Origin of the sequence: Methylocystis sp. B8 (assembly GCF_005771425.1) — a bacterium.
Lineage (GTDB): Bacteria > Pseudomonadota > Alphaproteobacteria > Rhizobiales > Beijerinckiaceae > Methylocystis.
In genome coordinates, this window is sequence record NZ_VBTZ01000008.1 from 1 (window position 1) to 57,671 (window position 57,671).

The 57,671-nt window shown below is 60.6% G+C and carries 38 protein-coding genes and 2 pseudogenes; 16 read left to right on the forward strand and 24 right to left on the reverse strand.

What is annotated here, in order from left to right; translation table 11 throughout:
* The 10 genes from FEV16_RS12925 to FEV16_RS12970 form a co-directional block, all read left to right on the forward strand.
* Positions 1-310: autotransporter outer membrane beta-barrel domain-containing protein (locus FEV16_RS12925; RefSeq protein WP_210234885.1), on the forward strand; the 310-nt coding region annotated here is incomplete at its 5' end.
* A 438-nt stretch (positions 311-748) separates the two neighbouring features.
* A complete protein-coding gene (locus FEV16_RS12930; RefSeq protein ID WP_246657319.1) occupies positions 749-1,972 on the forward strand; it encodes an alpha-amylase in 1,224 nt (407 codons plus the stop codon).
* 72 nt (positions 1,973-2,044) lie between these two features.
* Positions 2,045-2,641 (forward strand): ANTAR domain-containing protein, encoded by a 597-nt coding sequence (locus FEV16_RS12935; protein WP_138168059.1) that lies wholly within the window; start codon positions 2,045-2,047, stop codon positions 2,639-2,641.
* Positions 2,638-3,786: a CmpA/NrtA family ABC transporter substrate-binding protein gene (locus FEV16_RS12940; RefSeq protein ID WP_138168060.1), complete on the forward strand. Its 1,149-nt coding sequence runs from the start codon at positions 2,638-2,640 to the stop codon at positions 3,784-3,786. Before FEV16_RS12935 ends, FEV16_RS12940 begins: the two co-directional genes overlap by 4 nt.
* Before the next feature lie 326 nt (positions 3,787-4,112).
* Positions 4,113-5,345 (forward strand): FAD-dependent oxidoreductase, encoded by a 1,233-nt coding sequence (locus FEV16_RS12945; protein WP_138168061.1) that lies wholly within the window; start codon positions 4,113-4,115, stop codon positions 5,343-5,345.
* A gap of 1 nt (position 5,346) precedes the next feature.
* Positions 5,347-7,101, forward strand: coding sequence for a NirA family protein (locus tag FEV16_RS12950; protein ID WP_138168062.1), 1,755 nt, complete (start codon positions 5,347-5,349; stop codon positions 7,099-7,101).
* Positions 7,098-8,684: a sulfite reductase subunit alpha gene (locus FEV16_RS12955; protein WP_138168063.1), complete on the forward strand. Its 1,587-nt coding sequence runs from the start codon at positions 7,098-7,100 to the stop codon at positions 8,682-8,684. The genes FEV16_RS12950 and FEV16_RS12955 overlap by 4 nt, the downstream gene beginning before the upstream one ends.
* An 8-nt stretch (positions 8,685-8,692) precedes the next feature.
* Positions 8,693-11,440, forward strand: coding sequence for a nitrate reductase (locus tag FEV16_RS12960; RefSeq protein ID WP_171015226.1), 2,748 nt, complete (start codon positions 8,693-8,695; stop codon positions 11,438-11,440).
* 15 nt (positions 11,441-11,455) lie between these two features.
* On the forward strand, positions 11,456-12,718 hold the full coding sequence (locus FEV16_RS12965) for an MFS transporter (RefSeq protein WP_138168064.1): 1,263 nt from the start codon (positions 11,456-11,458) through the stop codon (positions 12,716-12,718).
* Between the two features lie 11 nt (positions 12,719-12,729).
* Complete coding sequence (locus tag FEV16_RS12970) at positions 12,730-14,436, forward strand: bifunctional protein-serine/threonine kinase/phosphatase (RefSeq protein ID WP_138168065.1); 1,707 nt, start codon at positions 12,730-12,732, stop codon at positions 14,434-14,436.
* A 27-nt stretch (positions 14,437-14,463) separates the two neighbouring features.
* Here FEV16_RS12970 and FEV16_RS12975 read toward each other — a convergent pair whose 3' ends face one another.
* The 8 genes and pseudogenes from FEV16_RS12975 to FEV16_RS17295 form a co-directional block, all read right to left on the reverse strand.
* Positions 14,464-16,020: an amidase gene (locus FEV16_RS12975; RefSeq protein ID WP_348639988.1), complete on the reverse strand. Its 1,557-nt coding sequence runs from the start codon at positions 16,018-16,020 to the stop codon at positions 14,464-14,466.
* A 96-nt stretch (positions 16,021-16,116) separates the two neighbouring features.
* The gene (locus FEV16_RS12980) at positions 16,117-17,544 is read right to left on the reverse strand and encodes a SagB family peptide dehydrogenase (protein ID WP_246657320.1); all 1,428 of its coding nucleotides are present in this window, start codon (positions 17,542-17,544) and stop codon (positions 16,117-16,119) included.
* Positions 17,545-17,546: 2 nt separating this feature from the next.
* Positions 17,547-19,799, reverse strand: a complete 2,253-nt coding sequence (locus FEV16_RS12985; RefSeq protein WP_138168068.1) for a TOMM precursor leader peptide-binding protein — start codon at positions 19,797-19,799, stop codon at positions 17,547-17,549.
* 173 nt (positions 19,800-19,972) lie between these two features.
* The gene (locus tag FEV16_RS12990) at positions 19,973-20,332 is read right to left on the reverse strand and encodes a hypothetical protein (RefSeq protein WP_138168069.1); all 360 of its coding nucleotides are present in this window, start codon (positions 20,330-20,332) and stop codon (positions 19,973-19,975) included.
* A 121-nt stretch (positions 20,333-20,453) separates the two neighbouring features.
* Positions 20,454-22,133 (reverse strand): carbamoyltransferase C-terminal domain-containing protein, encoded by a 1,680-nt coding sequence (locus tag FEV16_RS12995; RefSeq protein WP_138168070.1) that lies wholly within the window; start codon positions 22,131-22,133, stop codon positions 20,454-20,456.
* A 79-nt stretch (positions 22,134-22,212) separates the two neighbouring features.
* Positions 22,213-23,241 (reverse strand): patatin-like phospholipase family protein, encoded by a 1,029-nt coding sequence (locus FEV16_RS13000; protein ID WP_138168071.1) that lies wholly within the window; start codon positions 23,239-23,241, stop codon positions 22,213-22,215.
* 470 nt (positions 23,242-23,711) lie between these two features.
* Positions 23,712-24,077: a DUF2274 domain-containing protein gene (locus tag FEV16_RS17290; RefSeq protein WP_246657332.1), complete on the reverse strand. Its 366-nt coding sequence runs from the start codon at positions 24,075-24,077 to the stop codon at positions 23,712-23,714.
* 29 nt (positions 24,078-24,106) lie between these two features.
* Positions 24,107-24,545: pseudogene (locus FEV16_RS17295) on the reverse strand (TrbI/VirB10 family protein); the annotation flags it as partial.
* Between the two features lie 343 nt (positions 24,546-24,888).
* On the opposite strand from FEV16_RS17295, the gene FEV16_RS13010 reads away from it, so the two are divergent.
* The 3 genes from FEV16_RS13010 (at position 24,889) to FEV16_RS13020 (ending at position 32,182) form a co-directional block, all read left to right on the forward strand.
* On the forward strand, positions 24,889-28,476 hold the full coding sequence (locus FEV16_RS13010) for a plasma-membrane proton-efflux P-type ATPase (RefSeq protein WP_171015227.1): 3,588 nt from the start codon (positions 24,889-24,891) through the stop codon (positions 28,474-28,476).
* A gap of 316 nt (positions 28,477-28,792) precedes the next feature.
* A complete protein-coding gene (locus FEV16_RS13015; protein ID WP_246657321.1) occupies positions 28,793-30,532 on the forward strand; it encodes an ABC transporter ATP-binding protein/permease in 1,740 nt (579 codons plus the stop codon).
* 171 nt (positions 30,533-30,703) lie between these two features.
* A complete protein-coding gene (locus FEV16_RS13020) occupies positions 30,704-32,182 on the forward strand; it encodes a glycoside hydrolase family 15 protein (protein ID WP_138168074.1) in 1,479 nt (492 codons plus the stop codon).
* On the opposite strand, the gene FEV16_RS13025 is transcribed toward FEV16_RS13020, so the two are convergent.
* Positions 32,179-35,460, reverse strand: coding sequence for a cellobiose phosphorylase (locus tag FEV16_RS13025; protein WP_210234887.1), 3,282 nt, complete (start codon positions 35,458-35,460; stop codon positions 32,179-32,181). The genes FEV16_RS13020 and FEV16_RS13025 overlap by 4 nt on opposite strands.
* 251 nt (positions 35,461-35,711) lie before the next feature.
* On the opposite strand from FEV16_RS13025, the gene FEV16_RS13030 reads away from it, so the two are divergent.
* Together FEV16_RS13030 and FEV16_RS13035 are read left to right on the forward strand one after the other, a co-directional pair.
* Complete coding sequence (locus FEV16_RS13030) at positions 35,712-38,585, forward strand: discoidin domain-containing protein (RefSeq protein ID WP_138168076.1); 2,874 nt, start codon at positions 35,712-35,714, stop codon at positions 38,583-38,585.
* A 360-nt stretch (positions 38,586-38,945) separates the two neighbouring features.
* The gene (locus FEV16_RS13035) at positions 38,946-39,455 is read left to right on the forward strand and encodes a hypothetical protein (RefSeq protein WP_171015228.1); all 510 of its coding nucleotides are present in this window, start codon (positions 38,946-38,948) and stop codon (positions 39,453-39,455) included.
* Between the two features lie 317 nt (positions 39,456-39,772).
* Here FEV16_RS13035 and FEV16_RS13040 read toward each other — a convergent pair whose 3' ends face one another.
* The 15 genes and pseudogenes from FEV16_RS13040 to FEV16_RS13130 form a co-directional block, all read right to left on the reverse strand.
* A complete protein-coding gene (locus tag FEV16_RS13040; RefSeq protein ID WP_138168078.1) occupies positions 39,773-40,066 on the reverse strand; it encodes a hypothetical protein in 294 nt (97 codons plus the stop codon).
* Entirely contained in the window at positions 40,063-40,704 is a 642-nt protein-coding gene (locus FEV16_RS13045; RefSeq protein ID WP_138168079.1) for a cytochrome c oxidase subunit 3, read from the reverse strand. The genes FEV16_RS13040 and FEV16_RS13045 overlap by 4 nt, the downstream gene beginning before the upstream one ends.
* Positions 40,697-42,310 carry a cbb3-type cytochrome c oxidase subunit I gene (locus FEV16_RS13050; protein ID WP_138168080.1) on the reverse strand — a complete coding sequence of 538 codons (1,614 nt, stop codon included), beginning with the start codon at positions 42,308-42,310 and terminating at the stop codon, positions 40,697-40,699. The genes FEV16_RS13045 and FEV16_RS13050 overlap by 8 nt, the downstream gene beginning before the upstream one ends.
* Positions 42,307-43,269 carry a cytochrome c oxidase subunit II gene (gene coxB, locus FEV16_RS13055; RefSeq protein WP_138168081.1) on the reverse strand — a complete coding sequence of 321 codons (963 nt, stop codon included), beginning with the start codon at positions 43,267-43,269 and terminating at the stop codon, positions 42,307-42,309. The genes FEV16_RS13050 and coxB overlap by 4 nt, the downstream gene beginning before the upstream one ends.
* On the reverse strand, positions 43,266-44,048 hold the full coding sequence (locus FEV16_RS13060; protein WP_171015229.1) for an SCO family protein: 783 nt from the start codon (positions 44,046-44,048) through the stop codon (positions 43,266-43,268). The genes coxB and FEV16_RS13060 overlap by 4 nt, the downstream gene beginning before the upstream one ends.
* A 408-nt stretch (positions 44,049-44,456) precedes the next feature.
* Positions 44,457-45,494: a hypothetical protein gene (locus FEV16_RS13070; RefSeq protein WP_138168083.1), complete on the reverse strand. Its 1,038-nt coding sequence runs from the start codon at positions 45,492-45,494 to the stop codon at positions 44,457-44,459.
* Positions 45,491-45,976, reverse strand: coding sequence for a cytochrome c (locus FEV16_RS13075; protein ID WP_246657322.1), 486 nt, complete (start codon positions 45,974-45,976; stop codon positions 45,491-45,493). Before FEV16_RS13075 ends, FEV16_RS13070 begins: the two co-directional genes overlap by 4 nt.
* A complete protein-coding gene (locus FEV16_RS13080) occupies positions 45,973-46,506 on the reverse strand; it encodes a DUF3341 domain-containing protein (RefSeq protein WP_138168084.1) in 534 nt (177 codons plus the stop codon). Before FEV16_RS13080 ends, FEV16_RS13075 begins: the two co-directional genes overlap by 4 nt.
* The gene (gene nrfD, locus FEV16_RS13085; RefSeq protein WP_138168085.1) at positions 46,503-47,906 is read right to left on the reverse strand and encodes an NrfD/PsrC family molybdoenzyme membrane anchor subunit; all 1,404 of its coding nucleotides are present in this window, start codon (positions 47,904-47,906) and stop codon (positions 46,503-46,505) included. Before nrfD ends, FEV16_RS13080 begins: the two co-directional genes overlap by 4 nt.
* Positions 47,903-50,779 (reverse strand): TAT-variant-translocated molybdopterin oxidoreductase, encoded by a 2,877-nt coding sequence (locus tag FEV16_RS13090; RefSeq protein ID WP_138168086.1) that lies wholly within the window; start codon positions 50,777-50,779, stop codon positions 47,903-47,905. Before FEV16_RS13090 ends, nrfD begins: the two co-directional genes overlap by 4 nt.
* Positions 50,767-51,420, reverse strand: coding sequence for a cytochrome c3 family protein (locus FEV16_RS13095; protein WP_138168087.1), 654 nt, complete (start codon positions 51,418-51,420; stop codon positions 50,767-50,769). Before FEV16_RS13095 ends, FEV16_RS13090 begins: the two co-directional genes overlap by 13 nt.
* A gap of 1,434 nt (positions 51,421-52,854) precedes the next feature.
* Positions 52,855-53,121 (reverse strand): hypothetical protein, encoded by a 267-nt coding sequence (locus FEV16_RS13110; protein ID WP_138168088.1) that lies wholly within the window; start codon positions 53,119-53,121, stop codon positions 52,855-52,857.
* Between the two features lie 137 nt (positions 53,122-53,258).
* Positions 53,259-53,609 carry a hypothetical protein gene (locus FEV16_RS13115; protein WP_138168089.1) on the reverse strand — a complete coding sequence of 117 codons (351 nt, stop codon included), beginning with the start codon at positions 53,607-53,609 and terminating at the stop codon, positions 53,259-53,261.
* A gap of 559 nt (positions 53,610-54,168) precedes the next feature.
* Positions 54,169-55,047: a transglutaminase family protein gene (locus FEV16_RS13125; protein ID WP_138168090.1), complete on the reverse strand. Its 879-nt coding sequence runs from the start codon at positions 55,045-55,047 to the stop codon at positions 54,169-54,171.
* A 291-nt stretch (positions 55,048-55,338) separates the two neighbouring features.
* Positions 55,339-55,662: pseudogene (locus FEV16_RS13130) on the reverse strand (PA2169 family four-helix-bundle protein); the annotation flags it as partial.
* 691 nt (positions 55,663-56,353) lie between these two features.
* Between FEV16_RS13130 and FEV16_RS13135 the strand changes: the two are divergent.
* On the forward strand, positions 56,354-56,737 hold the full coding sequence (locus FEV16_RS13135; protein ID WP_138168091.1) for a TIGR02300 family protein: 384 nt from the start codon (positions 56,354-56,356) through the stop codon (positions 56,735-56,737).
* The last annotated feature ends 934 nt before the right edge of the window (positions 56,738-57,671 follow it).

Sequence of the window (57,671 nt, forward strand, 5' to 3'; positions counted from 1 at the left end):
CGGCGAATTAGGCGGTCGCTTCGATCACATTATTGGGATTTATCGCGACGCGCTGATTATGCTGCGAGGACGCGTCGCCTATGCTCACGATTGGGTGAGCAACGCGACCCTGGCGACGGCCTTTGCGGCCCTGCCAGGCGCTGGCTTTACGGTCGAGGGCGCCAAGCCGGTGAAAAATACGGCGCTGCTAACGACGGCTGCCGAGCTTCGGTTGCCTGGGGGCGCGGCCTTATTCGCCAAATTCGATGGCGAATTCTCTCACCGCTCGCAGATGTACTACGGCAGTGCCGGAATGCGCTATTCCTGGTGACGTCAACTCTCTCGTTTTAGGTATTTGAACTTAGTTTTTTAACCCGGCCGCCGATCCAGCGCTCGAAGATGGCAGGCCGAAACGAAGCGGCTGCCGGTGACGAAAGCAGAATGCAAATTTTTTCGGCTTATGCTGCATCCTTGCTGGCGGCGACTAACGCAAATGGTTCCGCGTGAATAATTCATATGCGCGCGCCGATGTCAGAGAACGCCCCGAAGACACTATCGTTTAAGCAATTCAACGATCCCTCGCCCACAGCTTCGCTGTAGGTGGCGCCCGGATTGCATCCATAACCGCGAAGGCGTCGCTCGCGACGTCACACGGTCCATAGAGGGGCCCCCAGCATCGCCGCTGTCCTGAACGTCTGCTGCGCAGGCGTTCAGGCAGCGGCTTTTTGTTTTCCTTGCGCGCTCAGACGGGTAGCAGATGAGGTTCGCGATGAAGAAAGCACAATCGCATCGATCGATGGTCCGACAGTCGCAGGGCGCGCTGGCGATGGCGATGGCGGCCGCGATCGTCGCAGCCGACGCCAACGCTGCGCCCCGCAAGGCCGTATCTGCGGAAGCCCCTTCAATACAGACTCAGCCAGCGACGGCGCAGCCCGCGCCGCCGCCCGCGCCCCCGCCGGCGCCTATGGGACTCTTCGGCGTCGATATGCCCGCCGCCGGCAAACTCGTTCTCTCCATTACGCCCATCTTCGCCAATCTGTCGGGCATCAAAATGGGAACGCGCACGGTCTCAAACGAATATATCGTCACGACAGTGCCGTTCTTTCTCAATCCCAGGCAGACCGTGCGCATCATCCCGCAAAACATTGCGGTCGCGACCCAAATTGTCAGCCTCAACTACGGCGTCACGAAAGATTTCGCGCTTTGTCTCACGGCTGGCATGGTCGAGAAAAATCTCAACGCCCTAACCTTTAAGGGCACATCCGGAATTCTGCCGCTCGGCAGGAGTTTGCCGGGAACGACGAGCCTTGCCGACGTCACCTTGTTGGGCATCTATCGCATCTATCAGGACGACGTTAACCGCATCCAGTTCTCACTGGGTTTTTCCTTCCCCGCCGGCAGCTACACGGCCACCTTCAAGGACTTTCTCCTGCCCACCGGGATTCGGAGCAACGTCCGCGGATTTTATGGGATGCAGCCCGGCACGGGCACGTTCGATTTCCTCCCCGGCGTCGTATATGCGGGCTATCTGGGACCGTGGTCCTGGGGCTTGACCTATCGCGGGCGCTTTCCGCTGGCCCCAAATACGCTGGGCTATTCCTGGGACTATCTGCTCAACTATCGCCTGACTTTCCCGCTCGGTCCCAATCCTTCGGGGGGCTACCGCTGGGGCGATCTGCATGAATTCAACGGCTGGGTCGGCTACACATGGACGGCGGGGCTGACGACCACCTTTCGCGCGAGCGGTTCAACGCAGGGCCCCATTCGCGGATTCGATCCCGAAATCCGTGGCCCGGCTGTGCCGGCAAATCCAGCCTTTTATGGCGGGCAGCGGGTCGAACTCTTCGGCGGCGCGACGATCAGCGGCAAGTTCATCGGTTACGAAAACACGATGCTCGCCATCGAGGCCGGTCTGCCCGTTTATCAGAATCTCAACGGTCCGCAGATTATGAAGAACTGGCAAGCAGGCATGTCGTTGCGGTTCAAGATATAAGCGTCGGTCGCTCTGGCGGCGGGTCGTGGAGATTTACCGCTCCCCGATACGCCGCTGCAGGCGCGACCGTATATGCGCGCATCGGACATCCGTGAATTGAAGATCGTCATCGTCGACGAAAGCCCCATCCGCTCGCTGATCCTTCAGGAAGGACTGCGTGAAGCCGGCTTCACGCAAGTCGAACGCATCGGCGAAATGCACAATCTCCTGAAGCAGATTTACGCGATCGACCCCGACGTCATTCTGATCGATCTCGAAAATCCTTCACGCGACACGCTCGAACAGATGTTTCAGGTCAGCCGCGCCGTGCGCCGGCCGATCGCGATGTTTGTCGATCAGAGCGATGCGGACTCCATCCAAGCCTCGGTAGACGCCGGCGTCTCCGCCTATATCGTCGACGGGCTGAAAAAGGAGCGCATCAAATCAATTCTCGACCTGTGCGTCTCGCGCTTCAAGGCGTTTTCGAAACTCCAGGATGATCTCGAGCGGGCGAAATCCGATCTCGAAGAGCGAAAGACGATCGAGCGCGCCAAGGGCATATTGATGAAGGCAAAGAAGCTTTCCGAAGAAGACGCCTACAAGTTGATGCGCGGCGCGGCCATGCGCGAAAACAAGAAAATCATCGAAATTGCGCGCTCGGTCATCACTGCGGCGGAGATGTTTAAATGACCGGCGAAGCGCATGTGAAAATCGGCTTCATTCCGCTTGTCGACGCAGCGGCGCTGTTGATTGCGACGCATAAGGGTTTCGCCAAGGCGGAAGGTCTCGATGTCGAACTGATCCGCGAAGTCTCCTGGGCGAATGTTCGGGACAAGCTTGCGATTGGCCGCTTCGATGCGGCGCATCTTCTGGCGCCGATGGCGGTCGCCTCCACCCTCGGGCTGGGTCATGTCCGCGTCCCGCTCGTCGCCCCGATCAATCTCGCGATGAACGGCAACGCCATTGCAGTGTCGACGGCGCTTTATGCTGAATTGGCCGCGGAAGGCGAGATCGCGCATCCGGCGCAAACCGCGCGTGCTCTCGCGAAGCTCGTCGCGCGCCGCCGCACGGAAGGACGAGACCCGCTGACCTTCGGCATGACCTTCCCGTTTTCCATGCATAATTATCAGTTGCGCTATTGGATGGCGGAAGGCGGAATCGATCCGGATGAAGATTTGCGGCTGATCGTTTTGCCGCCGCCCTACATGGTGGAAAATCTCGCGCGCGGTCAGCTCGACGGCTTTTGCGTCGGCGCGCCATGGAGTTCTGTCGCCGTCGACGCCGACATCGGCGTCATTCTGCATTTCGGCTGCGAGATTTTCGCGCGCGCCCCCGAGAAGGTCCTCGCGCTACGCGAAAGCGTCGTCCACGACAGCCCCAATCTTATCGCTGCGCTGATCCGCGCCCTGCATAAGGGCGCCGCTTTCGTCGACGACCCACAAAACCTGGACGAGGTTTCGCAAATCCTCTCGCGGCCGGAATATGTCGGCGTCGACGCCGAGATTATCCGCCGCGTTTTGACGGGACATTTGCGCATCAAGGCGCGTGATGAGCGAGCCGACGCCGATTACCTCATCATCGGAAAAGATGGCGCAATGCGGCCCGATCCTCGGCAAGCCGAATGGATCTATGCCCAGATGCTTCGCTGGGGGCAGACACGCTATTCATCGGAGATGGCTGATCGCGCGAAGGGCGTCCTACGCCCAGATCTTTTCGACGCCGCTATCGATGGCGCGCATAGCCAACGGGAAATTGGGGCCTTTGCGGGACCGTCCTTCGACGGGCGAAACTATGCGGATTATCTCGCCAGCTTCGCCATCGGACAGCGCGTCTAAGCGCTGAACCGCTGCTCAAAAGCGTTAGGCGTTAGGCGCCTTTCGCCTAAGCATTTGGCGCCGCAAGGCAGATGAGCGACCGTCGATAAGTGCGGAACGCTCGGATTTTCTCAGAAAAATCGCCTTCGGCGCGCCTGGCCCGAAATCTGCATTTCCTTAATCGGTCAACGACGACCGCCGGTCCGCCGGAAAGAGCCCGAAGTAGGGCTCCGTCACAGAAGACGTTTCGCAATTTGCGTGGCGCTTCGGTCGTCTTGCCCCTTCAATCGTTCCTAAGGCGAAGCGACCTGTGACCGGACCGTTCGGCCGTTCAGCAGAGTCGACGCATGACAGGATTGCACGTTTGTAAAAGCCGCGAAAAGCTCGTCGTCGTCGGCGCAGGCATGGCCGCCACGCGTTTCGTCGAGGAACTGACAAACCTTGCGCCGGATCGATACGACATCCTGGTGATCGGGGACGAACCGCGGCTTGCCTATAACCGCGTCCTGCTTTCTTCAGTGCTGGCCGGAGATTTGTCGCTCGACGATATCGAACTCAAGCCCTCACAATGGTGGCGAGCCGCCGGCGTTCAGGCGATGAGCGGCCGCAAGGTTGTTGAGATTAACGCCGCGGCGCGACGCCTTGTTCTCGATAGCGGCGAAACGATCGACTATTCGAAGCTCCTGCTCGCCACGGGTTCGCGCGCGGTCAGGCTGCCGATAGAAGGCGCCGATTTATGCGGCGTTCATGCGTTTCGCGACGTGCAGGACGTCGAGGCGCTTTCCGAACTTGAAGGAAGGGCCAAGCGTGCGGTCGTTATCGGCGGCGGTCTTCTTGGACTTGAAGCGGCCTATGGGCTGGCGCGACGCGGCGTCGACGTGACGCTCGCCCATGTCATGGATCGGCTGATGGAGCGCCAGCTCGATGCGGTCGGCGCCGACATCTTGCGCCGCCTCGTCGAAGAAAAGGGCGTGCGGATTCTGCTCAACGCCAATACGACGCGCATCAAAGGATCGGGCTGCGTCGAAGCGGTGGAGTTCGCCGACGGTCGAACGATTCCAGCCGACGCCGCAATATTCGCCGTCGGCATTCAGCCGAACGCCGGTCTCGCTAAAAACGCCGACATTAGTGTCGGACGCGGCGTGATCGTCGATGATGGCCTCGAGACGAGCATGCCCGGCGTCTTCGCTATTGGCGAATGCGCTGAACATCGCGGCGCTTGTTATGGGCTCGTCGAGCCAGCCTATGAGCAGGCCAGCGTCCTCGCCACACGCCTCGCCGGACAGGAGGCCTCCTATTGCGGCAGCGTCGTCTCGACGAACCTGAAAGTTTCCGGCGTGCGCGTTTTCTCGGCCGGCGATTATCTCGGCGAAGGCGGTGCGCGCCGCATCGTCTGCAAGGACCCGCGCATGGGAATTTACCGCAAGCTCGTCATTCGTGACGACAGGCTCGTGGGCGCGATCCTGATCGGAGATACGAGCGGCGCGGCCGATCTCCTCGATCTCATCCGTTCAGGCGCGGATATTTCGTCCATGTGCGACGAACTGATGTTCGGACCGCCGATGCAAGAGGCCGCCTGAGATGTCCGTCGATTTCACGCTCGACCAGAAGCGCTATCTCGAAGGCTTTGCGGCTGGCTTCTCCGCGCGCGGCGGACAAAAGGCGCAGCCTGCGCAAACGCAGCTGATGGGACCCGACGCCGCGCATATTTCGGCGCAGGATCGCGTCACAGCCGCAGGCGGCAAGCTGACCGATCAGGAAAAATGGAAGCGTGAGGAGCATCCGTTCGACGCCTGGTCGCGCCTTGTGGCTCAAGCCAAGGAGAATGCGCCGCCGAAGCCCGCCGACAATTTCCGTTGGCGCTATTACGGCCTCTTCTATGTCGCGCCGGCCCAGGACGCCTATATGTGCCGCCTACGCATTCCCAATGGCGCGCTCAATCATTGGCAGCTCGCTGGCCTGGCTGATCTCGCGCAAAATTACGGCGGCGGCTATCTGCATGTGACGACGCGCGCCAATATTCAGATCCGCGAGGTCGAGCCGAAAAACGCCACGAATATTATCGAGGCGATTCAGGACCTCGGTCTGTGGAGCAAGGGGTCCGGCGCCGACAACATCCGCAACATCACCGGCACGCCGACCGCCGGCGTCGATCCGCAGGAACTCATCGACACGCGCCCCTATGCGCGCGCCATGCATCATCACATCCTGAATGATCGTTCGCTTTACGGCCTGCCGCGCAAGTTCAATATCGCCTTCGACGGCGCGGGATTGATCGGCGCGCTGGAAGACACGAATGACATCGGCTTTCAGGCGGTCACGGTCAAGGACGGTCACGGCGTCGCGCCTGGCGTTTATTTCCGCCTCGCGCTCGGCGGCATCACCGGTCATAAGGATTTCGCCTCGGATACGGGCGTGATCGTGCCGCCGGGCGAAGCGGTCGAGATCGCCGACAAGGTTCTGCGCGTCTTCATCGAACACGGCGACCGCGCCAACCGCGCAAAAGCGCGGCTCAAATATGTGCTCGACGCCTGGGGTTTCGAGAAATTCATCGCCGCAGTCGAAGAAAAACTGGGACGCAAACTGCTTCGCGTCGCAGCCGACGCGATCGCCGAGCGCCCACGTCAGGATCGCGCCGCGCATATCGGCGTGCATCGCCAAAAGCAGGCGGACCTAAATTGGATCGGCGTTCTCCTGCCGGTCGGTCGTTTCACCCCCGAGCAGGCGCGCGGTCTCGCCGAGATCGCGCGCCAATTCGGCGACGGCGGCCTGCGTCTCACCGTCTGGCAGAATGTGCTGATCACCGGCGTCGCCAATGAACATGTCGGCGAAGCCGTCGCGATGATCGTGGCCCTAGGCCTTTCGACGCAGGCCTCGCCTATCCGCGCCGGCCTCGTCGCCTGCACGGGGAATTTCGGCTGCCGTTTCGCCGCCGCCGACACCAAGCGACACGCCGAAGAAATTGCGGCGCATTGCGAAAAGGCGGCGCCGATCGACACGCCGATCAACATTCACCTCACTGGCTGCCATCATTCATGCGCGCAGCATTATATCGGCGATATCGGGCTGATCGGCGCGCGCGTGCCGATCAATGATGATGGCGATACGGTCGAGGGCTATCACATTCTCGTCGGCGGCGGCTTTGGAGAAGATGCACGCATCGCTTCCGAACTCTATGAGAATGTGAAGGCGGAAGAGGCGCCGGAAATGGTGGCGAAAATTCTTCGCGCCTATCGAACGAACCGCGCGAGCGCGGACGAAACTTTTGTCGACTTCGCGCGCCGTCAGGACAGTGAGACGCTGCGTCGTCTCGCCAATGAGGAGAGCATGGCGTGACTCATTTGTCCTCTCCGCCTTTTCTCATCCCGCCGAACGCGCCTTTCACCCCCGAACAGCGCGCTTGGCTCAGCGGTTTCTTCGCCGGCTTCGACGCCCCTGATGACAGTTCGGTCACGCCCCTCTCGCCTGAAGACAACGCCGCCGTCCTGGCGGGCGGCGACGGCGACGATGGCGAAGCGCCCTGGCATGACCAGACGCTGGCGCTCGAAGCGCGCATGCAGCTCGCGCAAGGACGGCCGCTGCGTCGTCGCATGATGGCGGCCATGGCGCAGCAGGACTGCGGCCAGTGCGGCTATATTTGCGAGACCTATGCGGACGCGTTGGCTGCAAAGAATGAGACGCGCCTCAATCTTTGCGCGCCCGGCGGCAAGAACACGGCGCGCATGCTAAAGGCGCTTGCGACGGAGCTGGATGAGGCTCCGCCAGCGCCAGCCGTCATCACACAAGTTGAGCCTAGCGTTCCGACGTCTGGCGCCTCGCGCGACAATCCGGCCTGCGCGACTTTCGTTTCGCGCCGTCGGCTCAACAAGGAAGGCTCGGAAAAAGACACCTGGCACATAGAATTCGACATCGCCGCAAGCGAGCTGAGCTATCGGGTTGGCGACAGTTTTGGCGTATTTCCTAAAAATGATCTCGGCCTCGTTGACCAGATCATTGCGATGCTCGGCGCGTCGCATGTGACTCCCGTAAGAGATAAGACCCTGCGCGACGTGTTGCTGAGCGACGTCTCGCTTTCTCCGGCGCCCGATGCGCTTTTTGAGCTGATCTCCTTCATCACGGGCGGCGCGCAGCGCGAGAAGGCGCGTTTGCTCGCGCAGGGCGAGGATCCGGATGGCGACGCGGCGACGCTCGACGTCCTTGCCGTACTGCAGAAATTTCCTAGCGCCCGGCCCCACCCGGAAGCCTTTGTCGAAGCGCTGGAGCCGTTACAGCCACGTCTTTATTCCATCTCGTCGTCCCCCAAGGCGACGCCGGGACGCCTGTCGCTGACCGTCGACGCAGTTCGCTATGTCGTCGGCAAACGCAAACGTCTCGGCGTCGCCTCAACCTTTCTCGCCGAGCGCATTGCGCCGGGCGACAGTCTTCCCGGTTATGTGCAGCCGGCGCACGGCTTCGCCCTGCCGGACAATTCCGCAACGCCGATCATTATGATCGGACCTGGCACCGGCGTCGCGCCGTTTCGCGCCTTTCTGCAGGAGCGCGCGGCGACGCACGCAGCCGGCAAGACCTGGCTCTTCTTCGGTCATCAACGCTCCGCCTGCGATTTCTTTTACGCCGACGAATTCGAAACGATGAAGGCGACAAATCTGCTCACCCGTCTTTCGCTCGCCTGGTCGCGCGACGGAGCGGAGAAATTCTATGTGCAGGACCGCATGCGCCAAACCGGCCGCGAACTCTGGTCATGGCTGGCGGAGGGCGCGCATTTCTATGTCTGCGGCGATGCGCAGCGCATGGCCAAGGATGTCGAGCGCGCGCTTGTCGACGTGGTCGCCGAATTCGGCGCGCGCAGCGCCGATGAAGCGGTCGCCTTTGTCGCCCAACTCAAAAAGAGCGGGCGCTATCAACAAGACGTCTATTGAGGCCGCTCATGCTCGACGGAGTCGTGGCGCCCGCGCCGCTTGAAAATCTGCAAGCGCTAGCCGCGTCCAGACAGACGACAGCGACACGCTCCACCTGCCCCTATTGTGGCGTGGGTTGCGGCGTGCTCGCCTCGCCCGACGGCAAGCACGTCAGCGGCGATCCCGTCCATCCTGCGAATTTCGGCCGACTCTGCTCGAAGGGCTCGGCGCTTGAGGAAACGCTCGGACTTGAGGGTCGCCTTCTTCATCCAATGCGTCGTCAGGCAGACGGCGCATTGGCGCGGTTGAGCTGGGATGTGGCGCTCGATGAAGTCGCAGCAGGCTTTCGCCGCATCGTCGACCAGCATGGTCCCGACGCCGTCGCGGTCTACCTCTCGGGGCAGTTGCTGACCGAGGATTATTACGTCGCCAACAAGCTGATGAAAGGCTTTATCGGCTCAGCGAACGTCGACACCAATTCGCGCCTGTGCATGGCCTCGACGGTCGCCGGCCACAAGCGCGCATTCGGCGCCGACGTCGTGCCCGGTTGTTACGAAGACCTGGACGAAGCTGACCTCATCGTGCTCGTCGGCTCAAACGCGGCCTGGTGTCATCCGGTTCTGTTTCAGCGCATCATGCGCAACAAGGAAGAGCGCGGCGCCAAGATCGTCGCCATCGACACGCGGCGCACAGCGACGGCGGAGAGCGCCGATCTCTTCTTGCAGATCGCGCCGGGAGCGGATCAGGCGCTGTTTTGTGGCCTGCTGGCTTATCTCGCCAAATTCGCCGCGCTCGACGCTGCCTACATTGAGCAATACACCTCCGGATTCGAGAACGCTTTGGCGGAGGCGCAGCGCATCGCGCCGACGATAGAAGCCATTGCAATGGCGACCGGACTGCGCGAGATCGATATTGCTTCCTTCTTCGAATTGTTCGTGCGGACGCCGCGGACGGTCACGGCGTTCTCGCAGGGCGTCAATCAGTCGGCGCAGGGGACCGATAAGGTCAACGCCATCATCAATTGTCATCTCGCGACAGGGCGTATCGGCAAACCAGGCGCATCGCCTTTTTCGCTGACCGGCCAGCCCAACGCGATGGGCGGCCGCGAAGTCGGCGGACTTGCAAACAGCCTTGCCGCTCATATGGGCTTTGATCCCAGTAGCGTCGATCGTGTCCGCCGCTTCTGGAATGCGCCGCGCATCGCGACGCGCGATGGATTGAAGGCGGTGCAGATGTTCGACGCCATCGCGCGTGGCGACATCAAGGCGCTGTGGGTCGTCGGAACCAATCCGGCAGCGTCTCTTCCGAATGCCGATGTCGCGCGGTCAGCGCTCAGCAAGCTCGAACTCTTCATCGTCTCCGACAATGTGACCTCGAACGACACCATCAATAGCGGCGCGCAACTGCTTCTGCCGGCGCAGGCATGGGGCGAAAAAAGCGGCACGGTGACAAATTCGGAGCGCCGCATTTCTCGTCAGCGCGCTTTTTTGCCTGCGCCGGGAGAGACTCGCGCCGACTGGGCGATCTTCGCCGATGTGGCTCAACGGATGGGTTTTAGAGGTTTCGACTACCACTCGGCCGCCCAAGTCTTTCGCGAACACGCTGCCCTTTCGGCTTTCGAGAATGATGGAACGCGCGCTTTCGACATTGGCGGACTGGCGCGGCTGAGCGACGCTGAATATGACGCGCTTGAGCCGACGCAGTGGCCGCGCCGCGCGTGCGACGTTAAAGGCCGCGCGCGTCTCTTCGCCCAGGGCGGCTTTTTCTCTCAAAATGGACGAGCGACATTCATCGCGCCAGCGAAGCCTGCCTTGGCGACAAGGTTGACCGAAGACTTCTCGCTTCGGCTCAACACCGGCCGCATACGCGACCAATGGCACACGATGACGCGCACCGGCGCGAGCCCCCGCCTCGCGCGACATCTTCCCGAACCCTTCGTAGAGATCAATCCGTCAGACGCAGCGCGTCTTTGCATAGAAGACGGCGGATTCTCCCGCGTCGCGACCCCATATGGCAATTGCGTCTTGCGCGCGGTCGTAACCGATCGTCAGCCTGCTGGACATATCTTCGCGCCGATTCACTGGACCGATGATACCGCAGCCGACGCGCGCGTTGGCGCACTTGCCGCCCCATGTGTCGACCCGTTCTCCGGACAGCCGGAATTAAAGGCGACGCCAGCCGCCGTCTCGCCCTTTCGCTTTGCGCGTCAGGGCTTCATCCTCTCCCGTAAGCCGACGGCTCTGCCCGAAAACGTGTGGTGGACGCGAGTCTCAATCGCTAAGGGGTACGGCTATCGAGTCGCCGCCAATCTGCAAGATGACGATTGGGCCGAGATCATTGGCGCCGCTACGGTCAGCAAAGACATTGTCCAGTTGATCGACGAAACGAAAAGCGTTTTCTCCGGCGCCGCCTTCGTCGAGGATCAGGCGACGTTCATCTGGTCTCTGTCTCCCCTTTCCCCGCCCTGGGAGCTGGCCCTCGAACTCTTTGCCCGCGAACGTCTGGATGATTCGGAGCGACTGTCGTTCTTATCCGGGCGCTCGGGCGGACAATCAACCAACGCGGGTCCGCTCGTCTGTTCCTGTTTCAGCGTCGGCCAAAAGCAAATCGAAGCTGCCATTCAGCAGGGATGTCGCTCCGCATCGGACGTCGGCAAAGCCGTCCGCGCAGGCTCCAATTGCGGTTCATGCCGGCCAGAAATCGAACGTCTCGTCAAGACCGCTCTCACCGCCGCGTCTGCAACAGGATCTGCAGCGCCTCTACAACACCAAGCATGAAAAAAGGAGCATCGGATGAATCTCTCTGATTTTAGGAAGGCGGGTCATTGGCCGACGCTGCTTGCGGCCTTCCTCTACTTTGACATCAGCTTCATGGCTTGGGTCTCACTCGGCCCGTTGATGATTTACATCACCAAGGGCATGCCGATTTCCATCGAGGACAAACTTTCGCTTGTCGCCATTCCGGTTCTCGGCGGCGCATTCTTTCGTGTTCCGCTCGGCCTTCTCTCCGACGCTATCGGCCCAAAGATGACGGGCGTCGCCGCGCAGGCGATCGTCATGTTCGCCGTGTCTTTGGTGTGTGTCTTTGGTCTTACTAGCCCGATCGCCATCGCGCTGTTCGGCCTATCGCTCGGACTTGCGGGAGCTTCCTTCGCCGTCGCCTTGCCGCAGGCGGGCCGCTGGTATCCGCCGCAATATCAGGGTCTGGTGATGGGCATTGCGGGCGCCGGCAATATGGGCGTCGTGCTCGATACGCTTTTTGCGCCTTCGATCGCGGAGGCTTACGGATGGCAAACAGTCTATGGCGTTTTGCTCGCGCTGATGGTTCTGGTGCTTCTTGTCTATGCATTGGCCGCCAAGGACGCGCCCGGCGCCAAAACCAAGATCGACCTTACGGGCTACGGCAGAATGCTCGCCGACTCGGACAGCCGTTGGTTCATGTTCTTCTACTTCATCACCTTCGGCGGCTTCGTCGGTCTCGCCTCCGCGCTGCCCCTCTACTTCACGACACAATATCACGCGACGGGAGTCGCCGCGGGCCTTATGGTTGCGCTGATCGTCGCCTTCGGCTCGGGTTTCAGACCGGTGGGCGGCTATATCGCGGACCGCATTGGCGGCGTGAAGACGTTGTCGTTTCTCTTCCTCATCGTCTCGGCCTGCTATTTCGCCGTCGCCTTCCTTCCGGCCGGAGCCGCGCCAGCGAAGGGCGTGGCGGGATGGGGCCTGATGCAGCTGCCGCCCGTCGCATTCGCAGCGGTGGCGTTATTCTCCGTTGGCGTGCTATCGCTCGGCATGGGCAATGGCGCGGTGTTTCAGCTGCTGCCGCAGCGCTTCCGCCAGGAGATCGGGGCGATGACGGGATTAGTCGGCGCTGCGGGCGGTCTCGGCGGATTTTTCCTGGCCAAGGCTCTCGCGTTTTCCAAAGGAGCGACGGGCGGCTTCACGGCGGGCTTCACCTTCTTCGGTTTCCTGGCGCTGCTCGGCCTCGTAGGTCTGATCTTCGTTAAGACGCGCTGGCGCACGACCTGGGGCGCGGTTTCCGGCGCACGGATCTGAGTTGAGAAGCGGTGTCGGTTCGCGGCGTTCATGATCTTCGAATCGAAGCGGGCTTCGCGACCAAGAAGGGCCGACGGCCGGACAATCAGGACTATGTCGCATATTGCCTCGGTCCGGGGGGCGCCGGCGCCTTACAAGGCGTCGTCGCCGCCGTTGCTGACGGCGTCGGCGGCCACAAGGGCGGGCGCGCGGCGGCTGAGACAGCTGTTCGCGCGTTTATCGACGGCTACTATGCGCAGCCGGAAACCTTGGGCGTCGCTCGGGCCGCGGCCCGTTCGCTCGAAGCGGCCAACAGCTGGATCGCGGCGCAGGCAAGAGTCGATCCTGCTTTGGAAGGAATGGCGACAACGTTCAGCGCGCTGATTCTGTCGCGTCGTAACGCCTTCATTCTCCATATTGGCGATAGCCGCGCGTACCGGCTCGCTGGCGATAACCTCGAAAGACTGACGAAAGACCACATCTTGGGCCGTGGCGATTTCGCCCATGTGCTCCTTCGTGCCGTGGGTCTCGAGGACGCGCTCTTGTTCGATCAGGGGATGCATAGTCTCAATCTGCATGATCGATTTCTACTGTGTTCGGATGGCGTTCATGGCGTCATGACGGACGCTAAGCTTCACGCGCTTCTCGCCGAAAGGCGCGCGCCCCAGGAAACATCGGAAAGGATCGTTCAGGCCGCGCTCGAGATGGGCAGCAACGATAATGTCACGGCGCTCGTCGTCGACGTTATCGATGTGCCGCCAGCTGATGAGCGCGCTTTGTCGCGCGCCCTTGCCGCCTTGCCAATCTGCGAGCTGCCGGCCGTGGGGGCTCTTGTCGACGACTTTCGGATCGAAACCCTGCTTTCTGAAGGACGGTACAGCCGACTGATGCAGGCGACAGACACACAGAACGGCAGAGCCGTCGTATTGAAATTTCCGCATCCCCGTGTCGCAGATGACGCAGCCTACCGACTGGCGTTCGTCAATGAGGCATGGGTTGCAGCGCGGGTAAGAAGTCCTTTTGTCGGCGAAGTCATCGAACTCCCTCCCGGTCGACAAACGCGGCTCTATTCCGTGATGCCATATTATGAAGGCGAGACGCTGGAGCATCGGCTGCGGCGCGAACCGCGCATCGATCTTGCCGAGGGCGTTTCAATCGCCACGCGCTTGTCGCGCGCGCTCGCGACGTTGCATCGTTGTGGCGTCATCCACCGCGACATCAAACCGGATAATGTTATTCTATCGAAGGATGGCGGACTACGGCTCGTCGATCTCGGCGTTTGCCGTGCGCCGAACCTTGAGAATCTGCCGCAAGCGAATGCGCCTGGCACGCCGAGCTATATGGCGCCCGAGCTTTTTGATGGCGGTATCGGCGACGAAGCCTCCGATCTTTATGCATTCGGAGTCACAGTCTATCGAATGTTCAGCCGCTGCTATCCTTACGGCGAAATCGAGCCATTCAGCAGACCGCGCTTCGGAAAGCCCGCGCCGCTTTCCCTCAAGCGGCCCGACCTCCCGGCATGGCTCGACGCGGCCATTCTCAAAGCGATCGCCGTTAAGCGCGACGAGCGCTTTAACGACGTGTTGGAATTCGCCTTCGAGCTCGAAAACGGATCGGCGCGGGCGCAGCCGCTAATGTTGCGCAAAAAATCTCTTTACGAACGCAATCCTCTTATTTTTTGGCAGATGCTCTGTTTGCTGCTCGCGCTCCTACTGGCAGTTTCCATTTTTCATAGATAGAGCAGCGAGAGTCGACAAGACTCTCGACTATTTCGCGCAGGAGCCCTGCCCTGAGCGCATCGCGGGCGGCGTGAACCCGCCGAAGTCGCGCTCGAGAAGCGCGGCAATTTCGATCGTGGTGCGATCGTCCAGGAATGGGCCGATGATCTGCGCGCCAATCGGCAGGCCGTAACCGTCATGATCGATCGGCGCGACGGTCGCTGGCAGTCCCGCGATTGTCGCCGGCGCCGCCCAGATCGTGTGTGCGTCTAGATAGGAGTAGAGCTTGCCATCTATCTTGACGCGACGCGCCTCGAGCGGCGTCGAATGATCGTGCAAAAAAGCTGTCGTCGGGGCTGCAGGGCAAAGCACGACGTCGAAGTCGCGAAAGAACTCGCGCCACTTGTGTTGCAGTTGCGCGCGTTCTGCCTCAGCGCCGCGCCATTCGCGAAAGCTCAAAACCGCGCCGCGCGCGCGCTCTGCGGCGAGACTGTGGTCGCGTGTGGAAAATGCGGCCGCGTCTCGGAAAAGTTTCTCATAGCCAGCAAACGGCAGGCCGGCGCCCCAATAGGCGGAGAGCAGGCGCGCATGAAGACGCGTCGCTTGCGCGAGATCGGGCGCCAGGGCGCGTTTGTCAGAGACGCTGGCGCCGCTCTTCGCCAGCCTTTCGGCCAATCTCGCGAGCGCGTCGCTCACGACGCGCGACGTCGGCCCGAGCGGGTGCGCGTTGACGATAAGGATTCGAAAGTCGTTCAGCCTGTCGTGACGCGGCGGCGGCAAAGCGAGCCTGTAACCGACTCCTGCGCTCATTTCGTCCGGCCCTGCGATGACGTCGAGAGCCAATGCGAGATCGGCGGCGCTGCGCGCCATCGGGCCGATCACGGCAAGATCGTGCTCAACCGGCAAGGGCGCCGTTCCCGGGTGCGAATGGCCGCGGCGCGGGACAAGACCCGCTGTCGGCTTATGGGCATAGATGCCGCAATAATGCGCCGGCTCGCGCATGGATCCGCCCATGTCCGAGCCAAGCGAAAGCGCGCAAAAGCCCGCCGCCAACGCCGCCGCGGAACCGCCGGACGATCCGCCGGGCGTGCGGCAAGGATCGAAGGGATTATTCGTCGTTCCGTAGACGCTGTTATAGCTCTGCCAATCGCTCAGCCATTGCGGCACATTCGTCTTGCCGAGAATGACGGCCCCGGCCTTTTTCAATCGGGACACGGCGACAGCGTCTTCCTTCGGCGTGAAATGCTTAAAGCGCGGATCGCCCCAGCAGGTCGGCAGACCAGAAATGTTGAAGGATTCTTTAACGGTGACGGGAACGCCAAGCAGCGCGCCCGTCTCGCCCCGCGCCAGCGTCGCATCGGCGGCGCGCGCCGCCGCGCGGGCGCGTTCGAAGTCGCGCACTGGCACGGCGTTGATCCGTGAATCCAGCGCTTCGATCCGAGCGATGGCATAGTCGATAAGCTCCAACGCAGAAACGCGCCGCTTCCGCAGCGCGGCGACGAGATCGCCGGCCGAACGGTAGTCCCACTCGGACAGTGCAATCTCTTGCTTAATCTTCTGCGCCGCGATCGCTGACGAGAAGCAGCCCGCCGCCACCGAGGCCACGCAGGCGCCCGCTTCTAAAAGCAATTCGCGTCTTGTCGGAGCGGTCGCCGCGCCGTTTAACGATCTAGAATCTCTTGAGCGATCCATCGCGTCACGTCACGGCGCGCCTTGCGCGGCGGCGCGGCCAATCGCCATCTGACCCACCGCGCCTTCGACGTGAAATGGGAGCCCGGTCATCCGCGAGAAAAGGTCGATGTCGCCAACGCCAATGGCGCAGGCGCCGAGCTCCATCTCCGTCGCCATCAGATAGAGGGTCTGCATGACGACGCCGACATCCTTCAAAACCAAAGAATAGGCGAAGCCGCTATATTTCCATGACACGCGTCCAAAGCGCGCCGCCATCGTGATCATGATTTGCGGCGGCCTGGGCGCGCCCATTGCAAACTGTCCGTCGTCGATGATCGCCTCGAGCTGGCGCTGCGTGACTGCGATCGCCACGAGCGCATGGCGATCGGCGTCATAATGATAGAAACCGCGTTCGAGGCCGTCGCATTTGTCGACTGCGAGATAAAGCTCCAGTTCATAGCTTGCGCCGCCCGAAGGGTAAGGCCGCGCGGCGACCTCCATTTCCTCTCCTTCATCTTCGCTGAGCTTCTGGCGCGAAATGATGCGTGCGGCGCCGTCGAGAAATCGCGCGATTTCGGCGAGGGTGATGGGATGCGCGTCGTCGAAGACGCGCTCAGAATGCCGACTGCGCAGCGTCGCCGCAATGGCGGAGTCGCTTGCATCGGCGATCTTGGCGAGTTCGATCACCGGGCCAGGCCACGCTGGCCGCACCGCAGGCGGCTGCGGGAGATGCGCGTTAGCGTATAATCCGCCCGTCGGATTGGCGTGGCGGCCGTTCGTGCTGCGAACATGGAAGACGAGATCGTGGAATTCCCACAGCGCAAGATCTTCGTCGCCTTCGCCGGCGCGCAAGCCTTTGGCCGGATCGGACGCAAAGGCGAACTTGCAATCGACGAGCAACGCTAGGAACTCTTCTCCTGGAAAATCTGGCTCATCGCGCAACTCGGCAAGCGATCGCGGCGTCGCGAGCCGCGCGATGGCGGAAGCCGCGCGCGCGTCGCAAAGGCGAAGAGTCGCGCCTGCGAGCGGCGATTCGAGGACTAAGTCCTCGCCGCGCCGCCGCAGATAGGCGAAGCGCGAAAGGACGAAGCGACTTGTCGCGCCGAGCTTCTGGAGGCTCGGCCGGTAATCTCTGATCTGCGGCTCAACCGCCACGATATCTTGACCGCCCGCGCCGCGAGAAAGGCGGTATTCGACAAGGCCGTGCAGAGCGAGTCGCTGGACAAGTCCGCGCAGCTCCTTTTCCTCGGGCAGGTCATTCTCCCCGACGCCCGAAAGGGGCCGGCCCGTCGTGAGTTCGCTCGCGCGGCGGAGGGCGGCGGCGCTGAACTTGCCGAGAAGCAGCGTTTCACCATCGAACTGCGCCCGGAGAACGCCCCCCGCCTCTTCTTTCAGAGAAACGCGAGGACCCAGTTTGGCGAGAAGCAATGCGGGCGCGGCGCGCGATTCGTCATTCAATTTTATGTCCGTGGATGAAGAGGATTAAGGTCCCGCTCCCGAGTCGGCCGGCGACGCAAACCCATCGCGACGGGCGTGTCGAAGAGCCGGCCAGGTCCGAAGCGGCGATAAAAATGCCTCAGGCCCGGGACGATCACCCGCACGACAGGGACCTCGATGTCGGGCCGCGTTTGATCAAGCGCCAGAACGTCGAATCCCTTCTTGGCCATATGGGCCACGCAAGCGCGCACCTGTTCGCGCCGATCACGGGTCGCAAAATCCTTGAACGGCGAACGACCGAAATTCGCCTTGCCCTCCGGGCGCAAGTAAGCGTGCTTGCGCAACGGGAGCGGATCATTCCCGTAACCGCCGCCGTCCTCTTCCGGCCGGCCGCGAAGCCGCTCGATTGCTAAGAATTGGTTGAGTTCGGTCATCGCACGCAGCGTCGCGATGCGCGGATCGAAATGCGCGCCCGCCGCGACCTCGATGAACTCCCGTCCCTCGTCCTTCCAATGCGCCACGGCGATGACGACTGGAATGCCGATGTCTGTCGTGACGTTCAGCGCCCAGACGTCGCGGCCCATTGCCGCGAAGGCGGCGCGCAGGTCGCAAACATAGCTATCGCCCAACTTGTCTAGGTCGATCTCAGGAGCGCGCAACCGGTTGTACCACCAGATCGCATAGGCGTCCCGCTCCACCAGTTCGAGAAAGCCCTGAAGAATCGCTTCTTCGATCGTATTGCCGGCCGCGCAGCCGTTTGAGTCCGCGCTCAGTTCATTCCCGCAATCCGAATTGTGGAAGAAGTAGAGAAGGCCGGTGGGCGCGTATTTGAAACGATCGTCGCGGAGAGACCATACGGGCGACCATTCCATCTCGAGGGACGGATCGAAACGGCGCGGGACGCCTTCGCCGGAGCAGTCCTCCTGCGCGCGTTCCTCATATTGCGCGTCGCTAAAGTGGATGATCTCTTCGGGATGGATCGCCTCGCCGGGGGAAAAATCAACGAAGCGACGCGTCACCCTGATCTCATCGCCCTGAAAGATGCCGCAATAACGTTCGATCGCCTCCATCAGGGCGCTGGCTTCGCCCTGCTCCGCCATGCTGCCCTTGCCATAACTGTCGCCGCTCAGCCCCGCCTGCAGCGCGTCGACCGTCTCCGGATAGGGCGAGAAATTGTGGCGAGCGACGAAGCTCGCGTCGAGCGGCTGGTCGCTCTTGATCCGCTCGAGATGCGAAACGACGCCGGTCAGCGGACTTACGTGTTTGCGATAACGGGCGACGGTTTCGGCGGGCGTCATGGAGCGATAGCCGCCGCTCGTCACAACAATCCTGCCGCCGGCGCGCAGCCGGATGGGGATCGGCGCGCGTTCGGGATCGCGCAGCGGCGCGTGGCCGCAGACCGGGCACTGAGGGCGCATCGCCACGTAATGGCGCGCCACTTCGGAGCCCAGCATGTCCAGGCTGACGACGTGCTGGCCAAGGTCCGTGCGAAACCCGCTGGCGATGGCTTTTCCGATCTCGACGGCGGCGAGCGAGACGCCGCCGCGTCCCACCGGCTCTGCCGCAAGCGGCGAAAGAGAAACGCATCGCGCCGCCTTGCGATCAAGAAAGGCTTTGACCTGACGGTTCCATTTCATCCGGTCGGAGAGGCATCTCCAGCACGCGCTCTTGCCGGGGCTAAAAATGGGACCGACGAGCGGAAAAACCCCCGTCGGCTGGACCGGCATCCACTCGGCCTTCTCTGCGAGCTGGCGTCGATTGAATTCCGCCAGCCGCTCGTCGAGATAATCGCCAACCAGAGCGATCGTCAGATCTCCCGCGCCATCGACTACCTTGACGCCGAAACCGCGGAGCGCGTCTGCGAGTTCCTCTTTGCCAGCGACGCCCAGCGACTCGATCGCCACGTCGACCTTTTGCAAATTCTCAGCCGCGGCGGCGGGATTGAGGCCGAGACTTCCCCAATAGGCGGCCGTCACATCCTGCGCCGCGGCGGAAGAAACGACGAAGCGCCGATCGATCAGCCGCCTGAAAGCTTCCTCGATCTTGGTTACGGGAAATTCGGCGGAGAGGGCATGAAGGATAGACGCCTGATCCTCGCCCGCGGCGATGCGTTCGGCGAGTTCGCAATAGAGCGCGCCGCGCAGAAAGAATTTTCTATTCTCGGAATAGAGACAGACGACGTCGGGCGGAAAGATATAGACGGCGTAATTCGGCGCAAAGCGAAGCGCGCCCCCGACACGTTCCTGCGATTGTCGCGTGGGCGCTTCTATCGCCATCCGTCGACCGCCAACCTCACACTAGGTTTATTCGCCGGCGACGCGGCGGAAAGTTTTCCAGCCGAAGCAGCAATCCCAGATTCGGCAAGATGTCCACAAGCGGCCGCCGCGGGCTCTAATTGATCCCCGCGGCGCAAGCCTGTCTCACTGCAAAAGTGGTAGAACTGAAGGCCTCAGGCTCCGCAGCCCCTGCAACCTCTGCAGCCGCGGCAACCGCGACAACCTCTGCAGCCGCATCCGCGGCAGCCTCGACAGCCCCATCCCCATCCCCACCAGGCGACGGTTTCAGGTTTGGCTGCCTCCACATCCTCACGGTCGAACAGACGGAAGGAGCTGAGGCCGACGTCGAAAACTTCCTGTTCATGGATATCGACGTCCATGAAGCGCATATTGCTGGTCGCCGGCTCGGTCGCGGCTTCTGCCGGAGTGCTCTCGATGTAGGCGCCGCCTGCGAGCGAGAGAGACACGCCGATGACGCCAAGCGCCTTCTTGCCTCGATGTGGGTCTTGAGAGTGGTCCGATGAACGCGCCATTATCTACCCTCCCAAAAAATCAAAATCCGCAGTCCCAACGGGGTTAGTGTAGCACTCGACCCTACGTCGTCAATGCCGTCACTCGCTTGCCGCGCTCGCGGTAGCCTGACGGCGCCCTGCTTCACCTTTCCGACGTCACGCAAATATCGCCCAAGAAAACGGCGTCAAGACCGGCTCCGCGAAAGGTCGCCACGGCGTCAGCGGGGCTGCAAACGATCGGCTCGTTGTCGTTGAAGGAAGTGTTGAGCACGAGCGGCACGCCGGTTCGCTCGAAAAATCGCGAGATCAGGGCGTGATAGCGTGGATTTGCGGCGCGTCGCACGATCTGGACGCGCGCGGTCCCGTCCTCATGGATGACGGCGGGAATGCGCGCCGCGCAACCGGGTTTTGTCGGGCAGGCGAAAAGCATGAATTCGTGGCTTTGCGAAGGAGCGCCAAGGTCAAACCAATCTTCTGCATGTTCCGCGAGGACGCTCGGCGCAAAGGGCCGAAAGTCCTCGCGATGCTTTACCCGCTGATTGAGGATGGCGCGCGTGTCCGGCCTGCGCGGATCGGCCAGCAGCGATCGATTGCCCAGCGCGCGCGGCCCGAACTCCATCCGCCCCTGAAACCAGCCGACAATATTGCCGTCGGCGATCATCTCCGCGGCCTCCCGCGGCGCATCCTTGCATTTGCGGGGTTTCAGCCCCGCGGCGCGGACGGCCGCGAGCGCCTCGCGCTCATCATATTCGGGGCCGAGATAGGGCGTTGCGCCCCCCGTCGGGCGCTTCGCGCCGCGCTCCGCGCAATGTGCGACAAGGGCCGCGCCAATCGCCGTTCCGGCGTCGTGCGGCGCCGAAGGAATAAAGATGTCGCTGAAGGCGCTCGCTCGCGCGATCCGCGTATTGGTCACGCAGTTGAGGGCGACGCCGCCGGCAAGACATAGGGCGCCGCCTCCCGCTTCCCGTTCAAGACGGCGCAGGAGCGAAAGCGCCGCAAGGTCGGTCGCATCCTGCAGCGCGGCCGCGACATTCATGTGGTGCGGCAGAAAATCGCCGTCGGGCGCCCGCCTCGGTCCGAAGAGTTCGTCGAGGCCGCGCGGTTCGATTGATTTGAATCCAATCGTCTCAGGGTCTACCGCATAGCCCTGCTCCGTCACTTCAATGATCGACGCGAACTCCCGCCGGAAGACGCTTGGGTCGCCATAGGCGGCAAGCCCCATGACTTTTGCGGCGTCGTAAGCCGAGAAGCCGAGATAGACGCTCGTGTGCTCCCAAACGAAGCCGAGAGAATGCGGATAGGAAAGGCTTGCGAGGACGTTGATATGATTGCCTTCGGCACGCGCCAGCATTGTGCAATCGGCCTCGCCGATTCCGTCGACTACCAATATTGCGGCTTTGTCGAAGCCTGAAGGATAATAGGCGGAGGCGGCGTGCGCGAGGTGATGGGGCACGAATTTGAGCGCCTTGCCGAAGCGGCGGCCCATTAGTTTAGCTACGGCGTCGTCAATCTCGTCCAGCCAACGCAGAAACACCTCTTCAAGACCGCTCTCAGGCCACCATTCGGATCGAAATTTCGTGCGGCGCAGCCGCGGCTCGAAGGAATAGGCGACGACGTCGATATCGTCAGGCCGCAGGCCCGCATAATCGAGACAAAACCGCACCGCCTGCTCGGGCAACACATGCGGATTATCTACTCGGGCCTCCTTGGCGTGTTTGACGCGCGAGAAGCGTTCTTCCTCGCATGCCGCGATGACCTTGCCGTCTACGACAAGCGCCGCCGATGATTCATGAAAGACAGAATTGATCCCGAGAATATTCATATAGCGGACTAACTCCCCTTGTCCCGCTCCTGTCGTGCGGCGCGTGATCTTTATTGATTTCACGAATCTGGCAAAATGACTAACGCCCGCGCGGATCCTCGAGCAGGACGTCGAGGTCAAGAGTGGAATGGACTCCGACGTCACGCTCATGCTGATCAAGGAACGCTTGCGCCGACCGGCGACCCTCGTCGCGCAGCATGCAGAGAAAATCCCATTCCGCGATCAGTTTTGAGGATGCGCTCAGTTGCGTCATCATCTCGGTCGAAATCCGGTGAATGCGCATCGCCGCCCATCGTGAACCCTCTTCATCTCCCGGGTTGGCGGCGCGGCGCAACAAGGCGATCATGCGCAGCTCCTTGAGCAAAACCGCATTGAATGACACTTCGTTAAGGCGGTTCAATATCTCGGTCGCGGATCGAAGCGTATTCTTGCGTTCGATAGGATTGATTTGGATAAGGATTGTATCGGTCGACTCGCATTCCCGGACAAGCGGCGTGATCGTTGGATTGCCGGAATAGCCGCCATCCCAATAGGCTTCGCCATCGATCTCAATAGCCTGAAACATGGTCGGCAGACACGCCGAAGCAAGAAGCGCATCTGCTGTTACATCCGCGTTTCTGAACACGCGGGCGCGGCCAGTCGAGACGCTTGTGGCGGTGACAAAAAGCTTTATCCCCGCACCCGCAAGCCGGTCGAAGTCCACGACTTCCGCCAGAATCTCGCGCAGCGGATTAACGCCCTTCGGATTGAGGGCATAGGGCGAGAATAAACGCGACATGATGTCGGTCGCAACGAAGAAGGGGGAACCATCCAGCGTCCAGCGGCCCATCAACACGTCGAGAGGATTGCGCTGCAACGGACTGAGTCGCGCCGCCTCCGATACGCGTCGCCAGAAAAGTTCGAGCGCCGCGCGCGCGCCGTCCGCCCCGCCATCAATATAGCCGCTGATCAGCGCCGCCGCGTTCATCGCTCCGGCCGACGTGCCCGATATTCCTTCGATCTGAAGCCAGGGCTCTTCCAGCAAGCGGTCCAGAACGCCCCAGGTGAACGCGCCATGAGCGCCGCCGCCTTGTAAGGCGAAATCGACAAGAACGGTGTCGCGCGTCATAGCCGCAAGGCTCCACCTCTGCGTCAGCGACCTATTTATGCGATGCCGGCAAATTGCCGGCACCCAATTCAGAGTGCATATTGTCCAGAAAACGCCCCTCGATCGAGGAGGTCGGGTTCGAATTTTACAATCTAGATAGGCCTGAGGCGACGGCGACTGAGCGCGTCTCGCTCAGATCAATTGTCTCATCCTGAGCGAGTTGGGAATAGCTTCACTGGATCGCCATCCGCGCATATCGGAGGGATCGGTGGTAGCGGAGGTCCGCTACAGCCATTCCCCCCCAATGGAACTTGCTGAATTTCTTCTTCGATTATAGGCGGGTCTGTCTGCCAGCTCGCGAGTTAAGTAGCAGAGCAAGACGTGAGAATAGCGCTATCCTCGCCATGATCGGCGGCGTTTGGCGCTTGGTGGACGACAAAGCGCCGGTCACGCAACCAATTCGCGCGAACCTCGCACAAGGTTACGTCAAATCAAGCGCCCATTTGGTCTGATTCCGCCGCGGTAGACGCCGCTCGGAATTGGGCGAGTTCCGCCTCGAGTTTGGCGATCCGCGAGGCGAGCGGCGGCGTCATCTCACGAACCTCTTCAACAGAGAAGCGTTCGGTGATGTAAGGAAAGCCGAACAAAGGTTTGGGCGAAAGCGAAGTTGACGCCTCGTCTTTCTTCGTGGCGTTCCGCGCTTTCGCTAAACCTCGATCGCTTGCGACAAATTTTTCTAGCATCGGCGCAATGAGTTTTGCCGGCTCGATAGTCTTGCCTGTTTCCTTTGCGAGAAACTCTGCATAGGCGATCAAATTTCGATGCAGTGCGGCTGGCAGTGCGATTGTGAGTTTCACTGGCTCGTTGTCATCGATCGTGGCGAGTTTCAACTTGCGCGCCCTTGATAGGGAGCGAGGACAAGATCGCGCGTGATAATTACGCGGACCGGAAAGCCTGGGCGGATCGTCAGCGTCATCTGGATATGAGATTGCGACGACGATTAATTGGCCAGTTTGATCGAGGCTCTGGGCGCCGACACGCCGCAGCGCTTGAATCAGCGCGCTTTCATCGCCCGTGGCGCCGAGTTGTGCTCCGACGCCGAGAACGGTCGAGAGCGCCGCGGCGGCATGGGCGAGTCGCGGCCAATGATGATCGACTTCATCTTCAAGCCCGGAATAGCCCGATGCCTCAGCTCCGGGCTGATGCTCGAGAACGATCGAACGGCCATCGGGAAGAATGAGTCGGCTCCAGACGAGGAGCACGCGAGACTGACCGAAGGCGTTTTGCGAGTCATAGAGGCCGATTAGCTTCGAGCTTTGCGGGATCGGCGCTTATATGACGGCGCTAGGAGACCGGATCGAGTTTGACACTTCAGCCCATCAACGCGACGACGACCAGACCGGCACAGCCTTGGTTATAACGGAACGTCGACTGCCAAGATCGGCGACTGGGCGTTTTCGGCCGGAGCCTATATCACCGGCTCAAGCGACGGGCGTCAGTTCAAGTTCGTGAACCCCGCTGACGAACACGGTTTCTCGGTGGACATTAGCGACTGGAACAACTCTCAGCGGACGAACTTCTGATGCGGCGCTTCATCCCCGTATGCTTGCTGTTGACGTCCTGCCTGGTTCCACGCGTCGCTTATCATTCGCGCCATCGGAGATCGTGATGCTGGGCGACCAGACAAGCCGCGGGGCTGTCCGCGACGTCGAAACCAAAACGTCTGCGCCCGACGCGGCCGTGGGACTGACGGAAGCTGAAGCGGCGCGGCGGCTTGCTGAATACGGCGAGAATGCCCTCGTCGAACAGCGGATCGGAGCGTTCGAGCGGCTTGCTGGATTTTTCTGGGGCCCAATTCCCTGGATGATCGAAGCGGCGGCCGTGCTCTCGGGTATCGTGCGGCACTGGGCGGATCTCGCCATCATCGTAACCCTGCTGCTAGTCAACGCCGGGGTTGGTTTCTGGCAGGAATACAAAGCGGATAACGCTATCGCCCTGCTGAAGCGGCGCCTTGCGTTGAAGGCGCGCGTGCGCCGCGACGGCGAATGGAAAGATATCCCCGCAACGCGGCTGGTCCCGGGCGATCTCGTCGAAATTAAACTCGGCGACATTATCCCCGCCGACGTGAAGCTTCTGTCCGGAGCCTATCTGAGCGTCGACCAGTCCGCCCTTACGGGCGAATCGTTGCCTGTCGACAAGAAAGCGGGAGACGTCGCCTACTCAGGTTCGATCGCGCGGATGGGCGAGATGACGGCGCTCGTCGCCGCCACGGGCATGAATACCTATTTCGGCCGCACCGCCCGACTTGTCGAACAGGCCAAGACCGTTTCGCACTTCCAACGGGCCGTGCTGCGGATCGGCAATTTCCTGATTTTGATCACGATCGGCCTCGTCGCGCTCATCGGAATCGTTGCGCTTTATCGCCACGATCCGCTTATCGAAACCATCGAATTCGCCCTCATCCTGACAGTGGCCTCGATCCCCGTCGCGCTGCCCGCCGTTCTCTCCGTCACCATGGCGGTCGGCGCAGAGCGGCTAGCCAAGTTGAAAGCGATCATCTCCCGGCTGGTCTCCATCGAGGAAATGGCCGGCATGAACCTGCTGTGCTCGGACAAGACCGGCACGCTTACGAAGAATGAGCTCACGCTTGGCGACCCATGGCTCGCGCCAAACGCCAAAGGCGATGAGCTGATGCTGGCGGCAACGCTTGCGTCGCAGCGAGACGCCCCTGACGCTATTGACGCGGCGATCCTCTCGGCCGCGCCGACCGCCGCGGCGCTGTCCGGCTATAAGCTGCTCGCCTTCCATCCCTTCGATCCCGTCGCGAAGCGAACCGAGGCCGAGATCGAGCGCAATGGCGCAACGCTTAAAGTGGCCAAGGGCGCACCGCAGGTCATCTTCGATCTCTGTGGGCTCGATGGCGAAGAGCGACGCTTGGCCGCGGCGCAGGTCGAGGCCGATGCGGCTAAGGGCTTGCGCACTTTGGGCGTGGCGCAAACTGATGCTGGCGGCCAATGGCGCTTCTTGGGATTGCTGTCGCTCTTCGACCCCCCGCGTGACGACTCGGCTCAGACGATCGCGGCGGCGCGTGCGATGGGCGTCGACATCAAGATGGTGACGGGCGACCATGAGGCTATCGCCAAGGAGATCGCCGGCAAACTCGGGCTCGGTCAAAAGATCGTCGTAGCTGAGAAGGTTTTTGGAGACGACGCGGGCAAAGACAAGCTCGCGGCTATTCTTGCCGCCGACGGCTTCGCGCGGGTCTTTCCTGAGCATAAGTTCGAGATCGTTGATGCTCTGCAGAAGGCCGGGCGCATCGTCGGCATGACCGGCGACGGCGTCAATGACGCGCCGGCGCTGAAGCAGGCCGATGTCGGCATTGCCGTTAGCGGCGCGACTGACGCTGCGCGCGCGGCGGCCGACCTCGTACTGACGGCGCCGGGCCTCTCTGTCATTACCACCGCGATCGAGGAGGCGCGCCGCATCTTCGAGCGCATGACGAGCTATGCGACCTACCGCATCGCGGAAACCGTGCGCGTCCTTTTGTTCATGACCGCGAGCATATTAATTCTCAACTTTTACCCCGTCACGGCGATCATGGTCGTGCTGCTCGCGCTGCTCAACGACATTCCGATCATGATGATCGCCTACGACAATGCTCCTTTCGCGGCGCAGCCCGTGCGCTGGGACATGACGCGCGTCCTAACCATTGCGACGGTCCTCGGCGTCTATGGCGTATTGGAAAGCTTCGGCCTCTATTGGATCCTGCGCGACTATCTCACGCTGTCGCCATCCGTCGTGCAGCCGTTGATCTTCCTGAAGCTGCTCGTCTCGGGCCACATGACCATCTATCTCACCCGCAATAAAGGACCGATCTGGGAGCGGCCATGGCCGAGCTGGAAGCTCGTCCTCCCATGCGAGACTACCCAGGTCCTGGGTACGCTGACCGTCGTCTATGGCTGGTTCATGGCCCCGACGGGCTGGCCGCTCGCGCTCATGGTCTGGGGCTATACGCTGATCACCTTCTTTGGGGCGAGCGCCGCCAAGCTCGCCGCCTACCGCCTCCTGGAGTATCGTTCTGGCAGGCAGGCCCGGCATCTCGCTCGCGTCGAGCTCGCCCGCGCCGGGCGCCCAATCGCCCCTGAATTCCAGTCGACGCTAGCGGCTGCAATCGCCTTGGCCGGCCTCGCGGCCGGAGCTTTTTGGCTCATGGAGCGGACGACGGCTCCGGGCGGATATGTCACCGAAGCCATCGATCGTGGCTCGGTCGTCCGCACCGTTGAGGCGAGAGGTTTCGTGGAGCCGGCTGAGACCTTTCTCGTGACTCCACGCGTTTCGGGCGCCATCGAAGCCATCTATTGTGACGTCGATACGCAAGTCAAAAAAGGCCAGGCATGCGCCAGAATTGATCCGACGAGATTCGAAGAAGCGGTTGCGGGCGCAAAGGCTGACATCGCGATAGCGCAGGCGCGACTTCAGGAGGATCGTGTCGCCCTCTCAAAAGCAAAACTCGTTTTGGAAAGAGATCGACGGCGACGGGGGCGGCGTCGCATTTCGAATGATGAATTCAGCGACCATAAGCTGGCGTATGATTCTGCGAATGCGAAAATTGCTTTCGACGAAGCCGCGGTCACCCAAAATCAAGCTTCCTTGAAAGCCGCGCAAACCGACCTCGCCAGCGTTGATCTCATTACGCCCGCTCCGGGAATCATTGTCTCGCGCCACATCGCGCTAGGCCAAATCGTCTCCCCGACAGCGGAAGCGCCCGCCCTCTTCACAATCGCTGGCGACATGGCGCGGATAAGGGCCGTCGCTCATGTCGCCGAGCAGGATGCGGGCGAGATCAAGCCCGGCGACAAAGCGACACTGACATTGGATCGTCTCCCCGGTCGTTCCTTCAAATCGGCAGTTGTCGAGGTCCGGCTGAAACAAACGACGCAATACGCAACGACCTACGATGTGTTGCTTCGAACCGACAGTTCGCAATTGGCGCTGAAGCCCGGCGTGGCCGCCACGATCCAAATCATTACGGCGCGACGTGACGACGTGCTGCGCGTCCCCGACGCTGCGCTCGGATTTCTGCCGAAGGGCGTTGCGGCGCCTTCGCCTAGCGCGGGGGAAAGCCTGCTGTGGATCCTGCGCGACGGAAAGCCGACGCCAGTGCTTCTGACGCTTGGACTGAGTGACGGCAAATACTCAGAGATCGTGGGCGGCGAGCTAAGAACTGGCGACCGCGTTATCGTCGCCGGACATTGACGCCAAGGTCTCCTTGAAACCTTTGCTGCGCTCGAACGCCGCTTATGGCCTCGCGATCCTGCGCGCAGCCAATAGCGCGACGCTTCACAAGGGCCCGACATTCATGCTCGGCGCTTCAGGACCCGCGAGGCCCGACACCTAGCGGGAAGATTAGATCTAGCTGTTGCTCTCGAGGAGGAGGCTTAGGCAAGATGGACGCCGCCGGATTGCGGCTGAGCGCGCCGGCTTAGAGAGAGCAGACTACGACATGTCCAACACTCCTCCGGGCCCGCGCGCGCCAAGGGCGAACAATGGATTCGTCTCCTTATTGGAGACGATGGCGAGTCTGTTGCGACTTTCCCATCAGCGCTCCGCATTAGCCTCTCTCGTCGTTGGTCTTGTAGGGGTTATCGGCGCGACTGCCTATGCACAGGTCAAACTCAATGCCTGGAATCAGCCATTTTATGACGCGATCGAACGAAAGGATTTGTCGACCTTCTTTAATCAGCTCGGCGTTTATGGGGTAATTGCCGGCTCCTTGCTGATCCTAAATGTCTCACAGACTTGGCTAAATCAAACGCTGAGAATGAAATTGCGAGAAGGGTTGACGCGCGATCTGTTCGAGCAGTGGCTAGTACCCAGGCGCGCTTTTCTCCTCGCCGGCGCTAGCGATCTTGGCGAAAATCCAGACCAACGCATCCACGAGGATGCCCATCGTCTTGCGGAGCTTTCAACAGACCTCGGCATAGGACTCTTCCAGGCCTCCCTCCTTGTCGCAAGCTTTATCGGCGTTTTGTGGAATCTTTCGACGGGCGTGACCTTCCATTTAGGCGAACGGAGTTTTGCCATTCCGGGCTATATGGTGTGGGCCGCCCTTCTTTATGCCGCCATCGCTTCTTTCGCGACCTGGCGTTTCGGCAGGCCGCTCATTGATTTAAATGCGACGCGGTACGCGCGTGAGGCCGAACTTCGCTTCGCGTTGGTCCACACTGCCGCGCATTGCGAAGGCATTGCTGTTTACCGCGGCGAGCGCGAAGAGCGGGCGCGCCTAGATGGCGAACTCGACCGTCTTCTTGCAGTCCTGAAGAAACTCGTCACTGCGATGACCCGGCTAACTTGGATGACCGCGGGCTATGGCTGGTTCACGATCATCGCCCCGCTTATCGTCGCTTCTCCCGCTTACTTCGGCGGCGATCTTACCTTCGGCGGCATGCTCATGGCTGCTGGAGCCTTCACGCAGGTCCAAGCGTCTCTACGATGGTTCGTCGATAACACCGGCCCCATCGCGGATTGGCGGGCGACGCTGCTGCGCGTCGGCGCTTTTCGTTTGGCGCTGCTGCAAATGGACACAGTCGGAACAGGTGATGAGCGCATCAAACTATCGACGGTAGAGACCGGCGAGCTCGTGCTCGACGATCTGATAGTACTGTCTCCAGCGGGCCGCATAATTTTGAGCGAGTCCCACCTAAAAGTTGCGCCGGGCGAGCGTGTCCTTGTCGCGGGCGGGGTCCGTTCGGGCAAAACAAGTCTATTTCGTGCAGTGGCGGGATTGTGGCCTTGGGGCAGCGGCAAGATCGAACTGCCGACGACGACAATGTTTCTGGCGAAACGGCCTTATATCCCCGAGGGATCGTTGCGCGAAATTCTTGCCTATCCCTCGAAGCCAGAAACCTTCTCCGATACGGAATACCAAGTTGCGCTTTCTCGTCTAGGACTTTCTTATCTCATTGAATCACTCGATCTCAGGTCGCATTGGGACAGGGATCTTACCGATCCCGAGCAGCAGGGCCTCGCCTTCGGGCGACTGCTGTTGCAAAGGCCCGCTTGCGTCGTCGCCGATACGGCGATCGAGACGCTTCCCGTACCCTTGCGCGCGGCCGTATTGGAGATTTTTGACCAGGAGCTGGCCGGAGCAGCGCTTCTTTCGATCGGTAGCGAATGCGAAAAGAGCGCATTCTATACGCAGGTTGTCGAGCTCTCATTGGAGCGTGGCGGTCAGCGTCTAAAGACGCCTGACCGCCCAGGGCGACGGCCTTCCAATGCGTCATTATCGAAAGCGACAAAGGTCGCGGAGTAGGAGCGCAGGTTTCATCTTTTTACTGAAGTCGGGGTCGATTGAACGAAGCCGCTGTAGCGTCGCCATTTGAGACACACGACGAGTCGCTTCCATCTGCGCTCAATCCGAACGGGCCAAAACAATAACGTCCGCGTGATACACAACAAGGATGGCCGGCCCAGGAGGCGGAGGATGAACCAGGAGCAGAACGGACTCTTGGAGTGGACGAGGAAGCAGCATCGATTCTGCGCAAAGGCGATGCTGCGCGCAATTTCCGCGACGAGCTTGGTGAAGCGACGGCTCGCTTTGGGGCAGACAATCCACCCCGCGCGCGGTTCGATCCTGGCTTCGCCCGAGATGGCGGCGTACGATCCGAATCCCGACTATTTCTTTCACTGGCTGCGCGACTCCGCGATCGCCGCCGATGCGCTGCGCGAAGCCATCGAAGGCAAAACGCTGGACCCCTCCGAAGTCCAGCATCTTGTCGACTTCGTCGCTTTCAGCCTGAAGCTTTGTCAGCTGGACGGCCCGTCGTTCCTGCAGCGTGGCGGCTATCCCGAAACTGTCGAGCCTTCCTTTCTTCAGCATCTGCGCGCGCGCGCGGAAATTGCCGCAATCGCCGGCGACAGGGCGCTCGGCGAAGCGCGCTACAATGCTGATGGAAGTCTCGACGTGCTGAAGTGGGGTCGCCCGCAAGATGACGGTCCTGCGCTGCGCGCGCTTGCGGTGATGCGCTTCTTCTCGCTCGACGCCTTTCGAGCGCGGGCGGGGGAACCCGCTTTGGCGCTCTTGCGCGATGATCTCGACTATACGCTTTCGCACTGGCGACTGCCCTGTTGCGATCTGTGGGAGGAATGCATCGGCTTCCATTACCACACGCGTCTCGTCCAGCAGGCGGCGCTTGCCGAAGGCGCAAAATTCCTGACCGCGCGGGGCGATACGATGCGCGCGGCGGCCTGCGCCGCCGCCGCAGTCGCGCTTCTCGCTGAGCTCGATCGGCATTTCGATCCCGAGGATGGCGTCTATCGCGGCCGTCTGACCGAAACGGACGCGGGCCGGGACGCGTCGCCGCCGCGGCGTCTCGACATCGCCGTCATCCTCGCGACCGTCCATGCGGGTCGACGCGCGGGGCCGCATAGCGTCGTCGATCCCAAGACGCTCGCGACGCTGGCGGCGCTCGAGCGCCTGTTCGAGAAGGAATATCGAATAAACCACGGCCGTCCCGCCAATTGCGCGCCGGCGCTCGGCCGATATGCCGGCGACAGTTATTTCAGCGGGGGCGCCTATTACTTTTCGACTCTGGGCGCGGCGCAATTTTGCTTTCTACTCGCGCAGGCCGCAGCCGAGGGAGAAGAAATCGTCGTCGCCGAGCAAAGCCGCGCGCCGCTCGCCGCGCTTTTGCAGGCGCCCGCTGAGTCGCTCGCGAACGGCACGCTTGCGGAAGAACTTCGCGAACCATTGGCGGCGGCGGCGCTTCGCCGCGGCGACATGTTCCTTGCGACGGTGCGCCGCTTTACGCCGGCGTCGCGCGAACTGGCCGAACAATTCAGCCAATATGACGGGACGCCGACATCGGCCGACAATCTCACCTGGAGCTACGCCTGCTTTATCCTGGCCCATGCCGCGCGCCGGCGCGCCGCCCGCGCGATCGACGCGCGCAACGACAGCTAGCAAATTCTCAACGACAGGCGGTTTACGCCATCCGTCATCCGGCTCAGCGCCGCCGCTATCGGAATTTCGGCGGCGCCGAGCCGGTAGGGGTTGGCGCGACGCTCGAAGGGCAAATCGGCGCCGTTGAGGTTCACGCCGATCAGCCCACAGCCGATGCGCGCGATCCTGTAGCTTACCTCGAAGGGACGGCCGAAGAGCGCGACTTCAATCCGCAAGCCATCCAAGCTTGGTGGGATCGCCGGGTCGAGGACGAGCGCCGAATTTTCCTGGGTCAGTCCGAGGAAGCAGCAGAGGATCAAGCGGACGGCGACGCCTGGGCCGCTGGAATAGACCCGCCAGCCGCCCTCCGTCGGAATGGTCCCCAGCATGACGCCTCTGTACTGATCACGAGCCTCGTAGCGGTCGGCAAAAGCGGCGTCGGAGCTGGTGAAGTAGCAATTCGCCTGGCGCAGCGCCGCAGAGGGGATGAGACTGTGCACGCCGATCGGGTTCGCTTGGCAAAGCGCGCGAAAGAACCCCTCCGCGTCGCCGTAACGCCACAACGCCTCCGCGTAGCGTAAATGAGCGTGGGTGTACATCAGGCCAATTTCGCGGCCAAAGAAGGCGGCGCTTTCCGCCCGCCGAAAATATTTTTGCAGGCCGCCACGATATTCCATCGGCTGGTCGAACAGTCTGGCTCCATCTGGCGCCGTCAGATGACGCTCGATCAGCGTAAGATGCTCGCGCGCCTGTTCGGGCGTGAACAGGCCGCTGATAATCGCGTGAACCATGGGAATCAGGCGGTAGGAAACGCCGGTCGCCGCATCGCGCGGATGCAGTAGATACTCGACATCGTCCGTCCCTTGGAAAAAGGCGAGACCTGCAAGCACGCCATCGACGATCAAGAGGCGCTGAAAGTCCCTTCGCACGCGTTCGGCCTGGCTACGCAGATGCGCCGCCTCAACCATCAGGCCCAATTGCTGATATGCGTCAGCGAGCGCGACAACAGTCTGATGGTATAGCGTCACCGTCCAGGAGCTGCAGAGATTTTCGCGCATGCTGGCGTCGACAGGCTGCAGGGAGTCGTTCCAGTCGCCGCGACCATAGGCGGCGAGATCGGTCCCGCAAATAACGCGGCGTTCGATGAGAGTCAGCGCCCGCTCGACATGCCGTCCTATCGTCGACCGCTCGGTCGCCGCGTTTTCTTCGCCAAAGAAAAGCGCCTCCTCATCGAGAATCGACTGATCCCCGGACGCGCAGAGATATTTCGCAAGCGCCAGCAGCGGCCAGAACACGATGTCGCCATGGGAGTCCTCGGCGCGCCTGCATCTGTCCCGTTCGAAGACCCCGAACCATTGTGGCCAATCGCCGTCCGGGTTCTGTTGGCGAAATACGCGCAGCAGAAGGTCGCGCAACGGCTCGAAGCGGCCGAGCGCCAAGAGCATCTCGACGGGTCCTTGGGCGACATCGCGGGCGCCCCAGCCGCCGCCGGAAAATTGCTCGAGGCCACGCGGCGCGAGGTAATGGACGAGCGCGTTTTGCGCAAACCAGGGCAGGATTTCGCCGAGCCGCGCAGCGTCCTTACCCAGAGGGCTACCGTCGGGCGCGAAGATGTGGAGTCCCAGCGACATGCCTCGCCAATAGCAATCGGTTTCCATGCCTGCCGCCAGCCCGAGCGGCAACAGGCGACCCTGGATACGAAAGCAGATCGAGCTGGCGGGCGCGACGATGAGGCACAGGAACGGCTCACCCCTTGAGACGCCGTCAGGAAAGAGCGCTTCATCTCCGGCGACCCTTTCGAGGGATGCGCCAGGCAGCAGATCGATACGGAAGCCGCCATGGGGAAACCGCCTCCCGACCTCGCTGTTCACGTCCGGTCGAACGAACACGCCTTCGCCGTCCCGCTCATAGCGCGCCGCCGCGTCGACGCCGTCGTCGCCGTCGAGGGCGATGCGGTTCGACAGGAGAAAGCGCAGCGGCGCTCCGGAGAGAACGACGATGGAGAGACGCAGCTCATGGGTCTCGGTGAGCGCACGGCTCTCGACCCGGATCAGTCCCGCCTCGTGCTTGTAATACCAGCGGCAGGCTTCCGGCGTCATTTCGAAGGCCGAGGGCTCGTCGAGCAAGCGCCAGCCATTGCCGGCGCCAACGAACAACCGCTGGCCATGCGAGCGGAATAGGCCGAGATAACTGCGGGTCGTGGACAGAAACCGATTAATGCTTACGTGACCCTGGGTCAGCATCGAATTGAACACGCCAAACATCCAGACGGTCGAGGTCATCGCCGCCTCGTCGGGAATGAGACCGCCGCCGGTGCGCAGGATATGTCCATGGGGCCGCAGCACGGCGCGTTCTTTGGCCTTGAGCGCGACATGGCTGCGCTCGCCGGTAAAGAAGGATAGAAGGCGGCCGTCCTCGCGCTCCGCTTCCCGCATATCATCGCCGAACAGATTTACGATCTCGGCTTCACTCAGCTCTATGACGTCGAGAAGAGGCGCAGAGGAGAACAGGCTCGGCGGGACGGAAGCGTCTTGTCCGCTAGCGTAGTTGGAGCAGTGGGATTTTGCTTCGGGCAGCGCCAGAGCCAGATCGACGAAAGCCAAATCCGCGGGCGACGTCGCCGCCGGATGATCCCGTTCCAGCCAACCAAAGAAGCCGCACTCCGCTCGTTCTCCTTGCGCCAGCGAGATCGGCGCGTCCTGGATAGCGGCAAGAGAATGCTCATGTTGGAGACGTTTGCCAGGCAGCCCCCGCGTCAGCGCGGCAGGGACTCCCCCAGCGCGCGTCGAAAGACCGTAAACCTGCAAGGCGTCAGTGGCGAAACTGACGCCGCGCCGCAGAGAGCCGATAATGCACCACGGGTTGCGTCCGCCGGCATGCTGGTTCTGGCGGGAGGCGACGACGACGCCCCGCTCCGGGTGAAACAGAGGCGAATGATCGACATATTGGCTGACATAGTATTCGTTCGACCGCGCCGCGCCGTAATCGGCCAGCGCCAAGTCCTGCACATAGATGAGATCGAAGGTTTGGGAGATTTTGCCGCGATTTTCCAGCGCAAGACGCCAGAACCATGAGGCAGCGGATGAAGAAAGAAGGAGCGTCAGCGTAAAGCTGATATCCCGCCATTCGCCCACAAGCTTCATGCTGCGACTGTCGAAGAGCACCGCCTTTCGGCTCAGCGGCGCGAGCAAGCCGATCGCCTCGCCCTGGCCGTCCAGTCGTCGCAGATAGATGTTGGCCGGTCCGCCCTCGATTTCATCGCCGAGGAACAGATTGACTAGGACCCCTTGATGAGACATGCGCTGGATCGAGCCGTTGGCATTTGCTTTCACGGTCAATCCGCATTCGCTCTCCAAGCGGCGGCGATTCATAGTCGGCGGGCTGTCCTCCATGCGGGCGGCGACCCTTCGTTTTGCGATGTAGCGCCGGCGCGCAACCAAACTCGCGCACCCTCGCCGAGCCTGAGCCTCGTCCCGGCGGCTCAAAGAACCAACTATATATCGAAGCCTAGGCGTAATGGCCGAAGTCCGCAGCCTTCCAAAGGAGAGCCATGAACGTCCCGCGGAAAGCGATGTGGAAGGCGAGCGCCAGCAGCGATGTTCCGAGTCATGCGATCGACGATCGCTACGCCACGATCTGGGTCTCAGATCCCGCAGAAAAGCCCTGGCTCGAGATCGATCTCGGCGTCGTCGCCACGCTCGGCGGATTGGAAATCTACTGGGGTCATCGGTCGGCGCGCGAATATACGTTCGCAGGCTCGCTGGACAGCGAGGCTTGGACGAATCTTTGCGCTACTCGACATGGCGAGGGTGGACAGGAGGTTTTCGGCTTCCCGCCGGCAGAGGCCCGCTTCGTGCGCTGGAGCTGCGAAAACCCAGAGCGCCGGCCAGGTCCAGAGATCGTGGAAATCAACCTCTATGGGCCCGCAGACGCAGTTTCGACACTGGAGGAGGGCCGGATTACCGCTCTCGGCCATGCGCCGGTCAGGCTCGCGGCGGGCGAAAGCATCACCGTCGATCTCGGCTATGTCCGATCGGTGGTGGGGACGCTGGTGGAATGGGGAGAGGCTTACGGAACGGACTTCTCGGCCTATCTCTCCGACGATGGCAAAGTATTTCGCGAGCTCGGTCGCATCACGACCGGAGAAGGCCAAACCGACAGTTTCTGGTGGCCCTACGCGGCCAGCCGCTACATTCGCCTGACCGTGCATGCGGCGAGCGCGCCTGACGGCGCAGTCGTCAACGAGCTCAAGCTCCGTATCCTCGACCGAGATCGAATGCCCATCGGCCAATTAGAGCGGGCGGCGCGCGCGGGACGCGGCGATCTCTACCCGCAATCGCTGCTCGGGCGCCAAGTCTATTGGACCGTGCTGGGAGAGTTCGAACAAACGGAAGAAGCTCTTTTCGACGAATACGGCAATCTCGAACCCCGACGCGGATCGGCCCAAATCATGCCCCTGCTTCGCGTGGGGGCAAAACTCATCGGCGCTCCCGCGAGCGAACAAATCCGCTGCTCTCTCGAAAGCGGCTCGCTGCCTATCCCGAGCGTCATTTGGTCTGCGCTAGACATAGAGATTCGGGCGACCGCCCTAGCCCATGCCGGTCAGGCGTTGGTCGAGTATCGGATCGTCAACCACAGCGGCGCGCCTCGCGACGCAGCGCTCGTGCTGGCGGTGCGGCCGGTTCAGATCAATCCTTATTGGCAGCATGGGGGCCACACGCTCATCGACGCCATTTGCGTCGAGGGCCGGGAAGTGCGGGTCAACGATCGTGTCCATGCCGCATTTTCGCGCGACCCCGACGTCGTAACCGTCGCGGACTTCGACAACGGCGACGTCGTTAGGCTCGTCGAAAACGGCGCGAGAGCGACGGACCGGAGCCTGCGCTCGGAGTCAGGCCTTCTCAGCGCCGCCTTGGAGTTCGCTTTTTCTCTTCCGCCTGGCGCGAGCGACGCCGTCATCGTCGCCGCGCCTCGTCAGGAAAGCGTCTCGCCCGACGCCAGCGTGGCGTTCTCCGCCGTCTGCGAAAGCGTCGCCGATGGCTGGAGGAGGAGGATCGGCCCCAGGAGAATCACAGTCGGCGATCGGGAGGTTACCGAGACGGTGGAAGCGCAAACCGCGCTGATCCTCGTGAACGCGACGCGATTCGCTTTCAAGCCCGGTCCGAGAAATTATGACCGCGTATGGATACGCGACGGCTCCGCCCAAGCGCTCGCCTTGCTCTGGGCTGGTTTGATCGATGAAGCCAAAGCCTTCGTCCTCTGGTACTCGAAACGAATTTGCGCTAACGGCATGGTTCCGCCCATCCTCAATGAGGATGGTGCCCTCAACCATGGTTATGGAAGCGGAATCGAGTTCGACGCCCAGGGCGAGTTCGTCGGCATCGCGACGCAGGTTTATCGGATATCGAAGGATCGCGCCTTCCTCGCCGCCATTTTCGAACCCGTGGTCCGAGCGACCCGTTTCATCGAAGAGCTTTGCGCTCAAACCAATGCGCTGCATGGGCCAGAATCCCGATTTCATGGGCTCTTGCCCCGCTCCATCAGTCATGAGGGCTATGGCGGGCCGACTTATAGTTATTGGGATGATTTCTTCGCGTTGAGCGCTTGGCGCAATTGCGAATATCTGGCGAACGAAGCGGGTGAGAGAGAGACTGCGGCGCGCGCCAATGTAAGGGGGCAGGAGTTCGCCGCAAATCTCGCCCGCTCTCTTCGCTTGACCGCGGAGTTCCTGGGCAGAGGCCTCATCGCAGGCTCAGCCGACCGTGGCGACATTGATCCGACGTCCACCTCGATCGCCTTCGAGCCCTGCCGCGTCGAGGATGTGCTCCCTCACGAGCTCCTACAAGCGACCTACGACCTCAGCGTCGCTCGCATCAAGTCAATCAGCGCGCCGGAATTCGAGGGCGGCTTCGTGCCCTATGCCATCCGCAACCTCAACGCCTTCGTGTCGCTGGGCCGATTCGAAGACGCATTCCATCTGCTCGCCCTCGCGCTCGATTGCCGCAGGCCCAGAAATTGGCGGCATTGGGCGGAAGTCGTGTGGAGCCCGCCGCGGACGCCGCGATATATCGGCGACATGCCCCACACTTGGGTTGGGGCCGAGTTCGCCACGGCTATTCGAAGGATGTTGGTTCGAGAGAATGGCCGTACGCTCGAATTGTTCCGCGCCGTTCCTGATCAATGGTGGGAAGGAGAAGGCATAAGGCTGCAAAAGCTGCCGACAACCTTCGGCGTCGTCGATCTCCAGGCCCGTCGAGCGAATTCCACCGCGATCGTCGAACTTGCCTTGACGGGCCCGTCGCCAGACCGCGTGACGATACGCTATTCCGCGGCTCGGCGCGCTTTGGCGGATGGAAGGCCGTGCGACATCGACGGCGACGTGATTTCTTCAGCATGTTTCAGTACGCTGGCGATCGACTATTGAGCCGACCCCCGCGCGACCGAGACTGGTCGGCCCCTTGACGTTTCACCGTAAGCCGCTACCTCGTCGCTCCCAGCGACCTCCTCGATCTAAACAGCGGCGAAAGGCATGTAGATGTCGGTTTCGAGAGGCTTTGTCATGTTGCGCTTAATTGCAAGGGGACCGATAAAACCGCAACGACGCGTTTGCGGCGGCGTTGCTGGAGGAACTGCTCAGCGAATTTCCTTTCATCGACGCAGTCGACAAAACCGTAATGCTAAGCGCGATAATCACCACTGCGACGCGGGCTATGTTTCCAGTCGTGCCGGCCCGCGCCTGCACGGTGCCGGAAGCAGGAAGCGGGAAGAGCTTTCTGTCTGACCTTTGTTCGCTGATCATCAGCGGCAAGGACTGCTCGCAGCCTGTGAAAACGAGCATGAGCTGGAGAAAGAACTATCAGCGTCGCTTATCTCGGGTTGCGCTCTGACAAATCTCGACAACATGGTCGCGCCGTTGACCGGAGGCCTTTTATGTCAAACGGTGTCGCAACCGTATATCGAAGTGCGCCTCTTCGGAAAAAACGACAAGACAATCACCGTCGTCAATCGCACGACGATACAAGCTCAGCGCAATAATCTCAGCGTTCGCGATGACATGACCAGACGCGTCCTCATTGGCCAGATGGACGCTAAAGTCGAGCGTCTAGAATTGCGCGAGTTTGCGCGTAATCCGCGCGCCATGATTCTTGCTAATCGCGGCAAATATGTCGCCGCCTGCCTGACGATCGTGCGCGCCTGCGCGCTCGCTGGACGCCCTGGCAAACTCACGCCGCTAACGTGCACCGCGCTCAACCGACCAGCCACTTGCCCAGCACGAATCATTTGTCTTGAATAGTTTCGGGCCGCGCGCCAACCATTCCGGCTCCCACGACATAACGGAAACATGGCCGGAGCCGACAAGGTGGCTAAAGCCAACTCGATTGGAGATGATGGTCGCAGGGATGAACAGGAAGACAACTGCATAAACGGAGGGCAGTAGCGCGCGCGCTGGATATAGAACCCGGGACCCTCTCAGGGTGCGCACTAGTCGCACCAGTAGACCCGGCTTGTAATCTACCTTTTTTTCTTTTCGGCGCGCTGCGCCAGACGATGGACGATGCGCACTGCACCTATCCGGAAATGAAGCAGGCGGCCGCGCGTGGGCGCGTGGTCCTAAGGCGCGGCGATCACCGTGGGGTAGAGCGTGCGCGTCAAGGGATCGAGGCTGCCGAGTCCGAGAAGGATAGCGAGCCAAAGCAGCGCCGCTGCCGCAAGCAGCCATACAGGAGGGCCTTCTCGACGCAGGTCCATGAACCCGAACGCAGCGACTCCGACCATCGCCGCCGCGATAATCGCGACGCCGATTCGTCCCCAAGCGGGAAAAATGAATACAGCCGCAAGCTCTGCGGCGAGAAGCGCAACCATCAGCGACGCGACTGCAAAAAGACGAACGACGACTCCCGTCATGACGCCCGTCCTATGAGATAGATAAGTGGAAACAGAACGAGCCAGATAATGTCGATAAAGGTCCAGTAGAGGCCGACGATGAGAACAGGCGTGTGGCGTTTTGGCGTAAACTGGCGCGCCTGGGAGATGATCCAGGCGACAAGTCCCAGTCCGACGATCAGATGAAGGCCGTGAAGCGCTGTGCTGAAAAAATAGAAGGCGAAGAAGAGTTGCGCGCCATTTCTGGTCGGTCCTTGAATTGAGAAATTGGCGCCGGGGAAGAGCCCCTTTTCCAGGTCGCTGCGCCACTCCACGCCGAATTTCAGGCCGAGGAAGGCGAGTCCCAGCGTACAAGCGAATAGCAGCCACACGACCATCCTCCGGCGGCTTCCGAACTGGATGGAGGCGAGGCCGACGCCGTAGGCGAAACTACTCGCTATCAGCAGCGCAGTGTTCACGATGCCGATTGTCAGATCTGTCTGTCGCGCGCCTGCGTCGAATGCGCTTGGATCGGCAAGACGAGCATAGATCCATGAAAGGAAGATCGGGCCAAAGAACAGCGCCTCGCTCGCCAGGAAAAGCCAAATTCCGGAGATCGCCGTTTCACGCTGATGCTCGGCGCTCGCGAATTGAAACTCATGGGTCGCCACGTCACTCATGGCTTACCGTTTCCGCGTGTTCATATTGATAGGGCGGTTGCGTTACGGTGGGCGTCACGGCGAAATTTTCGGTCGGCGGAGGAGACGGCGTTGTCCATTCAAGTCCGGTTGCGCCCCACGGATTTGCGGACGCGCGTTCGCCATAAAGAAGCGACCAGGCGAAATAGCCAAGCGGCAACAGATAGCCTACGGCGAGCACCATTGCGCTCGCGGAAGAAAGCAGATTCAGCGCTTCGAAGTGTTGCGGGTAAGCGAAATAGCGGCGCGGCATGCCGAGATATCCCAGCAGGAACTGCGGAAAGAAAGTGAGATTGAAGCCAACGAATATGAGGATTGCGCCGACACGGCCCCACATCTCCGGATAGAGGCGTCCGGTCATTTTCGGCCACCAAAAATGGAAACCCGCGAAATAGGCCGAAACCATGCCGCCGACCATCACGTAATGAAAATGCGCAACCACGAAATAGGTCTGCGTAAGATGCACGTCGGCGGCGAGCGCCGCAACAAAAAGGCCCGTTAGTCCTCCCGTCGTGAACAGACCGATGAAACCGATCGCGTAAAGCATCGGCGCGTCGAAACGGATATAGCCTTTATGCATCGTGCCGATCCAGTTGAAGACTTTGATGGCCGATGGCACCGCAACCATATAGCTCAGCAGCGAAAAGACGATCGCTGAGTAGAGCGAGGTTCCCGCGACGAACATGTGATGGCCCCAGACGAGAAAGCCAATGACTGCGATCGCGATGCTCGCCCAGACAACGAATTTGTAGCCGAACAGTTCTTTGCGAGAGAATGCGGGGATGATTTCGCTGATGACGCCGAAGCCTGGCAAGATCATTACATAGACCGCCGGATGAGAATAAAACCAAAAGAGATGCTGAAACAGCAGCGGATCTCCGCCGATCGCAGGATCGAAGACGCCGATTCCGAAGATGCGCTCGAATGCGAGCAGAAGAAGAGTCATCGCGAGCACTGGCGTCGCGAGAACCAGGATGACGCTCGTCGCATAAAGCGACCACAGGAAGACCGGCATTTTGTACCAAGTCATTCCTGGCGCGCGGAGCTTATGTATCGAGATGATGAAATTGAGGCCGGTCGCAATCGACGAAAACCCCGCGATAAAGATGGCGACAACGGCGGCGACGACATGTCCTTTCGAGTAAAAGGATGTGAGTGGCGTATAAAATGTCCAGCCGGTGTCGACGCCGCCGCCAACGACGGCATAAAGCGCGATAAAGCCCGCAATCACGAACAAATACCAGCTCAGCAGATTGAGTCGCGGAAACGCCAGATCGCGCGCGCCGAGCATTAAGGGCGTCAGGAAATTGCCCAGCGTCACCGGCGCCGCCGGAACCAGGAAAAACCAAACCATCAAGATGCCGTGCATCGAGAAGAGCCGATTATAGGTCTCCGCCGAACCGATAAGCCCGTTGGGAGAAATCAGATTGTAGCGGATGAGAAAGGCCGCAACGCCTCCGACGAAGAAAAAGAAGGTTATGGCGACAATGTAGAGAATCGCGATTCGCTTGTGGTCGGTCGAGAGCAACCAACTGCGCAACGTATGGCCGTCGTCGAGATAAGAGACCTGGGCCGCCGAATGCGTCATGTCCGGTTCCCCGACCTCAGGGATTTAATATAGGCGATGAGCCGCAGCACTTTCTCTTCGCTGATCTGCCCGGCGAACGAAGGCATGATCTGCGGATAGCCGGCGACGGGAGTCTTATCAGGCGTCAGAATGCAGTCGCGGATGAATTTTTCATCCGCGGTTACCGTGGCCCCGGTTTGCAGCTTGACCGAACTGCCAATAAGTCCAGCCAAAGCGGGCGCGCTGACGCCTGTCGTCTCGGGCGATCCGCCGACCCCGCCTTCGCCATGACAGCCGCTGCATCCACGCGCCGCGTAGAGCTCCTTGCCGGCGGCAGCCATATCTTCATGCTGGCCCGCTGGCGCGCCGCCCGAGAGCCAATTTTCGAAATCGGGCTGCGACATCGCGACGACTTCGCCGGTCATCGAATAATGGCCGACGCCGCACAGCTGAGTGCAAAAAAGTTCGAAGGTTCCCGGCTTTTCGACTCGAAACCACAATGTCTCATAGCGGCCCGGCAAAACGTCATGCTTGATGCGAAAAGCCGGCACGGAAAAATCATGAATGACATCTTCCGAAGTCATCACGAGTTGGATCGGTCGGTTAATGGGGACGTGCAGCGCGTTGATTTCGCGCTGGCCGCCCTGATGTTCGACCTTCCACATCCATTGCTTTCCAACGACATAGATTTGCAATGCGTCCGCGGGCGGCTGGAAGAGGCGGACGTAAAGGTCGCCGCCCCAGATAAATAATAGAAAAAAGACCGCGAGCGTCGCCGCAGTCCAACTGATTTCGAAGCGCCAGGTCTTGCCCGAAGGGTGGCCACGATAGACGCCGCTCTCGTCGCGGTATCGAATCATGTAGAGAAGAATCAGCCCGAAGACGAGCGCAAGAACGGCGCAAGACACGACAAAAAGCGCGAGAATCAGAAAGTCGATCTCGCGTCCTTCGACCGTTACGCTCGGCACGTAGCCATTCATGCGCGCGCGCCCTTTCGAAACTCGCGGTAAATTATCGCCGCAATCGCAAAGGTCATAACGATGGCGCCGAGGCGAAGAAATTTTATGATGGCGAATGTGTATCGGCCCGTCGCCGAGTCGAAATCGAAACAGAGCAGAAGAGCAGGCGAGACCCTTGCCGCGACCTTCCTCGCCGCCGCGGCGTGAATCGCCGCACTCATTTCTTCCGGAGCAGATCCGATTGCGGAGAGGTAGCTAGAAATGACGCCGCTCGGCGTCACGAGAACGGCGCCGATCGGGTGTACGAACGTCTGTGCTCGTGCACCATCGCGATAATGAAATCCGACGGCTTCCGCTGTCTCGCGAATGTCGTCCGCTTTTCCGGCAAGGTAACGAAATCCGTCAGCGGTCCCCGTCGGCGACGCAGCGGCGAAATCCATGTCGCGCGCGCCCTTCGCAGCTTCAACCGACTCAGCGGGATCAATACTGATAGCGACGAAGACATAGTCAGAGCCCGCGGATAATCCTGCTTTCTGCGCGGCGCGCAATAAAGTGAGGCGCGTCACGCCACAAAGCTTTTCACAATGGAAATATCCAAGCACGAGAACAATCGGCGCGTGATCAAAAAGCTCACCAATGCGAACGTCTCGCCCGTCCGCGTCTATGAAAACGCTTTCCGGCGGCAGGCTGGCGCCCACTTTCTGCGTCAACGCAACTCCCGTTACGTCGGGCCTCCTCTGAGCATTGGCCGGAGAGTTGTTGAGAAGGATCAGCGCCAAAAAAGCGAGCAGCAGCTTCATTCGCATTCTCCTTTGGCGACGGAGAAAATGTCGGCGCCGCGCCGCCCGGGGTGCCTGGCCAGTCAGCAATCCCTTCTTTTGCGATCTTTCGCATCGCGACCGCGATCGGAATGTGAGCCGTCCCTTTTGTCTGATCGACCCAGCCGGCGCTGTTCAAGCGCGCCAATTCGCGTCGGCGGAAGTCCGCCATATCCTCCGCTGGATCGATTTGGAGTCGCGGCTCCGGATAGGGCGGCAGCGGCAGATTCATCGTTCTATCGCTGAGCGCGCTGGGAAAGAGCGCCCAGGCGAGAAGGGCAAAGCCAACGACGCTGAGAACCATCGAAGCAAAACCGATCGCGATAAAGCGACCGCCCACGTCGGTCTGTTCATGGGAAGCTGGCGCAAGATTTTTCTCGTGCATTGCGCTCACGCCTCAATCCAGTTCCAAATCTGTTTTGTCCAGCGTGCGGCGAGCAAGTTTGTGCAAGCCATCGCCAACAAGGCCGAAAGCGTAAGCAGTGCGATCGCCCATGATCTAGCGCCGGCCGCCGGCGCGACCAGCCAGAACTGATGAAGAATTCCGCCGACGAGGATCGACGCCGCCGCAAATCCAACGGCCTTAGGCGAATGTTGCGCTCTGGATGAGAGCAGCGTGAAAAAAGGCGCAAAGAAATGCGTGAATGCGATGAGCCAAGCGATAAAATCCCAACCCTGACGCCAGCGTGGCAGATACCATGCTGTCTCATGGGGAAGGTCGGACTGCCAGACGATCAGTAACTGCATGAAGGCCAGATAGCTCCAAAGAATAACGAAGGCGAGAAGCAGCCGGGCGATCTGTCGTAAGGCCTCGCGGTCTGGCGCAGGCGAAAGGACGAGCGCCAGCGCCGCAACGGATAGAGAAATGGCGCCAACCTCGCTTATGAAAACGAGACCGAATATGCTGGACGCGAATGTGGGATCGAGCGACATGATGGCGTCGATGGCGGCGAAAGTCGTCGTCAGCGCAAGAAGAATGAGAGCGTAGGGCGCAAGCCGCGCAAGCTCTTCGGCGCTTCGCTCTGCGCGCGTGACCAGCGCGCCGAGAATGAGCCAGATCAGCAGATAGATCACGCCGCGCAACAAAAAGGCGGATTCGTTGAGATAAATGGCGTTGTCGAACTGCGTCACGCCGCTTTGCAGCCACGGATAGATGCGCGTCGCCGTCAGAGCATAAGGAATGACGAACAGCGGAACGAGAAACACGGAGCGTGCGCCGGCGGCGAGAACGCCATGAATGGCTATCCCCCAGCGTCCGCCCGTCAGCGCGTGAATGAGGACAAGCGCCATGCCGCCAAGCGGCCAGGCGACCCACACGCTCAACGCGGCAAGCCAAGCGAAAGCAAAACTCTTGGGAGCCAATACCCAGCCGAGTATGGTTGCGCCATATCCAATCGCGCCCGCCAAGATCACGAAAATGGGGTTCATGGCGCGGCTTCCGTTTTCGCGCCAGCAAGGTCCTCGGCGGACGCGTTCTGGCTTTTCTGCAGCGCACGGATGTAGGCGGCGATCGCCCACCGGTCCGCCGGCGGCACGCGTGACGCGTAAGAGTACATCGTCCCGTGGCCCTTGGCGATCACATCCACGAAATAGAGCGTCGGCGCTTTAAGCAATCGCTCGACGTAGTAGGAGGGCGGTTCGGGGAACCCGCGCTGGACGATCATGCCCTGGCCATTGCCGAGCTCAGAGTGACATGGCGTGCAAAAAATTCGAAAGCGCTGCTGCCCGCGTTCGATGAGCGCGAGCGTTAAAGGCGGCGCGGTCGGTTCGCTATAAAGAAAGCTTACGACGTCGGGGGGCGTCTGCGCGGGCCCGACAAGCGGCGAATAGGTTCGCTGCTTGGGTTGATCGCTCATGTCGCTGCAAGCGCCGAGCGCGCAAAGGGCGACGACGGCGACGAGGCGAGTCACAGCTCGGCCTCTTCGATTGCGCGAGCGCCACAGTCTTGCAGGATCGCTTGCGACCGCGCCAATGCGTCCCAATCCCTCGCGCGAACAACGACAACCCAGCGATCAATCGATGAGTCTCGGATCATTGGGGTCTCGTCAACGGGATCGTAGTAGCGGGGGAGGCCGCAGAGCGCGCCGGCTCCGATGACGGCGGTGAGCACGACGGACAAAATGCCCGCCTCGAATGCGATGGGTATGAAGGAGGGCCATGAGAACGGCGGCCGTCCGCCAATGTCGAGCGGATAGGCAATAACATTCGCGAAACTTTGCAAAGTGAAGAAGGCGGCGGCGCCGAGTAGACCCATGACGAGCGCTACGGCGGGAAGCCGCGAGGGTTTTGGCGCTTCATTCGGCGGAACAGGACTAAAAAGCGTTACCTCGCCGACGCCGGCCGCGTTCAGACTAGACAAGGCCGCAAGCGACGCTTCTTCCGATATGAACGACCCCGTCAGTCCCTTCGACGCCGCCTGCGCTTCGAAGGACCGGCTCATTTCTCCGGCCTCGCGTTGCGCAGGATCACTTCACGCATCTCGAACATTGAAATTACCGGTAACAGACGGATGGCGATAAGAAGGCCGGCGATGAAGAGACCGACGGTCCCAAAAAGCGTCAGCCAATCCCAGATCGTCGGCGTGTATCCGCCCCAGGCGGAAGGCAGATGCGTCCGACGCAGGCTCATCACGACAATGACATAGCGCTCGCACCACATTCCGACGATCACGAAAAGGCTGATGAGAACGACGAGAGTCTCGTTAAGTCGAACGCTCCGACGCCACATCGATTGCGGCGCGACGACATTGAAGAGAATTGTCGCCCAGTAGACCGGCGCGAGTTCGCCTGTGAGTTTATCGATGAAGAGGCGCTTCTCGGCGGCGTCCGGCCCGTAGAAGACCGTGAACGCCTCCATCAGATAAGCGTAGCCCACGCAGAGGCTGCTCGTTAAGAGAAGCTTGCCGAGAATGTCGAAATGTCGGCCAGTGATGAAATCCTCAAGCCGGAGAAGGCGTCGCACCGGGATAGCAAGCAACATCACGGTTGCAAAACCAGACAATAGAGCGCCGAAAACGAAGAAGGGAGGGAACTCCGTCGAATGCCACCCAACCGTGGCCGCGCCGGCGAAATCGAGGCCGACGATGCTGTGCACAGAAATCACGAGCGGCGCCATCGCAGCTGCCAGGAGGCCGTAGCCGATGCGATAGTAACGCCAAGCGTTCTGCGAGCCGCGAAACCCCAAGGCAAATACGCCGTAGAAGCGGCGCTTATCTTGCGCGCCGGCCTTGTCGCGCATTGTCGCAAGATCGGGAACGAGGCCGTAATACCAGAAGAGAATTGATGAGACGACATAGGTGAGGATCGCTACAAAGTCCCACAGCAAGGGGCTTCTAAATTGCGGCCAGACGCCCATGACGTTGGGATAGGGAAAAAGCCAGTAAAAGAGCCAGGGCCGGCCGAGGTGCAATATCGGATAAATCGCCGCGCAGGCGGCGGCGAAGATGGTGATCGTCTCGGCGAGTCTATTGAGGGCGCTGCGCCACTCGACTTCGGCGAGATAGAACAGAGCCGAAATAAAGGTTCCGCCGGAAGCGATGGCAATCCACCAAACGTAATTTAGGATTGCGAAGCCCCAGACCACCGGCCAATCGATGCCCCAAATGCCGACGCCCGCGTAAAACAGCCAGCCGATGGCGACGACAAGGATGAAGACGAAAACCAGCGCCGCAGCGAGACTAAGCTTCCACCATAAGGGCCATGTTCGCTCCAGCGGCGGCGCGCATATTTGCGATGTCATGGACGATAGGGTCTGCTCTGGCGCCACAATCGGGTCGTTCTCATGCGGGGGTCTGCCCTCCGCGGAGATGTCACGCGCCAACTGGGCCTGCAGCAACGTCATTTCTTCGTCTCTTTCGGCTCATCGACATTTAGAACGCGCGCTTCATAGGTCACTCGCGGCTTGGTGTTCTGGTCAGCGAGCAGCGCATAGGACAGCGGGCCAGCGCGGCGCGCGGCGACCTCGCTCCCCTTCTCCGCCAGGTCGCCGAAAGTGAACGCGCGTGTCGGACAGGCGGCTTCGCAGGCGGTCGTGACTGCGGACGCTTTCTCGCCCTCGCGGTCGGCGACGATGCGCGCCGCCGCGATGCGTTGCAGACAGAAGGTGCATTTCTCCATGACGCCGCGCGCGCGCACCGTGACGTCTGGATTTCGCGACTCGATTGCGCGGCGCTCCTCGCCCGCGAAGTCGAAATAATTGAAGCGCCGAACCTTGTAGGGGCAATTATTCGAACAAAAGCGCGTGCCGACGCAGCGATTGTACACCATGACGTTGAGGCCTTCAGCGTCGTGCAGCGTCGCACCAACCGGACAGACCGGTTCGCAAGGCGCCTCCTCGCAATGCATGCAGAGTACGGGCTGAAAGCTGACTTTCGGCGACTCGGGCGGCCCATCGTAATAGCGATCAATGCGCAGCCAGTACATTTCGCGCTCGCGCAATATCTCTTCCTTGCCGACGACGGGAATGTTGTTTTCGGCTTGGCAGGCCACGACGCAGGCCTTGCAGCCGATGCAAGCATTGAGATCAATGCTCATGCCCCAAGCCGCCGGACCTTGGGGCTTCCATTCGTAGAAGGATGGCTGCGGTTCTTCGTTTCGTCGGGCGAAATTTGGATCGGCAAGGAATTGCGCCAACGCGCCGCTGCGCGCATATACGCCTTGCTCATCGAACATATTGGCGTGATGCTGCGTACTCGCCAGCTCTTCTCTGGCGTTGGTTTTTTGAACGTCGGGCGCGCAGCAAGAGCGCCCCATAAGCTTGAAAAAATCGACGCCTATATTTTGCCCCACCGGACCCGCGTGGCTTCTGCCAAATCCAAGAAGCGCGACGATGCAGTCGTCCGATTGACCCGGAGCGATGATGATCGGCGCCTTCGTATGTGCGCCGTCGACCGCGATGCGAACGACGTCGCCATCGTGAAGCAACATCTCGCGAGCGCGCTTGGGCGAGATCTGGAGAGGATTGCCCCAGCTGATTTTCGTCAGCGGACGCGGCAATTCCTGGAGCCAGGGATTGTCGGCATAACGACCGTCGAGAAGATAGGGGTCCGGCCGAAACAACAAGACGGGCGTTGCTGACGGCGGCTCTGGCGGTCGGATGCGCGCAACTGCATTCGACAGCGGTCGATTGCTTACGGGGCCAATGCTGTCTGGAACGACGCCGTTGGCAAGCGCGTCTATCCAGGCATCCTTCGCGCCAAGCGGCACTCTCCATGTCTCCCGTATGAGATCGAGAGATTTCGGCGGATCGGGCCGTAGCAGCAGGCCCAATAAGTCATGCGGCTCAAGCCCCTGATATAAAGGCAGGGCTTGCGGCTGCATCACGGTCGCCGTTCCATCGAAGGCGCGCGCGTCGCTCCAGCCCTCCCATGGATGGGCCATCGGGACCGCCCAGAGCGATGCGTCTGTTGTTTCATTTGGCGTCGCGCTCAGACAGAGACTGAAGTCCACTTGTCGCAACGCTTCCGCGAAGTCGAGCGCGCCTGGCGCGGCATAGACAGGATTGCTGTCTATGATGAGCAGCGAGCTTATTCGATCTGCGCGCATGTCGGGGATGAGCGCCGAGAGGGAAAGCGAGTCATCGGAGGAGGCGTGCGTCGCAGCCTCAAGAAGCGTGTAGACGGTGCCGCGCCCGCCGAGCGCCTCATTCATCGCGCATACGAGCGCATGCGCTTCCGGCGGATGATCGGGACCCAAATGAATGAAAGCGCGCCCGCGATTCGCCTTGAGATCGGACACGATCCTGTCGAGCCACGGCGGACCTTCAACAGGCTCCGCGTCGAGCAGCGCGCCGGCGAGAGCGCGCAGGACGCGGTGCGAGTCTTGTGGTCCCGCGATGAAGCGCTCGTCTGCGACGGCGGCAATGAGCGACGGCGTCGCTTCGATGGCGTAAAGGCGATTCATTTTCGCGCGGGTCGGATTGCGTCTGGACGCGAATTCGCGCGCAAAATTCAGATGACCTGGCGCGGCGCTTAAAAGATCGCTGTCGATGGCGAGAATGACGTCAGCGTTCTGAATTTGGAGTTTAAGTTCAAGACGCGCGCCATAGGCGAGCGCAAAGCCCTTTTCGACATTCTCGCGTCCGATCGGCTCCCAATGCAGCCAGCGAATCTGCGGATAGGATTTACGCAGCGCGTCAAGCTGCGCGGCGAGCGTCGGGGAGGTCGACGCCCCCGTAAGAATGACGAAGCCGGCGCCGCCGGTCGTCGCCAATCTGGCGCGCTGCTCGGCGAGCGCCTGTTCCAGCGCCGAACGGCTCTGCGGCAGGTTGGCGCGGGTCACGCCCCAAGAGCGGCGGGGGTCGTAGAAATTCAATAGTTCGGCCTGCGCCATGGGGCTCGTCGCGCCAAGACTTGCCGGATGAAAGGGATTGCCTTCGACCTTAATCGGCCGGCCCATAAAATGTTTGATGACGGTTCCAGCGGCGTAGCCGCCTTCAACATGCGCGCTGCTGTAGTAGTCGGGCGTTCCTGGAACTATGCCTGGCGGCGATCGGACGGCCGGGATGAGACGCCCTTCCGGCGCGCCATTACATCCGCCAAGTCCCACGCCGGCGAGCGCCAGCGAGGCGGCCATGAGCGCCAGCGCTTGCCGACGGTCGCGCGGCGCAGAAATGGATGCGACAAGGCCCGGAAACTCTTGTTCGACGCGCGAAAGGAACTGCGCATCTTGCGCTAGTTCCTCCAGGCTTCGCCATTGCGGTTTCACCGGTGGCATATCGAACAGTCCGTTAGATTTCTCTGTGGGACGCCGTATTCAGCGAGCAAGAGTTCCGGCGCGGGAGTTGTTTCGTCGCGCGTCCAGCTCGTATCGAAGATCTTGTTTTTTGGACGAAGGCGCGGACCAGGATCGCGGTGACAGTCGAGACAAAATTGCATCGTGAGCGACTTCGCCTTGTAGGTCAGCGCCATATTGGCGACGTCGCCGTGACAGCTCGAACAGCCAACGCCTTTCGCGATGTGGATGCTGTGATTGAAGTAGACGAAATCTGGAACGTCGGTGACGCGCCGCCAGACAAGAGGCTGATCGTTCTTCAGACTGTTGCGTACCGGCTCAAGCACGGCGGCCTTCGTCCAGATCTGCGAGTGGCAGGTCATGCAGGTGTAGGTCGGCGGCATGCCCGCGTTGGACGAAACTTCGACGGCGGTGTGACAATATCGACAGTCGATTCCTAATCCGGTCACGTGATGCCGGTGGCTAAAAGGAACTGGCTGTGAGGGAGCCCAATTCGCGCGCCGCGCATAATCGCTGTGGGGCCAAAGCCAAACGATTAGCGAAGACGCTACAAACGCCACCGCCAGGAGAAGGAGCGCGAGCGAAGCCCAGAAATTCGCGGCGGGTCGAAAAACTGAACCCATGAACCGCTCCGCTTCCGCCGGCCGGCCTGATCCTTCGGCGGCGCGGCTAGACCTAGCTCACAGTTGGTTCAGCACGCGCCTGCGGGCAAGCGTCTCGACGCGCTCGCATGGGAGCGTCTATGGAACAGCGAGCCGCGCCGCAGCAGCGGGAGGTCGTTTGAAATCATCGACACCGCCCGAACCATTTGCACTACGGTCGAAGTCGAGCATGAGCGCAGCTGAGCGGATTTGGTCGGTTGAGATGCGACGCGTTTTAACCTGCGTAAGATCAGCTCTGCTTAGTAGCGACCGGCGCCTTTGACGCCCGGGTGGCGACTGACGACGACCACCGCGGAGCCGAGCGCAAGGTGCCGCATCAACTGCTCCCTCGCGAAGCGGTGGCTCCGGAGCTCGCCATAGGCGCAAAGCTCGTGCCGGCGCCTCCTTAGTCGCCGCTCCACCAATCTCGCGCCTGGCGCGATCCCGAGCACAGGAAAACCTGCAGATCGACTGGGTGGTGGCGACCAGTTTGGCGTAATAATCGGCTGCTAAGGGTAATATGGAAGGTTTACCTCACGCCCAAAGCGGACATGCGCTGCGCGCAGGGTCTACCACAATGATCGAGACCCGTTGGACAACGGGCCACAACAGTGACGGCAACACTAAAGACTGTAGCGGGTCAAGAAATTATCGAACTCTTTGATTTGCTTTATTGGTAGCGGAGGAGCGCTACCGTCTTTCCCCACAACGCCCAAATATCCGCTACCGCATCCAGTCATTAGCTTGACACCTCGCACTGTGTCGAAGGCGGCTATTCAGACTGCGGCGGGAGGCAGTCCAGCTATATATATACAGTGCCCAAATCCTGCCGTAGAGCGCCTCAAGCGCGAATGCATAAAAGCCTTAACGTCGAACAAGGGCACGCTCAGGCCGGTTGCGCACAGACCGGCCCCAGCGTGCCAGGATAGCCAAGAGAATTCACCTTTATCGGCGCTGGGCGCAGTGCGAGGATAGACGTCGTGTCGCCTGGGTGAAGCCTCCAATCCTCGGCTCGTCGAGTGCTGCACAACGCGAGAGGTGCGCGTCGCATACGCCGTGCGGCTTGACCGACGTCACGCGATCGCCAGAGTGCCGGCGCCCGCCGCACTCTCCTGCGCAAGGCAATGGGATTTTACGCGCGACGCAACTTTGCCGCCTGGCGACGTAATGGGTAGTCAGGACTATCGTAAAGGCGGCGCGAATCTCAGGACCGAAAAAGCGTTGGTCATTCACTTCGAGGGAACAACTGGCCAATATCTTCGGTGTAAGTTCCTCAACCGCATAGCGGATAGCCTCTGACGCGTAATCGAAACGCTGGAAACTAAGCGCTTTGCAATTCGCGCTTTTTGCGTTGCAAAAGAAGAGGGCCGCTTCGGCTCGGTAGTCCTTCACGTCCAAGTCAGCCTCCCGTAGCTATTATGTTAAATCATGGTCCAGCGAGACGAGTTCGAGAGAGGATTCGATGGAGACCCTTTCCTGCCCATCGCGATCTCTCTTCATCCGATACTGCAACCCGGCGCCGGAATCGGGAAGATGGTGAGTGACGTGAAACGAATCCGTGCCTTTAGGCGCTCCGAACTTTTGGATCACGCGAACGCCGATCGGGAACTTATGCGAAGGGCTGGGAATGATGCGATGCGCGTGGCGGCGCGCGGGTACTCCCCCTTCGTTGTCATTCGACATGTGGAGCATTCCTAAGTTTATCCAACCTTAATGCGAAGTCTTGCCGCTTCGTTATTCACCGTCGGCGCTTCGCTTCGGCTTCGCGCGCTTGGAGCCGCAAAGTTCCGCAATCGCGCACTCCCGAGTTGCGACGTTTTTCAGCGGTTTCGAGCGGCCTTGTCGAAGGGGCATATTCTGTCGAGGATAGTTGACGCAGCATGGAGCACGGTAAAAGCGTCAATATTTTTTCCGTTCGGCGATCGTTCGGCTAACTCATCAAGTATTTTAGGAAGTTTGTTAATAGCATCCTGCTGAATCTCAAGTAAACCTTGATCCATGGACGGCCACGGCATCATGTCGTCCGGCAAGCGCCAGTCGGGATGTGGATCGTAAGAAATTGCGCTCACCGCGGCCAAAACGATCTGTTTGGCCTGCTCCGAAACGCTGGCGGCATTCCGTTTCTGCCACTCAAGAATTTTGCCTCTGATCTGCTCCGCTATGTCATGCATTGGCGTTAGCTCTGACCCTTAACCAGTCTGCTGAAGCCTGAAGCCCGGTCCTCGGATTTAAAGCTCTGGAGAGGAAGTCGAGCGGAGAATGATATGCGTTCATGCAAAACTTGCCTATTTACGTAAGTCTCTAGCAGCCGCGTTTCAATCTCAGCCTGAGGAAACGTCGCCTTGTCGTCTGACGGTCAAGCTTCTTCACGAAACATCGCGAACGTCGGCACCATGAAATAGCATATTCCAATTGCGGCACGCCGCTTCCGTCGGCGACGACTGTACGACTGTATGCAAGGCCGTTCGCCTTCCCGTGCCCGATCGTTTCCTGATAGCTTCCAGACAGTCCACACTACGCTTCCGCAAGAATGTGTTCTGCATTCGTCGGATGCACCTTCGTGTCCGAAACGCCGTGAAAAATGATGGTCCGCGCGCGATCCCTGGCGCGACGCTCGGGGCATGATGAGATTTTGCCATTCATGGCGATAAAAGCGGAGGCTGTGTCGCTGGCGACTCCATAGGCAAGGCCCGAGTGAATGCCTGCCCCCGCCGTAAAGGTAGAGTTCGCTCATGATGGCGGCGACATCGAGCTGACCCGAACCTCTACCGACATCCCTTCGAAGGCATCACTCGTCCCCACGAAGCTTCCCGTTACGGGCGTGACCTGTAGAATGTCGCGTCCGACTGCTACGGGAATTAGATTAGCGCCGCCAACGCTGCGGTTTGTTGGATCGAACGTTATCCAGCCCGCGCCTGACAGATAGACTTCCGCCCAAGCATGCATTGTTCCTGCTCCTTCCGATCCAGCTGTGTCTCCGGCTGGTTCGTGAAGATAGCCCGACACGATCCTCGCCCCGAATCCCAACGTGCGGACCGCTTCGACGAAGAGCACTGCCATGTCGCGGCAGGAGCCGCGTCCGCGCTCCAATGTGTATGCAGGCGATTGCGTCCCCTCCTCGTCGCGCGCTTGATAGGAAACCCAGGCCAGGATGCCGGCATTGACATCTTTCAGAAGTGAAAGCGTGTCGGTCGGGTTAATGCGGACAAAACCTCGGACCCATTCCCGCAATTGCCCCCTCGAATCGAGGTATTGCGGAGTTCTGAGAGCTCCGAGGTCCGTCCATTCATCGTCGCTGTATCGAAAGGGATAGAAGATCACAGAGGAGGCGATGTCGAAGACCGGGTATGCGGCAGCATCAAGTTCGAGTTCGGCGACGCTGTCGATGATCAGGCTGTCGGTCATGGTCTGGAATGTCGCGGTCGCCACCATGTTCCCTGCAACATCCTGCGCCCAGGTCACGACCGCGTGCGGCTCCACGGTCAGCTCCATAGAGCGCAGACGAAGCTCGGGGCTTTCCCGCGGCCGAAGCATAAGGCGATGCGGGCGCGGTCCCACAGGTTTGCCATAGCAATAAGTCGTCCGATGGCGGATTCTCAAAGTGACCATTGCTTTTTCCGATAAGGCGCAGCGCAAAGGCCACCTGCGCGATGCCGATCTGGATATGGTGGAGCGTCCGCCCGGGCGATTGCAGACCCTCTAGACACGAATTGCCGAATTAATTAACCGAAAGTCACACGACACCATCGAGACGAACTCAAACACCCTAAACTAGGGGCACACAAAATCTACGATCGCCTTCGCGAGCACAGCGATCGAGAGGTTGCGTTGTGCTGAAGTCGCCGCTGCCGACGACCGCCCAAAAACAAACTCTCGATCGAGAGTGCTGCGCGCGTGAAGTCACGCTGCGTCGCGAAGATTCCTGATAAGATCGTGATTTTCTCGCACACCCTCGTACTGCCTCCTAACAATAGTCGCGACGTCAGGCGGCAAATCCTCGCCCAAGGCTTTTTCATATGCCGCTTTAGCGACATCTTCGCCTCGCTCGCATTCCGGTAGGATGGCCGCTTCGTCTCCACCCGTAACGGCCGCCTTCATGTTCGTCCACGCCCGATGAATTGCGCCGGAACGGGTCCCTGATTCGCTTGGAATGCCCCCAAGCTTAACGATTTCGTTGTCCAGTTCACGCGCCCCCATAGCGCAACGCGCAGCGGCCCGTTGAAATGTGTTTTTTAAACTTTCGTCTTGGACGCCCTCGGCCGTAGCGACAAAACCCTTCTCGCCTCGCGGCTCACCTCAGCCAAGTTCATGAGCGTAGTCAATGCGTGCGAACTCACCGTTTTCTCTGAGTCTCTATTTTTGCTGTAACTGATCAACGTGTCGGACGGCGAGATGTTCCGATCTGGTTCGCATTGCCTCATTCCAGCACGGCTCCGCCCTTGTATTAAGGGGGCGCATTACTTATGTTATTTCTATCGATTTTCGCCGAACGACTATGCCGAGAGCGCCAAAACCAGCGCAGGCGAATTGCTCCCCAGAACGTCGATCGACACTGCGCTGCATTTTGCGAGCGCGACAAAATCGCTTTAAGGGAATGATCATGCAGATCGACACGGTAGGGCCTTCGCCCGAGGAACACAGATTTTTTCAACTTGCGACAGTCGCTCCGATCCTAGCAATCCTTCTCATCGCTGCCGCGATTACTGGCGCTATCAGTGTGATTGTCGGAGCTCAATTGGGCACTGTCGCCTAACGAACTCGACAATTCTCCAGAGCGCTGCCGGAAGCCTAAACCCTTCAGAGGAAAACTAACTCCACGTTCACGCACAGTGTTTGGCGGCCCAAACATGAATGCGCTTCTGTGAAACCCGAAACCCGGCGTCGCTTAGAACGCAAATTTTGAGAGGATGAACTCATGGTCAAAGCTGAACTCGGCGCAAAGCGCCGGTGCTTGCAATGTGAGACGCTCTTTTTTGATCTCAATCGGGCGCCTCCGGCCTGCCCAAAATGCCAGGCGATCTTCGTCGTTATCGAGCTGCCACGTTCGCCTCCCAGAGGGGCCGCGGGTGGATGGAAGACTTTCAAGAAGCCAGACGCGGCAGCCGCCGCCGCCGACGTAGTCGATCTCGACCCTCTGGCGAGCGAGCAGACCGAGGAAGATGTCGTTGCGACAGACGAAACAGAGGAAGATGTCGTTGCGACAGATGAAGAGGAAAACGACGGCGTCGTTCCGGTCGACGAAGAGGAGAACAATCGTATCCTACCCAGCGATGCGGATGAGTTCACCGAACTTACATGATGTTCACCAGTACCGAGAAACTCATAAGGCGTCGTTCTGTCCTTCCATTTAACACTGAATTCAAAAACCGCTCATCCAGATCTTCCATGTCTCGCCCACCCGGTGGAAGCAGCGGCGCCGACCAGGAATTAACGTGTTTCTTGGACGCGGCAAAGTTCTCCGAAGATCGAAGCCAAAATGACGGTGGGCGCGCAGCAGCGATGCGCGCAGCCGACACATTATTTCGCTTCGACGGGGCGGAGTCGCCCAACGTTGAAGCGCGTTCGCCTCAGGCTCCTACGGACCGAGTGCTGCCCAGTCTCATCGACGCGGATGAAATCACAGTCCGATTAAGAGATGCCGATGATGAACACGTCATTGCAGTCGAAAGGTCAAGGAAGCGGCACCTTCTTCAAAAACTCCGAGCCAAAGACCGAACCGTAAGCCGAGAAGCGAGCTCGCGCCTCCGCTTGTGGAGCCGTTGGCGACGCGTATCGATTTAGAACAGCAAATTGCGCGGGCGGGCCGTCCGCAGCCCAGGTCAATTCAGAACCGATTGGTTCTCAAAACAGAACTGAAGCCTGGAGAGAGGTGGAAACGGCGTCTGCATAGGGCAGCGCGATAATACTCTGAGTCCATTTGTTTCGCTACGCTTGGGCGCTGCAGCGGAGCGTGCTAGTCTAGCGCCGAGCGGCTATAATTCACCACCATACCCCTACACGTCGCCGGGGACTTTAGATCAGATTCGTGAGCTGGGCAGCAGCTTGCAGAGTTGCCGGGTCGGCCAAAATGATGGGGCGTGAAGGATTCAGGCAAGGAACACCCTTGTGTGCTGGATTTCGTTGCCTTTTCCTTTTCGGCCCTACCTCTCGTTACCAGCTCTGCAGCGACGCTGCTGCAACGCCCAGAGATCCTTCCGAAGGTAAGTAAGGGGCCTTTTGCGGTGGCAGCAAGA

Bases quoted from the DNA above. Each gene is read 5' to 3' on its own strand.
- FEV16_RS12930 (WP_246657319.1), top strand. From the start codon at position 749: ATGAAGAAAGCACAATCGCATCGATCGATGGTCCGACAGTCGCAGGGC.
- FEV16_RS12935 (WP_138168059.1), top strand. From the start codon at position 2,045: ATGCGCGCATCGGACATCCGTGAATTGAAGATCGTCATCGTCGACGAA.
- FEV16_RS12940 (WP_138168060.1), top strand. From the start codon at position 2,638: ATGACCGGCGAAGCGCATGTGAAAATCGGCTTCATTCCGCTTGTCGAC.
- FEV16_RS12945 (WP_138168061.1), top strand. From the start codon at position 4,113: ATGACAGGATTGCACGTTTGTAAAAGCCGCGAAAAGCTCGTCGTCGTC.
- FEV16_RS12950 (WP_138168062.1), top strand. From the start codon at position 5,347: ATGTCCGTCGATTTCACGCTCGACCAGAAGCGCTATCTCGAAGGCTTT.
- FEV16_RS12960 (WP_171015226.1), top strand. From the start codon at position 8,693: ATGCTCGACGGAGTCGTGGCGCCCGCGCCGCTTGAAAATCTGCAAGCG.
- FEV16_RS12965 (WP_138168064.1), top strand. From the start codon at position 11,456: ATGAATCTCTCTGATTTTAGGAAGGCGGGTCATTGGCCGACGCTGCTT.
- FEV16_RS12985 (WP_138168068.1), bottom strand. From the start codon at position 19,799: ATGGCGATAGAAGCGCCCACGCGACAATCGCAGGAACGTGTCGGGGGC.
- FEV16_RS12990 (WP_138168069.1), bottom strand. From the start codon at position 20,332: ATGGCGCGTTCATCGGACCACTCTCAAGACCCACATCGAGGCAAGAAG.
- FEV16_RS12995 (WP_138168070.1), bottom strand. From the start codon at position 22,133: ATGAATATTCTCGGGATCAATTCTGTCTTTCATGAATCATCGGCGGCG.
- FEV16_RS13000 (WP_138168071.1), bottom strand. From the start codon at position 23,241: ATGACGCGCGACACCGTTCTTGTCGATTTCGCCTTACAAGGCGGCGGC.
- FEV16_RS13010 (WP_171015227.1), top strand. From the start codon at position 24,889: ATGCTGGGCGACCAGACAAGCCGCGGGGCTGTCCGCGACGTCGAAACC.
- FEV16_RS13015 (WP_246657321.1), top strand. From the start codon at position 28,793: ATGGCGAGTCTGTTGCGACTTTCCCATCAGCGCTCCGCATTAGCCTCT.
- FEV16_RS13020 (WP_138168074.1), top strand. From the start codon at position 30,704: ATGAACCAGGAGCAGAACGGACTCTTGGAGTGGACGAGGAAGCAGCAT.
- FEV16_RS13025 (WP_210234887.1), bottom strand. From the start codon at position 35,460: ATGTCTCATCAAGGGGTCCTAGTCAATCTGTTCCTCGGCGATGAAATC.
- FEV16_RS13030 (WP_138168076.1), top strand. From the start codon at position 35,712: ATGAACGTCCCGCGGAAAGCGATGTGGAAGGCGAGCGCCAGCAGCGAT.
- FEV16_RS13040 (WP_138168078.1), bottom strand. From the start codon at position 40,066: ATGACGGGAGTCGTCGTTCGTCTTTTTGCAGTCGCGTCGCTGATGGTT.
- FEV16_RS13045 (WP_138168079.1), bottom strand. From the start codon at position 40,704: ATGAGTGACGTGGCGACCCATGAGTTTCAATTCGCGAGCGCCGAGCAT.
- FEV16_RS13050 (WP_138168080.1), bottom strand. From the start codon at position 42,310: ATGACGCATTCGGCGGCCCAGGTCTCTTATCTCGACGACGGCCATACG.
- coxB (WP_138168081.1), bottom strand. From the start codon at position 43,269: ATGAATGGCTACGTGCCGAGCGTAACGGTCGAAGGACGCGAGATCGAC.
- FEV16_RS13060 (WP_171015229.1), bottom strand. From the start codon at position 44,048: ATGAAGCTGCTGCTCGCTTTTTTGGCGCTGATCCTTCTCAACAACTCT.
- FEV16_RS13070 (WP_138168083.1), bottom strand. From the start codon at position 45,494: ATGAACCCCATTTTCGTGATCTTGGCGGGCGCGATTGGATATGGCGCA.
- FEV16_RS13080 (WP_138168084.1), bottom strand. From the start codon at position 46,506: ATGAGCCGGTCCTTCGAAGCGCAGGCGGCGTCGAAGGGACTGACGGGG.
- nrfD (WP_138168085.1), bottom strand. From the start codon at position 47,906: ATGACGTTGCTGCAGGCCCAGTTGGCGCGTGACATCTCCGCGGAGGGC.
- FEV16_RS13090 (WP_138168086.1), bottom strand. From the start codon at position 50,779: ATGCCACCGGTGAAACCGCAATGGCGAAGCCTGGAGGAACTAGCGCAA.
- FEV16_RS13095 (WP_138168087.1), bottom strand. From the start codon at position 51,420: ATGGGTTCAGTTTTTCGACCCGCCGCGAATTTCTGGGCTTCGCTCGCG.
- FEV16_RS13110 (WP_138168088.1), bottom strand. From the start codon at position 53,121: ATGTCGAATGACAACGAAGGGGGAGTACCCGCGCGCCGCCACGCGCAT.
- FEV16_RS13115 (WP_138168089.1), bottom strand. From the start codon at position 53,609: ATGCATGACATAGCGGAGCAGATCAGAGGCAAAATTCTTGAGTGGCAG.
- FEV16_RS13125 (WP_138168090.1), bottom strand. From the start codon at position 55,047: ATGGTCACTTTGAGAATCCGCCATCGGACGACTTATTGCTATGGCAAA.
- FEV16_RS13135 (WP_138168091.1), top strand. From the start codon at position 56,354: ATGGTCAAAGCTGAACTCGGCGCAAAGCGCCGGTGCTTGCAATGTGAG.